General features: G+C 61.8%; 54 protein-coding genes, 1 tRNA gene, 1 pseudogene and 1 riboswitch (2 of these 57 only partly in view). Of the genes and pseudogenes, 30 read left to right on the top strand and 26 right to left on the bottom strand.

Going from position 1 to position 55802, the window contains the following annotated elements:
- Nucleotides 1–274, bottom strand: the 5' portion of a protein-coding gene (gene rpoZ, locus BUB54_RS06410) for a DNA-directed RNA polymerase subunit omega (protein ID WP_048880179.1). Its footprint begins 137 nt before the window's first position; only the first 274 of its 411 coding nucleotides appear in the window; it begins with the start codon at nt 272–274; its stop codon lies off the left edge, out of view.
- A gap of 64 nt (nt 275–338) precedes the next feature.
- On the bottom strand, nt 339–854 hold the full coding sequence (gene folK / locus BUB54_RS06405) for a 2-amino-4-hydroxy-6-hydroxymethyldihydropteridine diphosphokinase (protein ID WP_048880180.1): 516 nt from the start codon (nt 852–854) through the stop codon (nt 339–341).
- Between the two features lie 124 nt (nt 855–978).
- Here folK and BUB54_RS06400 point away from each other — a divergent pair, with 124 nt between their 5' ends.
- Nucleotides 979–1548 carry a LabA-like NYN domain-containing protein gene (locus BUB54_RS06400; protein ID WP_048880203.1) on the top strand — a complete coding sequence of 190 codons (570 nt, stop codon included), beginning with the start codon at nt 979–981 and terminating at the stop codon, nt 1546–1548.
- Entirely contained in the window at nt 1545–2183 is a 639-nt protein-coding gene (locus tag BUB54_RS06395; protein WP_048880181.1) for a uracil-DNA glycosylase, read from the top strand. The genes BUB54_RS06400 and BUB54_RS06395 overlap by 4 nt, the downstream gene beginning before the upstream one ends.
- Nucleotides 2184–2187: 4 nt before the next feature.
- On the opposite strand, the gene smpB is transcribed toward BUB54_RS06395, so the two are convergent.
- Nucleotides 2188–2670, bottom strand: coding sequence for an SsrA-binding protein SmpB (gene smpB / locus BUB54_RS06390; protein WP_048880182.1), 483 nt, complete (start codon nt 2668–2670; stop codon nt 2188–2190).
- The gene (gene dapA, locus BUB54_RS06385; RefSeq protein ID WP_048880183.1) at nt 2667–3545 is read right to left on the bottom strand and encodes a 4-hydroxy-tetrahydrodipicolinate synthase; all 879 of its coding nucleotides are present in this window, start codon (nt 3543–3545) and stop codon (nt 2667–2669) included. The genes smpB and dapA overlap by 4 nt, the downstream gene beginning before the upstream one ends.
- 114 nt (nt 3546–3659) lie before the next feature.
- Between dapA and BUB54_RS06380 the strand changes: the two genes are divergently transcribed.
- From BUB54_RS06380 to BUB54_RS06360, 5 genes are all read left to right on the top strand, one after another.
- Nucleotides 3660–5252, top strand: a complete 1593-nt coding sequence (locus tag BUB54_RS06380) for a lytic transglycosylase domain-containing protein (RefSeq protein WP_048880184.1) — start codon at nt 3660–3662, stop codon at nt 5250–5252.
- Nucleotides 5249–5695: a phosphatidylglycerophosphatase A family protein gene (locus BUB54_RS06375; protein WP_139284814.1), complete on the top strand. Its 447-nt coding sequence runs from the start codon at nt 5249–5251 to the stop codon at nt 5693–5695. The genes BUB54_RS06380 and BUB54_RS06375 overlap by 4 nt, the downstream gene beginning before the upstream one ends.
- Nucleotides 5692–6162: a CinA family protein gene (locus BUB54_RS06370; protein ID WP_048880186.1), complete on the top strand. Its 471-nt coding sequence runs from the start codon at nt 5692–5694 to the stop codon at nt 6160–6162. Before BUB54_RS06375 ends, BUB54_RS06370 begins: the two co-directional genes overlap by 4 nt.
- Entirely contained in the window at nt 6159–6935 is a 777-nt protein-coding gene (gene panB, locus BUB54_RS06365) for a 3-methyl-2-oxobutanoate hydroxymethyltransferase (RefSeq protein WP_048880187.1), read from the top strand. Before BUB54_RS06370 ends, panB begins: the two co-directional genes overlap by 4 nt.
- A gap of 109 nt (nt 6936–7044) precedes the next feature.
- Nucleotides 7045–7458, top strand: a complete 414-nt coding sequence (locus tag BUB54_RS06360; RefSeq protein WP_048880188.1) for a hypothetical protein — start codon at nt 7045–7047, stop codon at nt 7456–7458.
- A 67-nt stretch (nt 7459–7525) separates the two neighbouring features.
- Here BUB54_RS06360 and BUB54_RS06355 read toward each other — a convergent pair whose 3' ends face one another.
- From BUB54_RS06355 to pal, 5 genes are all read right to left on the bottom strand, one after another.
- Nucleotides 7526–8593, bottom strand: coding sequence for a linear amide C-N hydrolase (locus BUB54_RS06355; RefSeq protein ID WP_048880189.1), 1068 nt, complete (start codon nt 8591–8593; stop codon nt 7526–7528).
- A 64-nt stretch (nt 8594–8657) separates the two neighbouring features.
- Complete coding sequence (ftsH, locus tag BUB54_RS06350; RefSeq protein WP_048880190.1) at nt 8658–10574, bottom strand: ATP-dependent zinc metalloprotease FtsH; 1917 nt, start codon at nt 10572–10574, stop codon at nt 8658–8660.
- Between the two features lie 126 nt (nt 10575–10700).
- On the bottom strand, nt 10701–11855 hold the full coding sequence (gene tilS, locus BUB54_RS06345) for a tRNA lysidine(34) synthetase TilS (RefSeq protein ID WP_052948437.1): 1155 nt from the start codon (nt 11853–11855) through the stop codon (nt 10701–10703).
- Nucleotides 11846–12718: a tetratricopeptide repeat protein gene (locus BUB54_RS06340; RefSeq protein ID WP_048880191.1), complete on the bottom strand. Its 873-nt coding sequence runs from the start codon at nt 12716–12718 to the stop codon at nt 11846–11848. Before BUB54_RS06340 ends, tilS begins: the two co-directional genes overlap by 10 nt.
- A gap of 129 nt (nt 12719–12847) precedes the next feature.
- Nucleotides 12848–13348, bottom strand: coding sequence for a peptidoglycan-associated lipoprotein Pal (gene pal / locus BUB54_RS06335; RefSeq protein ID WP_048880192.1), 501 nt, complete (start codon nt 13346–13348; stop codon nt 12848–12850).
- Nucleotides 13349–13656: 308 nt separating this feature from the next.
- Here pal and pheS point away from each other — a divergent pair, with 308 nt between their 5' ends.
- Both pheS and pheT read left to right on the top strand, forming a co-directional pair.
- Complete coding sequence (gene pheS / locus BUB54_RS06330) at nt 13657–14751, top strand: phenylalanine--tRNA ligase subunit alpha (RefSeq protein ID WP_048880193.1); 1095 nt, start codon at nt 13657–13659, stop codon at nt 14749–14751.
- A gap of 3 nt (nt 14752–14754) precedes the next feature.
- A complete protein-coding gene (gene pheT / locus BUB54_RS06325; protein WP_048880194.1) occupies nt 14755–17211 on the top strand; it encodes a phenylalanine--tRNA ligase subunit beta in 2457 nt (818 codons plus the stop codon).
- Nucleotides 17212–17271: 60 nt separating this feature from the next.
- Here pheT and BUB54_RS06320 read toward each other — a convergent pair whose 3' ends face one another.
- From BUB54_RS06320 to BUB54_RS06310, 3 genes are read right to left on the bottom strand one after another with little or no spacing between them, the layout of a single operon-like run.
- Complete coding sequence (locus tag BUB54_RS06320) at nt 17272–17484, bottom strand: ribbon-helix-helix domain-containing protein (RefSeq protein ID WP_048880195.1); 213 nt, start codon at nt 17482–17484, stop codon at nt 17272–17274.
- A complete protein-coding gene (locus BUB54_RS06315; protein ID WP_048880196.1) occupies nt 17468–20050 on the bottom strand; it encodes an MMPL family transporter in 2583 nt (860 codons plus the stop codon). Before BUB54_RS06315 ends, BUB54_RS06320 begins: the two co-directional genes overlap by 17 nt.
- A gap of 44 nt (nt 20051–20094) precedes the next feature.
- Nucleotides 20095–20403 (bottom strand): YggT family protein, encoded by a 309-nt coding sequence (locus BUB54_RS06310; protein ID WP_048880197.1) that lies wholly within the window; start codon nt 20401–20403, stop codon nt 20095–20097.
- Between the two features lie 123 nt (nt 20404–20526).
- Between BUB54_RS06310 and BUB54_RS06305 the strand changes: the two genes are divergently transcribed.
- A tRNA-Ala gene (locus BUB54_RS06305) sits at nt 20527–20602 on the top strand.
- Nucleotides 20603–20752: 150 nt separating this feature from the next.
- Here BUB54_RS06305 and BUB54_RS06300 read toward each other — a convergent pair.
- A complete protein-coding gene (locus tag BUB54_RS06300; protein ID WP_158320160.1) occupies nt 20753–23020 on the bottom strand; it encodes a methyl-accepting chemotaxis protein in 2268 nt (755 codons plus the stop codon).
- A gap of 245 nt (nt 23021–23265) precedes the next feature.
- Between BUB54_RS06300 and BUB54_RS06295 the strand changes: the two genes are divergently transcribed.
- Nucleotides 23266–23478 (top strand): hypothetical protein, encoded by a 213-nt coding sequence (locus BUB54_RS06295; protein WP_139284813.1) that lies wholly within the window; start codon nt 23266–23268, stop codon nt 23476–23478.
- Between the two features lie 36 nt (nt 23479–23514).
- On the top strand, nt 23515–23985 hold the full coding sequence (locus BUB54_RS06290) for a YbaK/EbsC family protein (protein WP_048880199.1): 471 nt from the start codon (nt 23515–23517) through the stop codon (nt 23983–23985).
- Here the strand turns inward: BUB54_RS06290 and BUB54_RS06285 are convergent.
- Nucleotides 23982–24881, bottom strand: coding sequence for a ketopantoate reductase family protein (locus tag BUB54_RS06285; RefSeq protein ID WP_048880200.1), 900 nt, complete (start codon nt 24879–24881; stop codon nt 23982–23984). The two genes, BUB54_RS06290 and BUB54_RS06285, sit on opposite strands and share 4 nt — an antisense overlap.
- Nucleotides 24882–24967: 86 nt before the next feature.
- Between BUB54_RS06285 and BUB54_RS06280 the strand changes: the two genes are divergently transcribed.
- Entirely contained in the window at nt 24968–26194 is a 1227-nt protein-coding gene (locus BUB54_RS06280) for a transcription antitermination factor NusB (RefSeq protein WP_048880201.1), read from the top strand.
- 455 nt (nt 26195–26649) lie between these two features.
- On the opposite strand, the gene BUB54_RS21100 is transcribed toward BUB54_RS06280, so the two are convergent.
- Nucleotides 26650–26997, bottom strand: a complete 348-nt coding sequence (locus tag BUB54_RS21100; protein WP_052948439.1) for a hypothetical protein — start codon at nt 26995–26997, stop codon at nt 26650–26652.
- An 18-nt stretch (nt 26998–27015) separates the two neighbouring features.
- On the opposite strand from BUB54_RS21100, the gene BUB54_RS21095 reads away from it, so the two are divergent.
- The 7 genes and pseudogenes from BUB54_RS21095 (at nt 27016) to BUB54_RS06245 (ending at nt 33220) form a co-directional block, all read left to right on the top strand.
- On the top strand, nt 27016–27249 hold the full coding sequence (locus tag BUB54_RS21095) for a hypothetical protein (RefSeq protein WP_217652446.1): 234 nt from the start codon (nt 27016–27018) through the stop codon (nt 27247–27249).
- Nucleotides 27250–27414: 165 nt separating this feature from the next.
- A pseudogene (locus tag BUB54_RS06270) lies at nt 27415–27941 on the top strand (IS630 family transposase); the annotation flags it as partial.
- 268 nt (nt 27942–28209) lie between these two features.
- Entirely contained in the window at nt 28210–28917 is a 708-nt protein-coding gene (gene rpe / locus BUB54_RS06265) for a ribulose-phosphate 3-epimerase (protein ID WP_048877272.1), read from the top strand.
- Nucleotides 28914–30521 (top strand): heparinase II/III family protein, encoded by a 1608-nt coding sequence (locus BUB54_RS06260; protein WP_048877271.1) that lies wholly within the window; start codon nt 28914–28916, stop codon nt 30519–30521. The genes rpe and BUB54_RS06260 overlap by 4 nt, the downstream gene beginning before the upstream one ends.
- A 4-nt stretch (nt 30522–30525) precedes the next feature.
- Complete coding sequence (galE, locus tag BUB54_RS06255) at nt 30526–31539, top strand: UDP-glucose 4-epimerase GalE (protein ID WP_048877270.1); 1014 nt, start codon at nt 30526–30528, stop codon at nt 31537–31539.
- A 47-nt stretch (nt 31540–31586) separates the two neighbouring features.
- Complete coding sequence (locus BUB54_RS06250) at nt 31587–32723, top strand: glycosyltransferase family 4 protein (RefSeq protein ID WP_048877269.1); 1137 nt, start codon at nt 31587–31589, stop codon at nt 32721–32723.
- The gene (locus tag BUB54_RS06245) at nt 32720–33220 is read left to right on the top strand and encodes a CreA family protein (protein WP_082075552.1); all 501 of its coding nucleotides are present in this window, start codon (nt 32720–32722) and stop codon (nt 33218–33220) included. Before BUB54_RS06250 ends, BUB54_RS06245 begins: the two co-directional genes overlap by 4 nt.
- A gap of 3 nt (nt 33221–33223) precedes the next feature.
- On the opposite strand, the gene BUB54_RS06240 is transcribed toward BUB54_RS06245, so the two are convergent.
- A complete protein-coding gene (locus BUB54_RS06240) occupies nt 33224–33577 on the bottom strand; it encodes a hypothetical protein (RefSeq protein WP_241869283.1) in 354 nt (117 codons plus the stop codon).
- Between the two features lie 183 nt (nt 33578–33760).
- Nucleotides 33761–33838, top strand: a riboswitch (ZMP/ZTP riboswitch).
- 24 nt (nt 33839–33862) lie between these two features.
- On the opposite strand from BUB54_RS06240, the gene purH reads away from it, so the two are divergent.
- The 5 genes from purH (at nt 33863) to BUB54_RS06215 (ending at nt 38461) form a co-directional block, all read left to right on the top strand.
- A complete protein-coding gene (purH, locus tag BUB54_RS06235) occupies nt 33863–35419 on the top strand; it encodes a bifunctional phosphoribosylaminoimidazolecarboxamide formyltransferase/IMP cyclohydrolase (protein WP_048877267.1) in 1557 nt (518 codons plus the stop codon).
- 23 nt (nt 35420–35442) lie between these two features.
- Nucleotides 35443–35868: a hypothetical protein gene (locus tag BUB54_RS06230; RefSeq protein ID WP_052948266.1), complete on the top strand. Its 426-nt coding sequence runs from the start codon at nt 35443–35445 to the stop codon at nt 35866–35868.
- A gap of 181 nt (nt 35869–36049) precedes the next feature.
- Nucleotides 36050–36514: a 50S ribosomal protein L13 gene (gene rplM / locus BUB54_RS06225; protein ID WP_048877266.1), complete on the top strand. Its 465-nt coding sequence runs from the start codon at nt 36050–36052 to the stop codon at nt 36512–36514.
- Between the two features lie 4 nt (nt 36515–36518).
- Nucleotides 36519–37019: a 30S ribosomal protein S9 gene (gene rpsI / locus BUB54_RS06220; RefSeq protein ID WP_048877265.1), complete on the top strand. Its 501-nt coding sequence runs from the start codon at nt 36519–36521 to the stop codon at nt 37017–37019.
- Nucleotides 37020–37174: 155 nt separating this feature from the next.
- Nucleotides 37175–38461 (top strand): tyrosine-type recombinase/integrase, encoded by a 1287-nt coding sequence (locus tag BUB54_RS06215; RefSeq protein WP_048877264.1) that lies wholly within the window; start codon nt 37175–37177, stop codon nt 38459–38461.
- A gap of 242 nt (nt 38462–38703) precedes the next feature.
- Here the strand turns inward: BUB54_RS06215 and BUB54_RS06210 are convergent, their stop codons facing one another.
- The 7 genes from BUB54_RS06210 to BUB54_RS21420 form a co-directional block, all read right to left on the bottom strand.
- Nucleotides 38704–41844, bottom strand: coding sequence for a type I restriction endonuclease subunit R (locus BUB54_RS06210; protein ID WP_048877263.1), 3141 nt, complete (start codon nt 41842–41844; stop codon nt 38704–38706).
- Nucleotides 41844–42599: an abortive infection family protein gene (locus tag BUB54_RS06205; protein WP_048877262.1), complete on the bottom strand. Its 756-nt coding sequence runs from the start codon at nt 42597–42599 to the stop codon at nt 41844–41846. The genes BUB54_RS06210 and BUB54_RS06205 overlap by 1 nt, the downstream gene beginning before the upstream one ends.
- A 13-nt stretch (nt 42600–42612) precedes the next feature.
- Nucleotides 42613–43374: a DUF1829 domain-containing protein gene (locus BUB54_RS06200; protein ID WP_048877261.1), complete on the bottom strand. Its 762-nt coding sequence runs from the start codon at nt 43372–43374 to the stop codon at nt 42613–42615.
- Nucleotides 43371–43817, bottom strand: a complete 447-nt coding sequence (locus BUB54_RS06195) for a DUF6978 family protein (RefSeq protein ID WP_048877260.1) — start codon at nt 43815–43817, stop codon at nt 43371–43373. Before BUB54_RS06195 ends, BUB54_RS06200 begins: the two co-directional genes overlap by 4 nt.
- Entirely contained in the window at nt 43814–45091 is a 1278-nt protein-coding gene (locus BUB54_RS06190; protein ID WP_052948265.1) for a restriction endonuclease subunit S, read from the bottom strand. Before BUB54_RS06190 ends, BUB54_RS06195 begins: the two co-directional genes overlap by 4 nt.
- Nucleotides 45084–46712 (bottom strand): class I SAM-dependent DNA methyltransferase, encoded by a 1629-nt coding sequence (locus tag BUB54_RS06185; protein WP_048877285.1) that lies wholly within the window; start codon nt 46710–46712, stop codon nt 45084–45086. Before BUB54_RS06185 ends, BUB54_RS06190 begins: the two co-directional genes overlap by 8 nt.
- Before the next feature lie 197 nt (nt 46713–46909).
- Nucleotides 46910–47113 carry a type II toxin-antitoxin system prevent-host-death family antitoxin gene (locus tag BUB54_RS21420; protein ID WP_048877259.1) on the bottom strand — a complete coding sequence of 68 codons (204 nt, stop codon included), beginning with the start codon at nt 47111–47113 and terminating at the stop codon, nt 46910–46912.
- Between the two features lie 330 nt (nt 47114–47443).
- Here BUB54_RS21420 and BUB54_RS06175 point away from each other — a divergent pair, with 330 nt between their 5' ends.
- Nucleotides 47444–48370, top strand: a complete 927-nt coding sequence (locus tag BUB54_RS06175) for an ArdC family protein (protein ID WP_048877258.1) — start codon at nt 47444–47446, stop codon at nt 48368–48370.
- Between the two features lie 58 nt (nt 48371–48428).
- Here the strand turns inward: BUB54_RS06175 and BUB54_RS06170 are convergent, their stop codons facing one another.
- From BUB54_RS06170 to traD, 3 genes are all read right to left on the bottom strand, one after another.
- Nucleotides 48429–49961 carry a type IV secretory system conjugative DNA transfer family protein gene (locus BUB54_RS06170; RefSeq protein ID WP_244890753.1) on the bottom strand — a complete coding sequence of 511 codons (1533 nt, stop codon included), beginning with the start codon at nt 49959–49961 and terminating at the stop codon, nt 48429–48431.
- A 121-nt stretch (nt 49962–50082) separates the two neighbouring features.
- Nucleotides 50083–50574, bottom strand: coding sequence for a hypothetical protein (locus BUB54_RS06165; RefSeq protein WP_048877256.1), 492 nt, complete (start codon nt 50572–50574; stop codon nt 50083–50085).
- 30 nt (nt 50575–50604) lie between these two features.
- Nucleotides 50605–51150 carry a conjugal transfer protein TraD gene (traD, locus tag BUB54_RS06160; protein ID WP_048877255.1) on the bottom strand — a complete coding sequence of 182 codons (546 nt, stop codon included), beginning with the start codon at nt 51148–51150 and terminating at the stop codon, nt 50605–50607.
- A 293-nt stretch (nt 51151–51443) separates the two neighbouring features.
- Here traD and BUB54_RS06155 point away from each other — a divergent pair, with 293 nt between their 5' ends.
- The 4 genes from BUB54_RS06155 to BUB54_RS06140 form a co-directional block, all read left to right on the top strand.
- Nucleotides 51444–53828 (top strand): AAA family ATPase, encoded by a 2385-nt coding sequence (locus tag BUB54_RS06155; RefSeq protein ID WP_048877254.1) that lies wholly within the window; start codon nt 51444–51446, stop codon nt 53826–53828.
- A 142-nt stretch (nt 53829–53970) separates the two neighbouring features.
- Entirely contained in the window at nt 53971–54204 is a 234-nt protein-coding gene (locus BUB54_RS06150; protein WP_048877253.1) for a helix-turn-helix domain-containing protein, read from the top strand.
- Entirely contained in the window at nt 54204–55526 is a 1323-nt protein-coding gene (locus tag BUB54_RS06145; RefSeq protein WP_073211367.1) for a type II toxin-antitoxin system HipA family toxin, read from the top strand. Before BUB54_RS06150 ends, BUB54_RS06145 begins: the two co-directional genes overlap by 1 nt.
- A gap of 185 nt (nt 55527–55711) precedes the next feature.
- A protein-coding gene (locus BUB54_RS06140) for a ribbon-helix-helix domain-containing protein (RefSeq protein WP_048877252.1) crosses the window boundary here: on the top strand, nt 55712–55802 show its 5' end (the start). Its footprint extends 179 nt past the window's final position; the window shows 91 of its 270 coding nt (coding positions 1–91); the start codon lies at nt 55712–55714; its stop codon lies beyond the right edge, outside the window.

The raw sequence follows: 55802 nt of genomic DNA, 5'->3' as shown, positions 1-55802 counted from the left end.
GGTCGGTCGGGATCAGATCCATCACTTCCTCGTCCACCGGCTCGGGTTCCGGCACGCGGGAGAGGGATTTCACCAGATCCTGCTCCAGATGCGGCAGCTCAACCGTTTCCTCGGCAATTTCGCGCAGCGCCACAACCGGGTTCTTGTCGTTGTCCCGGTCGATGGTAAGCTGCTCACCACGGCTGATGTTACGGGCACGCTGCGCCGCAAGCAGAACCAGCTCAAAGCGGTTCGGTACTTTCAGGACGCAGTCTTCGACGGTTACGCGGGCCATAGGGGTACGCTCCAGGCAGAAATTTGAAAGAGTGCCTTACCGCAGGCGCGGCAGGCAGGCAACCCTAAACCCCGTTTGCCTCTGGCGCATCATGCCAGGGTTCTATCTTCTGCGGGGGCAAATCCGCCAGCAAGGTGGTGATGTTCTGGCGCAACACCGGGTGGCGCCAACCGGGGGCCACATCCAGCAGCGGCCGCAGCACAAAGGCCCGCTGGTGCGCGCGCGGGTGCGGCAAAACCGGGTCAGGCGTGGCACGGATCATGCCGTTCATGTCGATAATGTCGAGGTCCAGCGTGCGCGCGGCATTGGCCACGGAGCGTTCCCGGCCAAAACGCAGCTCAATCTCCTGCAACACACGCAGCACCCCCGCCGGATCCCCCGCCCCGGCCATCCGGATCATGCCGTTGCAGTAATCAGGCTGGCTGGAGACCGGCACCGCCTGCGTGCGGTACCAGGTGGACTGGGCCACGAAGCTCAATCCCGGAATATCCCGCACGGAGGCCGCCGCCGCTTCGCAGCTTTGCAGGGGGGTCATGCCGTCCTTACCCGGAAGATTGGCACCAATCGCAATTAAGATCATAAATAGTGGAATACCCGGAACACAGATTGGCACAAACACAGTTCGCGCACTGAGCAAACACTAACATTTATCAGATCATTGTACACCCCCTTTAACTAGTCATTTCAAAAGGATGGATTTTAAAATGCGTCTTTCCACCCAGGAACGCACCTGCCTATTCATAGACGGTGCTAATCTTTACGCCGCCACGCGAAGCCTTGGCTTTGATATTGATTATCGGAAGCTGTTGGATTTCTTCAGCACCCAGACCAACCTGCTGCGCGCCTACTACTATTCCGCCCTGTTGGAGACGGAGGAATACTCCCCGTTAAAGCCACTAACAGACTGGCTGGCCTATAACGGCTACAGCCTGGTGACCAAGCCCGCCAAGGAGTTCACCGACGCTCTGGGCCGGCGCCGGGTGAAAGGCAATATGGATATCGAGCTGGCGATCGACATGCTGGAGCTGGCCCCCAATTTGGACCATGCCATTCTGTTCTCCGGCGACTCGGATTTCCGGCGTCTGGTGGAAGCCATGCAGCGCAAGGGGGTCAGGGTTTCCGTGGTGTCGTCCATCCGCACCAGCCCGCCCATGATCGCTGACGAATTGCGCCGCCAAACGGACCAGTTCATCGAACTGGCGGATATCGCGGAGCATTTCTCCCGCCGCCATCAAGACACGCGCTCCCGCGTCGAGCGTGAGGACGAAGAATGAGCCTCCCAACCCTGCCTGACCGCGATTGCGGGCTTTGCCCGCGCCTCGCCGCCTACCGGGAGGACTACCGGGCGTTGCACCCAGACTGGTTCAACGCCCCCGTGCCCAGCTTTGGCCCGGCCACGGCGCGGCTGCTTGTGGTGGGCCAGGCCCCTGGCGTGAACGGCGCCAACCGGACTGGCCGTCCCTTCACCGGCGATGTCGCGGGCCGCCTGCTCTACCCGGTGCTGACCAAATTCGGCTTTGCCAAAGGCAGCTTCCAGGAACGCCCGGATGACGGGCTGAAACTGGTAGATTGCCGCATCACCAACGCCGTGCGCTGCGCCCCGCCCCAGCACAAGCTGGAAACCTCGGACAAAAACCACTGCCTGCCTTATCTGGCGGCCGAGATTGCCGCGATGAAAAAGCTGCGGGTGCTGCTGGCCATTGGCGGCAAGGCACATGAATCGATTTTGCAGGGGCTGGGTCTTAAAGCCAGCCAGCATAAATTCAAGCATGGCGCGCTGCATGAGCTGCCAAACGGGCTGGTGCTAGCGGACAGCTTCCATACCTCCCAGTACAATGTGAATACCGGGCGAATCACACAGGAGATGTTCGAGGAGATCGTGGCGGGTATCAGGCGGCTGCTCGCCTGATACCTTACTTGTTGCGCAGCAGCCGGGCCTTGTCACGCTTCCAGTCGCGCTCGGCAGCGGCGTGGCGCTTATCCGCTTTTTGCTTACCTTCCGCGATACCCAGCGTCACCTTGGCCAGACCGCGGTCGTTAAAGAACACATCCAGCGGCACCACCGTCCGCCGGTCGCGGGAGATGGCGGCGAAAATCTGGTTCCGCTCCTTGCGTTTAATCAACAGCTTGCGGAGGCCGCGTACATCAAATCGCGACAGCACCCCGGACTGATATTCCGGGATATAGAGATTGAACAAAAACAGCTCGCCATCCCGCTCGCCCGCCCAAGCCTCGTTCAACTGGGCGCGGCCCAGCCGCAGGGATTTCACCTCAACACCGCGCAGGACGATCCCCGCCTCAATGGTAGAGAGGATCGTGTAATCATGCCGCGCCTTGCGATTCTGCGCGGCGATACCGTGCGAGATAAACTCTGATTTTTTCTTGTCTTTGCTCAATTCAACAAACCAACATCCCGCATCGCCGCCTTCACGCGCTCAGCCGAGGCCGCCGAAACAGGCGCCAGCGGCAGGCGCACATGGTTGGCGCCAAACCCCAGCAGCGAGGCGGCATATTTCACCGGGCCGGGATTGCTCTCGCAGAACATGGCGTCATGCAGCGGCACCAGACGCTGCTGGATGGCCATGGCCGTCTTTACATCGCCCTTGGTCCAGGCGGCCTGCATGTCCGCGCACAGCTTAGGCGCCACGTTGGAGGTGACGGAGATGCAGCCATGCCCGCCAGAGGCCAGATAAGCCAACGCAGTATGATCCTCGCCGGAAAGCTGGATGAATACCTCCCCACAGGCGCGGGTGGTGTGCAGCGGGCGGGCGAGATTCGCGGTGGCGTCCTTCACCCCCACGATGTTTTTAATCTCGGCCAACCGCGCCATCGTCTCCACGGACATATCGATCACCGACCGGCCGGGAATGTTGTAGATTAACAGCGGAATCGAAACCGCCTCCGCAACCGCCTTGAAGTGCCTGTACAGGCCTTCCTGCGTCGGCTTGTTGTAGTACGGCGTTACCACCAGCACCGCGTCCGCTCCGGCTTTTTCGGCATAGCGTGCCAGGCCGATCGCCTCGGCGGTCGAGTTGGAACCGGCCCCGGCCATCACGGGAACCCGTCCCTTGGCGGCTTTCACCGCCAGATCGACTACCTGTTTATGCTCTTCATGGCTCAAGGTCGGGGATTCGCCTGTGGTTCCAACCGGCACAATGCCGTTGGTGCCCTCGGCGATCTGCCAATCGATGAGGCGAATATAAGCCTCGTCGTCAATGCGTCCGTCCTCGTGCATCGGTGTCACAAGGGCGGTGAAGGAGCCGTAAAACATATCTTGTCCCTGGAAGGATTTAGTCCACCCTCTCCCCTAATCTTCTCCGCCCATCGGGGCAAGCGTCCACGCGGAAGGTTTGGCCCGCGCCCCTGGCGCTGCTAAATAGGGGGTATGAAATTCCTGGCTGCATTGCCGTTGCTTCTCACCCCCGCCTGTGCGCTGGCGCAAACCGCCGCCAGCCCGCAGATCATGCGCGATGTGCATGCCGGACAATTTCCACAGGCCGAGCAACTCGCCGCCGCCACGGGCGACCCGCTTGTTGAAAAGCTCGTCACCTATTTCCGGCTGATCTCACCGGGTGGCGGCAGCGCCGATGAAATCACCGCCTTCATCAAAGCCAACCCAGACTGGCCGATGCAGGGGCTTTTGAAATTGCGGGAACTCCAGGCCTCGGGGCTGTATCAGCCCGCCACGCCAACCGCCGCGCCGGATTTCATTGCCGAGGTCCGATCCCTACACATCCAGGGCAAGGATGAGGACGCGGCAAAACTTTGGGAGAGCCAGGGCAAGGCTGCCATGAAAGCCGCCAGCCCAAACCAACAGCTCATGTTTTGGCCCGCGCAGGATGTGCTGGCCCGCGCCTTGTTGCAGGCCGGAGACCCGAAAACTGCCTATCAGGTGGTTATCGCCGCAAATCCGCCCATCTCCGGCACCGCCGCGCGCGAGCAAATTGCCGACCGGGATTTTTTCGCGGGTTTTCTGCTCCTGCGCTTCCTGAAACAGCCGCAGGAGGCCGCGACCTGGTTCCAGGACCTTGCCTCCTCCTCCACCGCCGTCATCACCCAGGCCCGCGCCTGGTACTGGCTGGGGCGCAGTGAAACCGGCGCCACCGCTCAGCAGGACTATACCCGCGCCGCCGCTTATCCTGACACGTTCTACGGCCAGCTTGCCGCCCTGGCGCTGAAGGACACGCCGGAACAGTTGGCCCAGCGTATCAAATCCGTGCAGGAGCCCGGCTTTTCGGTACAGGACGCCCTGGATTTCGGGATGGGCGAACTGCCCCGCGCCGCCGTGCTGCTGGAGCAGATGAGCGACCCGCATGACGCGCAGATTTTCCTGAACCGGATCGGCCAGACGGCGCTAGACAATAAAACCCGCCTCATAGCGGCTCGGCTGGCGCTGGGACTTGGTTTTCCGCAATCCTCCGTCACCATCGCCCGGCTGGCGGGCGTGTACGGGCAGATGCTTGTGCGGGAAGGCTGGCCCATCCCCTATCACCCACCCTCCACGTCGCTTGACCCGGCTGTCTCCCTTGGCATCATGCGTCAGGAAAGCAGCTTCAACCCGGATGTGGTCTCCGGCGCCGGGGCGGTGGGGCTGATGCAGCTTCTCCCCTCCACCGCGCGGCGAACCGGGGAAAAATACAACCTGCCCGCCGGGGATTTATTCAACCCGGACCAGAATATGAATCTTGGCGCCGCTTATTTCGCGCAGGAGTTGCGTAACTTCGGAAACTGCCTGCCCCTGGCCATCGCCGCCTATAATGCGGGCCCCACCAACGTGGCCCGCTGGCTGAAGGAATACGGCGACCCGGAACTCGGCACCCAGCCCGGCGGCGCGAACATGATCGACTGGATCGAGGAAATCCCGTTCAGCGAGACGCGCAATTATGTGCAGCGTGTTTCTGAGAACATCACCATCTACAGGGCGCTGCTGACCGGCAAGGCCGTGTCTCCTGTCGCGAAATGGCTAAACCAACCATGAAATTTTGGCGTTTTATCGCATCCGGCTTCGGCTCCGGCCTGGCCCCGAAGGCCCCCGGTACATTCGGCTCGCTGGTGGGGCTGCTGCTTGGCTGCCTGCTGCTGACGGTTGGACATATCGCCCTTCTCACCGGCATTGTGGTGGCCTCGGCAGTGGGGCTCTATGCCATCGGCCAGCTCCCGGAGGCCGAAAACGACCCAAGCTGGGTCGTCATCGACGAAATCGCCGGGCAAATGATCCCGCTGCTGGCTCTTTATGAGGTCAGCTTCTGGGGGGCATTGCTGTCTTTCGGGCTGTTCCGGCTGTTCGATATCTGGAAACCCGGACCGGTGGGCTGGGCGGACAAGCGCAAGGATGAAATCGGCATCATGGGCGATGATATCATCGCTGGGCTGCTGGCTTGGTTGGTGATGTTGGTTTTGCATCTAGTCTCGCCGTTATGAGCGCCGCCAGCCTTGTCTCTTTATTTATGGCCAAGGGGCTGACCCTCGCCACAGCGGAAAGCTGCACCGGCGGGTTGGTGGCGGGTGCCGTAACCGCCATTGCCGGATCTTCCGCCGTGTTTACTCACGGCTTCGTCACCTACGCCAACGAGGCCAAAACCCAGATGCTCGGCGTACCAGAGGCCATGCTGGCCGCCCATGGTGCCGTCTCGCCCGAGGTTGCCGAAGCCATGGCGGCAGGTGCGCGCGCCCATGCGGGGGTGGATTATGCAATTTCCATCACCGGCATCGCCGGGCCGGGCGGCGGCAGCGCTGAAAAGCCCGTCGGCACTGTGTGGTTCGGCCTCGCCGGTCCAGATGGCGCCACCACTCACCACAAGCTGTTCCAGGGCAACCGTGAGGACATTCGTGCCCAAGCGGTGGCCTTCGCCCTCGCCTTGCTGGAACAGGCAGGAGACAAAGCATGAGCAGAACACTAGGCGCCTGGGACAAAGCCAAGCGCGAAGGCCGTAAGCTGAGCATGATCACCGCCTATGACTTCACCGCCGCGCGGCTGGCCGAAGCCGCGGGAATGGATGCCGTGCTGATTGGCGATTCACTGGGCATGATGGTCGGGGGCGAGGCTGATACACTGAGTGTGAGTCTGGACCAGATGGAATATCACACGCGCATCGTCGCCAAGGCGGTGAGTAAGCTGCTGGTGATGGCCGACCTGCCCTTTGCCAGCTTCGAGAAATCCCCCGCCCAAGCCTTCGCCACCGCCACTCGTCTGCTGAAAGCGGGCGCACAAATCGTGAAGCTGGAGGGCGGCGCCGTGATGGCGGAGACGGTCTTTTTCCTGTCCCAGCGCGCCGTGCCGGTTTGCGGGCATATCGGCTTAACACCCCAGCATGTGCGCCAAATTGGCGGCTTCAAACGCCAGGGCAAAACCCCCGAGGCCGCCGTAAAATTGATGGAGGACGCGCTGGCCCTGCAGGATGCCGGGGCGCGGATGCTGCTGATGGAAGCCATCCCATCCGATCTTGCGGCGGAGATCACCGCCCGGCTTTCCATCCCCACCATTGGCATTGGCGCCGGGCCGGGCACGGATGCGCAGGTTCTGGTGTTTCACGATGTTCTGGGCCTGAACCCGGACCGCGCTCCGCCCTTCGCTAAGAAATATCTGGACGGCGCCAGCCTGCTTACTGAAGCCTTGGCCACCTATGCGCGCGAGGTGCGTGACGGCAGCTTCCCCGCCTGATGCTCCGGCTTTGCGGTTCCAGCCTGAATCGACTAGCCTCATCACGCCCGGACACAGAGGCCCGTCCGGGCACAAAACTGCCCAATGACGGCACATGCGCGAAGGAAACATGATGCGGAAATTTTCCACACAACATGGCGGAACAAGCCGTAAACTGCTTTGCACGCTTGCCGTGCTGGCATGCTTGGGTGGCATGGCGGCGCCGGCCCATGCTTTTGTAAGTTTGCGTGGTTATATGAGCGGCATCCCCACCGGGGTAATGACCAGCGGCGATTGGAGCGCGTTTCAGGCTGCGGCGCAAAAGCTGCTGGGCGAAATGCCCTCCACACTGGGCCAGCATCAGGACTGGAAAGGCCCCAGCGGCGCCTCTGGCACGCTGACCATTGAACGCATTTACGAAAAAGACGACATGCCCTGCCGCACGCTGGGGTCTGTATTCAACACCAAGACCAACCCGGGAACCTATCAGTACAAACTGAATATGTGCCGTGACTCCAAAGGGGAATGGAAGATTCTGAGCTGACCCGCCCGCTAGGTTAAAGCATTCAAAAAAGGCGGTTTTTCCACGGGAAAGACCGCCTTTTCCACGCTCAGAACGGCGGCGTGACCCAGCTATAGCGCCCCGAAACATCCCCCGCCAACCCGACATCATCCGGGTTCAGCATCAAAGCCGGCGCACCGGGCGCGAAATTCAGCTCAGCCAAAGGCGTCCAGCTAACAGACGGCACGGTGGTCAGCTGAAAATAATAGACCCGATGCGTCAGGTCGGTCACGGAGCGGTATTCTGTATTATAAGTGCCGAAATCCTTATACGGCGCACCAAACGGCACCGAGACATTGGCCATGATCGAAAACATCGACGCGATCGCCTGTCGGGTATTCTGCGGCTGCGGCAAAAAGCGCGAGAAAAACGCCGCGCGCTGGAACCTGTCCACCGGGTTCATATTCCCCGGTAAGAGCGTATCCCGAGTGGTAGCAGTGAATTTGTGCGCTTTTTCCATTTTGTTCAGCAGGGCCAACTGCTCGTCATAAGAGGGGTCGTTGGTCATCACCGTATATTGGCGGCCATGATGCACCACCGCCTTGCCGCCGATATATTCGATGATGGCCGAGTCCCCGCTTGCATCCTCCAGCGCCAGATGCAGGCTGGTTTTGAAACCATGCGCCTCAACCATCACAATCTGCACGGGCTTGAGCAAGGCCAGCGCCTCACTGACGCTTGCCGCGTTATCGAGCGCATATTGCAGCCACAATCCCGCCTGCAGCCCCGGCCGCGCCGGGTCGCGCACGCCATAATCCGCGCTGTTCAGGTAAAGCAGGTGCCCTGCCAACCCTTTTTCATTCATACCGTCGACCGCACCCAAATCGTAAGCGCCGGCAACCAGGCTTCCATATTTGGCCTGCCAGACAAGCGGGTTCTGCGCCACCACCCTGGCCTCGCCAAGCTTGCCGCCATCGCGTTTAAGGCCGGCGGGCAACGCATAGAGCTTTGGCTGCGTGGATTCCGGCCAATCCATGGTCCGCCCCACGATAACCGCCTGACCCTTGCTGTTCCACAAAACCCGAGTGCAGGCCTTCGCACGGCGCCACGGCGCCACGGACAAACCCGACAATAACGCGCTGCCCCCCGCCAAACGGAAAAAATCACGTCTCTCCATAGCGCGTCTCCCGGGTCTGTTTATGTCATAAAAAAAGGGGGCTGATGCCCCCTTTTTCAAGCCTTTATGCAGGCAGTGCCGGCCCCACTCCGCCAGATGAAACATCCGGCTGCGTGGCCGTGGGCACGGAGCCGCGGCGGTTATCCGGCATCGGCTCATCCACAACCTTACGGGTGATCTTTTCACCACGCAGAACCATCTGGATTTCATCACCGGACAAGGTCTCGTATTCCAGCAGCCCCTGCGCCAGACGCTCCAGATCATCCCGGCGCTCGGTAAGGATGCGTTTGGCCTCAGCATAAGCGTGATCGATGATTTTTCGCACCTCATCATCAATCTCCCGCGCCGTTGCCTCGGACACGCTTTTACTGCCGCCCATGGGGTGCCCCATGAAGCTTTCGTGCCCGCCATCAACGTAGGATACCATGCCGAGTTTCTCGGACATTCCCCACTCCGTCACCATGCGACGCGTTGTGTCGGTGGCCATCTTGATATCGCCCGAGGCGCCATTGGAGACCTTATCCGGCCCGAACACCAGTTCCTCCGCCGCACGGCCGCCCATGGCCATGATCAACTGCTGCAACAGCTTGATGCGGCTCATGGAATACCGGTCACCCTCCGGCAGGGACATCACCATGCCCAGCGCCCTGCCACGCGGAATGATAGTGGCCTTATGTACCGGGTCGCATTCCGGCAGCGTGATGGAGCACAAGGCATGCCCGCCTTCATGGTAGGCGGTCATCTTCTTCTCATCGTCGGACATGACCATGGAGCGCCGTTCGGAGCCCATCATCACCTTGTCCTTCGCGAATTCAAACTCCGCCATGGCCACCACGCGCTTACCGATACGCGCCGCGTGCAGCGCCGCCTCATTCACCAGATTGGCGAGGTCCGCGCCCGAGAAGCCCGGGGTCCCACGCGCGATCACCTTGGCATCCACATCGGAGGCCAGCGGCACCTTGCGCATGTGTACCTTCAGGATCTTCTCACGGCCGCTCACATCCGGGTTCGGCACCACCACCTGGCGGTCGAAACGGCCAGGGCGCAACAACGCCTGGTCCAACACGTCCGGCCGGTTGGTGGCGGCAATCAGGATCACGCCCTCATTGGACTCGAACCCGTCCATCTCCACCAGCATCTGGTTAAGGGTCTGCTCGCGCTCATCATTCCCGCCGCCGAGACCAGCGCCACGGTGGCGGCCCACCGCGTCAATCTCGTCGATGAAGATGATGCACGGCGCGTTCTTCTTGCCTTGCTCGAACATATCGCGCACGCGGGAAGCACCCACACCCACGAACATTTCAACGAAGTCCGACCCGGAGATGGAGAAGAACGGCACATTCGCCTCACCCGCAATGGCGCGGGCCAGCAGCGTCTTACCCGTACCGGGCGGGCCAACCAGCAAGCAACCTTTGGGGATCTTACCGCCCAGCCGCTGGAATTTCTGCGGATCACGCAGAAAATCCACGATCTCCTGCAATTCGTCCTTCGCCTCGTCGATCCCGGCCACGTCCTCAAACGTCACGCGGCCCTGCTTTTCGGTCAGCAACCGGGCGCGGGACTTGCCAAAGCCCATGGCACGGCCGCCACCGCCCTGCATCTGCCGCATAAAGAAGATCCACACGCCCAGGATCAGCAACATCGGCGCCCAATTCAGCAGCGCCCGCAGGAGGGGATTCATCGTATCCCCCTCCGGCTTGGCCGAAACATTGACCCCGGCATCGGTCAGTTTGGAGACAAGGGTCTGGTCCGCCGGCGCGTAGGTTTCAAAGCTCTTGCCATCCTTGGTGGTGCCGGTGATGTCATGCCCGGCGATGGTCACGCTTTGTACCTGGTTGTTCTTTACCTCATTCAAGAAGCTCGAATAAGCGATCTCAGATGAGTTATCCTGTGTGTTGGTCGGCTGGAACACATTGAACAGCACAACCAGAAACAGGGCCACAACCACCCACAACGCGATATTTCGACCCAGATTGTTCATCTAGACTTTTTCCAATTCTTTCAAACGGTTCCCCCGCCCTGCCATGAGGCACAGAGGCTTCCCTTGAGTACATTTGGGCATATTGCAACGGATTACTAGCCGAGCACAAATAAATCCTCGCTCATGTCAGATCTGAAACGGTCTCTGCGTCGCGGGCATCGGCGGAAAAAACCGGACCGACACAGGAAAGCTCACCCGGCCCTGCGCATCGCGCAAGGCTGGCAGCCCGCGCAGAATCAGGCTGGGCAGGCCGTTAAAGCCATGAAAAGCCGCCGCATCCGCGCCTAGCGCGCCCAAAAACGTTCCTTCTAGCGGCGGCGCGGTGAGGAGAAACCGTCCATCCCAGAACGCATGGCTGTGGGCCAATACGGGTGGAGCACAGGCGGCGGGCTCACGCGTCAGCAGCCAGCCCGGGCCGAGCCGTCCCGCCGGGGCAATGCGCACCCCGCCCAACGTGGCCGGGCTCAACGCCCTGGCCAGCCGGGCCAGCGCCTCCTGCCGCGGGGCATGGGCGCGCCCGCCAATAGTTCTGAGCAAGGCCCCCAGCACGGACGGCGGCACACAAGGGGCATCCAGCAGCGCGTAACCTTCCGGGTACAGCTCTGCATGGCGGGCTAGAAACGCCGCGACCTCCTGTTCCCGCCCGGCACGCTGAGCCGCTCCCACGGGCGGCTGCCCGGATTGGTCCTGACGGATGCGCACACGCTCAAACCGCCGCGCCTGGTTGGAGGGGTCTTCTACCCAGCCCATGTCTTCAACCCGCAGATAATCGCGCAAGGCGGTGGGGGCGATCGCCAATAATGGCCGCAGCAACACCACCTTGTCCCGCGCCGCCCAGCCAGCCATGCCTTCAGCGCCGCCAGGGCCACGCCGGGCGCGCATCGCCACCGTTTCATGCTGGTCGGCTTGGTGGTGCCCCAGAGCTAAATAGAGAAACCCCGCCGCCTCGGCCGCCTCACCCAGCACCGCATGGCGCGCCTGCCGAGCCCGTTCCTGCATGGCTGGCCCTGCTGTCAGGGAAAGGGTCAAGATATGGCTCTTGATCTGCCTGGCGGCCAGCCGGGCGGCGGTCAACCGGGCTTCCTCGGCGGATTCGGCCCGCAACCCATGGTCCACGATTAACGCCAGAACTTCGCCGCCATGCCGGGTGCAATAGTCGCGCGCCAACAGCGCTAGCGCCGTGCTATCCGCCCCGCCTGAAACCGCCACGGCGATACGCGGCGGCAGGCCGGGCGGCAATAACCGCGCCAGCGCCGCCGCAAACGCCTGCCTTACTGGCAATGGGCGCGCGTCGCCACCGCGTCGATATCCCGTTTCATGCCAGGGGACGGGTTAGTGAACTGGCTGTTCAGCGAGGAGATGGTCTCACACGCCTCCTGGTTCTGGTGCAGGGCCGTTAGAGAGGATGCCAGCCCCAGCAAGGCATGGGGGGCATAGGTGCCGTTCTTATTCATATTGTAGGTGCTGTAGAATGCCACCGCCGCGCTTTTCGGGTCTTTCTGGGCGGCATAGCTTTGCGCAACAAGATATTGCGCACGGTAAGCTTCCGGGGCCTGTTTGTTCGTGGTCAGAATGCTCTGCGCCAGCGTCCGCGCCGTTGTGTAATCATGCTTATTGTAAGCATCCAGAGCCGCCTTCAGCGCGGCTTTCGGGTCCTTGGGCGCGGTGGCGGCGGGCGGTGGGGACGGCAGTTGGACCTGCGGCTTGCTGCTGGCCGCCTGTGCGGCACCCGCCCCTGCAGACGCGGCGGCGGCACCGCCTGTCCCGCCATTGGTCATCTGGAATTGCAAATCCCCAATCTGCTTCTGGGTCTGCGCGTTCTGCGTATCCATCTCGTGCTTCAGCTCGGAGACCTGCCCGTTGAGGGACTGCACCTGAGCCTGCAATTGCTGCACCTGGGTCAGCAGATTCGCGATCAGCGGGTTATTCGCCCCCGCCCCGCCCGTGGATGAAGATGGCGGCGCGCTGGTGCCGAGCGAGGAACCGCCATTTCCACCCTGCCCCTGTAATTGCTGAACCTGCTGCTGGAGCTGCAAAATCTCGTTTTGCAGGGCAATGCCTTCCTGGCTTTGGATCAGCGGCTGCGCGGCGGCGCCCAACGGCGCTAGCAGCATGGCGGCGAATAACAGAATTCGGTAGCGCATTGAGACTCCAGTCTGGGCCTTGGAAACAACACGAATATAAGCAGGGACCGGCCTAAAACAAAACCGGCGGCCTTTACGGGCCGCCGGTCTGCATCGCGCACCGGCTTTTCGGCCGGGGAGAGATTCCGGTTACTTGCAGTTCTGCGGGTTGAAACCCTGAACCGAGGTAATCGCGTTACGATTCTGCGCCCAGGCGGTCTCGTTGTTGCCAGCGGCAACCGGGCAATCCTTGCCGTAAGAGATGGTCTGGATACGGGAAGCGGCAACACCCTGCGCCACCAGATAGTCGCGCGCGGCATTGGCGCGGCGCTGGCCGAGGGCAAGGTTGTAAGTCTCGGTGCCGCGCTCGTCGGCGTTACCAGCGATCAGCACGTTGACGGAGGGATACTTGGAAAGCCAAGCTGCCTGCTTGCTCAGCGTCGCCTGGGCTTCGCTGGAGAGGTTGGACTTGTTGAAGGCGTAGAACACGCGGTCGCCAACATTGGCCACTAGGTCTTGTTCAGAACCCGGAGCCGGGCCCGTCGCCTCAGTGCCGGCCCCAGTGTTGGAAGCCGTCGTGGCGGGGGGGGTAGTAGAACAAGCTGCCAGCAGGGCTAGGCCGGCGAGGGCGCCCAGAGCTTTGATTTTCATGGTAGGAACCGATCCCTGTCCGAATAAGGTGAGCAAAAATAGCCATTGGTTGCATAATCACTATGATTACTGCCACCTCCTGTGGCTGTACTCTTCCCGCCAGGGAAGGGTCAAGCACCACATTTTGCTAAATTGTTCATCTTGCGGGGATTTCCACCCCTCAAATCACTTTTTACCGGCCTGTTGACTATTTGTAACACCCCCCGGCGCCGCCATGCCGGGCGGCACGCCGCGCCGCGCTGCCCACGGCTTGACATTTTGGTCCGCGCGCGGTCTGCCCTGCCCCGGAAGATAGAGGCAGAGTCAAGATGCAGAGCGAAGATTTGAAGAACCTGGTGGAGGCGGCGCTGCCCGCCATCGCCACCGCCAACGCGGCGGCCCTTGAGGAACTGCGAGTTTCCCTGCTCGGTAAAAACGGCAGCGTGACAAATTTGTTAAAGTCTCTAGGCGGTATGGACCCGGATGCCCGCAAGGCGGCGGGGGCGGAAATCAACCGCGTCAAAGGGCAGATCACCGAAGCCTTGACCACCCGCCGCGCGGTGCTGGACGAGGCCGCCCTGGCCGCCAAGCTCGCCGCTGAACGGATCGACGTCACCCAGCCCCCGCGCCCCGACCCCATCGGTGCGCTGCACCCGCTGTCGCGCACGCATGAGGAGTTGGCCGCCATCTTCGCCGCCATGGGCTTTGCCATCGCCGAAGGGCCGGACATTGAGAGCGACTGGAATAATTTCTCCGCACTCAACATCCCCTCCCATCACCCCGCCCGCGCGATGATGGACACGTTCTACCTCCAGGCGGCTGAGAATGCTCGCCCGCCGGTGCTGCGCACCCACACCTCGCCTGTGCAGATCCGCACCATGCTGGAATGGGCCAAGACCGACGGCCTCGGCACCTCACCCGTCCCCATCCGCATCATCGTGCCCGGCCGCACCTTCCGCGCGGACCACGACGCCACCCACTCCCCCATGTTCCACCAATGCGAGGGGCTGGTGATTGGCGAAGGCATCACGCTCGGCCATCTCAAAGGATGCCTTATTGACTTCCTGCGCGCTTATTTCGGCATTCCGGAACTCCCAGTCCGTCTGCGCTCCAGCTACTTCCCGTTCACCGAACCCTCGATGGAGGTGGATATCGGCTGGAACCGCAAAACCGGCGAGTTGGGCGGCGGGAGCGACTGGCTGGAGATTGGCGGGTCCGGCATGGTGCACCCCAACGTGCTGGCAAATTGCGGCATCGACCCGCGCCGCTTCCAGGGCTTCGCCTTCGGGGTGGGGCTGGAGCGTATCACCATGCTCAAGCACGGCATCGCCGATCTGCGGCTGTTTTTTGAAAGCGACGTGCGCTGGCTGCGCCATTACGGGGTCTCGCCCCTTACCCCCGCCAGCCTGCACGAAGGAATTTAAGCGATGAAATTCTCCCTTTCCTGGCTAAAGACCTGGCTGGACACCGACGCCTCGCTGGAGGACATCCTCGCCACCCTCAACAAGATCGGCCTTGAGGTCGAAGGTGTTGAGAACAAGGCGGAGGCGCTCAAGCCCTTCACCATCGCCCAGATTATCGAGGCCAAGCCCCACCCCAACGCGGACCGTCTGCGCGCCTGCCGCGTCACGGCGGGCGGGGCAGAGCTTTCCGTGGTCTGCGGCGCCCCCAACGCGCGCGCAGGCCTGAAGGTTGTGCTCGCCCCGGCGGGGGCGGTTATTCCCACCAACGGCATGGTGCTGAAGGTGGGCGAGATTCGCGGCGTGAAATCCGAAGGTATGCTCACCAGCGCCCGCGAGCTGGGGCTGGGCGAGGACCATGACGGCATCATCGAACTGCCCGACGACGCGCCCATCGGCGATAATTACGCGGTCTGGGCCGGGCTGGATGAACCAGTCATCGAAATCTCCATCACCCCCAACCGGGGCGATGCGCTGGCCGTGCGCGGCATTGCCCGTGACCTCGCGGCGGCAGGGCTTGGCAATTTGAAGCCCTTTGCCCCCGCCCCCATCGCGGGCAAGGGCGCATCCGCGATTCAGTGGGTGAATGACTATCAGGAGGCTTGCCCCTGGGTGGTGGGCCGCACGATTCGCGGCGTGAAAAACGGCCCCAGCCCGGAATGGCTGGTGAAGCGGCTGGAGAGCATCGGCCTGCGTCCCATCAATACGCTCGTCGATATCACCAATTTCTTCACCTACGATCTCGGCCGCCCGCTGCATGTGTTCGACGTGAACAAGCTCACCGGCCCCACCCTCACGCTGCGCCCTGGGCACGCGGGGGACAGCTTCCCCGGCCTCGCGGGCAAAGAGGTGCAGGCCGGGTCGGAGGATTGCGTAATCGCCGATGGCGCGGGGGCGCAGTCCCTCGCCGGCATCACCGGCGGTGAAGGTACCGGCTGTGATGAAGCCACCACCGACGTGTTCATTGAGTGCGCCTTGTTCGACCGTGTGCGAATCGCCAAAACCGGCCAGCGCACGGGCATCTTCTCCGACGCCCGCGCCCGCTTCGAACGCGGGATCGACAGCCAGCTACTCCCCGAAGCCCTGGACGCCGCCACCGCCCTGGTGCTGGAACTTTGCGGTGGTGAAGCCAGCGAGATCTCCGAGGCTGGAAACCGCCCCGAATGGAGCCGCCAGGCTAAGCTGCGTTTTGACCGCCTGCAAAGCTTCGGCGGATCTGACATTTCGGCGCCCGAGGCCGTCGAGTCCCTCGAACGTCTCGGCTTCACCGTCGTAACTGAGGATGCGGACAGCGTCGTCGTCGCCGTGCCCAGTTGGCGTAATGATGTTGCCCAGCCGCAATCGCTCGACCAGGCGCCGGACCTGCCTGGTGCGGCCGCCGCAGCTGAAGGCGCCGCCGAGATCGAGCCCGAAGCCGACCTCATCGAGGAAGTGCTGCGCCTGAAGGGGCTGGACGCCATCACCCCGGTCTCCTTGCCGGTGGCGTCTCTGGTGCCTGCCCCCATTCTCACGCCCAAACAGGCCCGCACCGCGCTGGCGCGTCGGGTTCTGGCCGCGCGCGGGCTACTGGAATGCGTCACCTTCTCCTTTACGGACGACGCCACTAGCGCCCTGTTTGGTGACTCGCCGGAGAGCCTTCGCCTCGCCAACCCCATCTCCGCCGACGTCAACCAGATGCGCGCCACCCCGCTGGCGACACTGGCCCAGGCCGCCGCGCGGAATCTCGCCCGTGGGTTCTCGGATTTCGGCCTGTTTGAAACGGGCCCGGCCTATGCAGCGGACCTTTCCCAGGCGCTGGTGGCCGCTGGCTTGCGCGTGGGCGGCACCGGGCTTTCCGCCCTCACCCCCGCCCGCGCCTTTGACGCGATGGACGCCAAGGCGGATGCGCTTGCCGTGCTCGCCTCACTCGACTTGCCGATGGACGCGCTCACCACCACCGCGGGTGGCCCTTCTTACTACCACCCTGGCCAGAGCGGCGCGCTGATGCAAGGCCCCAAAACCATGCTGGCACGATTTGGCGCGCTGCACCCCGCCGTGGCAGCCAAGCTGGACCTGCCCGTGGGCAGCGTGGCGTTTGAGATCTTCCTGGATGCCATCCCCGAACCCAAGCGCCGCAAGAAATCCGCCCCGGTGGTGCCGCCCTTCCAGCCACTGCGGCGAGACTTCGCCTTCCTGGTGGATGACAATGTCGGCGCTGAGGCTGTTCTGCGCGCCGCCAAGGGGGCCGAGCGTAACCTCATCACCAGCGCGGTGCTGTTCGACCGTTACCAGGGCAAGGGCGTGCCGGAGGGCAAGGTTTCGCTGGCCATTGCCGTCACGCTGCAACCCACGGCCAAGAGCCTGACGGATGCGGAGATCGAAGCCGTGTGCGCCAAGATCGTCGCGGATGTCGGCAAGAAAACCGGCGCCACCCTGCGCCGGTAACGCGCCAACAGCGCCGCCTTTTTGCTAAAAAAGGGCGGCGCTTCCCGGATTTTTGAAATTTTACGCCAGGGGCCTTGTGTCCGTCAGGGCAAACACCCGCAGGGCGGAGGCTAACGGGCGGCTGGGTACGCGCTGCGCGTCCACCCTCGTCACCAGCGCTGAGAGCGTCTCGCCCTCACGCTGCGCGATCTCCCCCAGCACCGCCCAGAATTCCGGCTCCAACGCCACACTGGTCCGGTGCCCTGAGAGCGAGAAGCTACGCTTTTCCAGCATCACCCAGCGTATGCAGCAAAGCCGGCAGAAACACGAAAGTGGAAATCAACACTGCCGCGAGGCTGAGGAACAGCAGATCCCCCATGCTCGCCGTGCCCCGGTCCGCCGAGAACGCCAGCGAACCAAACGCCGTGCCCGTGGTGAGCGCTGAGAACAGCACCGCCCGCGCCGTGGCCGACGCCAGGAAGTTGCGCATCCCCGCCCGGAAATTCATCACGAAATACACGTTGAACGAAACCCCAACTCCCAGCAGCAGCGGCAGCGCGATAATATTGGCGTAGTTGATGGACATGCCCGCCAGCTTCGCGAACAAGGCGGTCAGCAGCGCGGAGAGTGCCAGCGTGGCCAGCACCACCAAGCTGTCCCGCAAATTGCGGAACACCAGCAGCAAAATCAGCGTGATTGCCACAAAGGCCAGAATGGCCGCCTCTTTGAACGCGCCCAGAATCGTGCCCGCCGTGGCAATGGTGGAAATAGCCGGGCCGCCCGCATTGGGCGCGACCTTCAGCACCGCCGCCGCGAATTTATGCAGCCCCTTGGTGCTCTGCCCCGCCGCGGTGGGGAAAGCTTCCACCCTCACTCTGCCATCGGGCAGGAACCAGTCCGCCTTGATCTCCTGCGGTAAACTCGCCTCGGTAATCGGCTTCGCATTCAGGCTGGCCGTCAGCCCTTGCAAGGCGTCCGGCAGAAACCGGGTCAAAGCTGCGTTCATCGCCAGAATTTGCGCGTCACTCTTGCCTTGCAGAGTCTTCAGAGCGGCGCCGATCCACAACAACTCGTTATCCTTGGGCAGCTTGGCTGCCACTCCGTCAATGGCGGTGATGGTCTGCGCCATCGCCTGGCGTATCTGCTGCGCCGTGACCGGCGTTTGCGGCGGGTTGGCGGCATCCTGCAAAGTAGGCGCCAAAATGGTCCTGGCCTGGGCCAGCATCGCCAGCTTCTGGGCCTGCTGCTGCGGCACAAAGGTTGCGCCGGAAACCGCTTGCGCCACCTCCGGCAGCTTACCCAGTCTGTCCGCCAGCGCCCGCGCCGCGCTAATATCCGGCGCCAGCGCGTCGGCATAAAACGGGTTGGTCTGCGGGTCCGCGAGCAGCGTGTGCAGCGTGCGCATACTCTCGGTGTTCGGGTCTTTGGTGTCGAGCGGGTTGGCGTCGAAATTCAGCGTCACCGCGGCCACCGCGCCCGCCAGCGCCAGCACGCTGAACAGCGCCAGCACGCCGCGCCGGTGGCGGTGCAGATAATCATCCACCACCGCGCCGCCGGGCAGCCCCACGGGCACGGTTTCGGGCTTTGGCGCGAAAATTCTGAGCAAGGCGGGCAAAAAGCTGATGGTGCAGAAAAAGGCGATGAACATACCCGCCCCGGCAATCTCACCCAACTCCGCCACCCCCACAAAAGCGGTGGGCGAAAACGCGAAAAACCCGCAGGCCGTGGCTGTGGCCGCCAGCGCAATCTGTCCGCCCGCCTGCCGCGCGGTTTCACTCAAAGCCGCGCCCAGCCCCGGCACCATGTGCCGCACCGCGCGCAGCCGCACGCTATACTGAATCGCGAAATCCACCGCGAGCCCGATGAACAAGATCGCAAAGGCCACGGAGATCAGATTGATGACCCGCACGAACACCGCTGCATAGGTCATGGTGAGCGCAAGCCCCATGATCAGCGTCAGCAAAATTGGCAAAATTAGCCGCACGGAGCGCAGCGCCAGATACAGCCAGAGCGCAATCAGCGCCACGCTGATAATACCTCCCAGCACCAGCCCATGCGTCAGCGAGGCGAATTGCTCGTCAGACAGCGGAATCTGGCCCGTATAATCCACCGTGACCCGCCCGGCTTTTACATCCGGCAATCCCTTGGCAATTCGCATTAGCGCCGCCGTGGCCACCCCTCCGGGCTGCAACGTGCCCTGGTCCAGCTTGGGGTGCGCGAGCACGAACTCCGCGCCGCCCTGCCCAGTCACGCCGCCCATGATCAAGCTTTGCCAGGAGAGCGGCACAGGATGCCCCGCCGCTGCCGCGTCCAGATTTTTCCGCACCCCGGCCAGCGCGCCGTTATAGGGCGAGATATCGCTGCCCGCCTGCACGCCCTGGGCGATTAAAGATAGCCCGGCAAACAACCCGCGCGCGGACGGGTCCGCCGCCAATTGCCCCAGAAATGGCTGCGCCGCGACAATCTGGCCGAGCATTCCCGCCAGTCTGTTCACCGGCAGCAGCATCAGCCCCTCATCCTGGTAGAAGCTGCTCCCCGCCGGATAACGCGAGTCCTTGAAATATGTTTTATCCGCATTCAGAGCCGCGTTGAGTTGCCGGGCAGTCTGTTTGGCTTCCTCGGGCGTGGCGCCCCGCACCACTGCCACGATCAGGTCGTTGAATTGCGGAAAATTCTTATCCTGCTCAATCTGCGCCTGCCGCCACGGCAAGGAGCTGGAAAACAGATGGTCCGTATCGGTATCGATGGTCAGATGCCGCGCGGTATAGGTCAGCCCCGCCGCCGCCGCCGCCAGAAACAGCAACACGCACACAACGGCCTGCCGTCGCGCCGCGCTGACAATGGCAATAATGATCGGCACACTGACCCCCTGATCTACGCGGCGCTGAGATAAGTGTCTGGAGCCTAGAAGGCCAGACCAGATGTGGCCAACCGGACATACAGATCAGCCAGCACCATTTGTAATGCCTCCAACAGCAGAATGGCGATCACCGGCGAGATATCGATATTGCCCATATACGGCACAAACCGCCTGATCGGCCGCAAAACCGGCTCCGTGATGCGATTCAGAAAATCCCCGATCGTGTAAACAAACTGGTTACGCGGATTTGCAACGCCAAACGCCACCAGCATGCTCAGCACCGCCGCCGCGATAATCGCCAGGACCATCAGATGGATCACCTCGCCCGCCAGCCAAAAAATCGCGTTCACCATGGTTTTCCCCAAAAATTTCGTCGCCCCGAGACCTAGCGGCAGGAATGTGCGGAAGCAATGTTGACTTCCACTTCCGAATGCGTCACATGCCGCCCCCACATGGTAACCGCACCAATGCGGGCCGGGGCTGTAGCTCAGTTGGTAGAGCGCGTCGTTCGCAATGACGAGGTCAGGGGTTCGATTCCCCTCAGCTCCACCAAATTCCCAAAAAATTTATTTTCTAGACTATAGTCATAATGTCGCAGCATTGCGTCCTGCGTCTGCATTGCTGGGTCGCGCCATCTGCCTAGCAAAAAGCCCGCATCCTGCGATGCGGGCTTTCAAGGGTCAGTTTACCGGTAGAGGGGCGTTAAAACTCGCTCCAATCATCCGTCCCTGCGGGCGCAAGCGGCCGGGCCGCTTTCACGGGGGCCACCGCGCGCTTGGGGGCAGCAGACTGCTTTTTCTGCCGCGCTCCGGTCTGAAACTGCCCCACCAGCCGAGCCAATTCCTCCGCCTCATCAGTCAGGGAATGACAGGAGGCCGTGGCCTGCTCCACCATCGCGGCATTTTGTTGCGTTACCACATCCATCTGGCTCACGGCGCTGTTCACCTCATTCAGCCGCAAGGCCTGCTCCTGCGCTGATGCGGCGATTTCGGAGATCCGCACATTCAGCCCGGCCACCTGACGGACAATCCGCTCCAGCGCCGCCCCGGTCTCGCCCACCAGCTTCACGCCATTTTCCACCTCGGTGCCAGAGGCGGCAATCAGCGCCTTGATCTCCTTGGCGGCATCGGCGGAACGCTGGGCCAGCGCCCGCACCTCCGTGGCGACCACGGCAAAGCCGCGCCCGGCATCACCCGCGCGGGCAGCCTCCACCCCGGCATTGAGGGCCAGCAGGTTGGTTTGGAAGGCAATCTCGTCAATCACGCCGAGAATTTTGCCGATTTCCTTAGAGACGCTCTCAATTCCCGCCATGGCCTTCACGGTGTTCCCTACCACGGCGCTGGATTGTTCGGCGTCGCTTTCCGCCGCCTGGGCCAGCTTGCGGGCCTCGCCAGCGCCGTCGGAAGTCGCTTTCACGGTTTCGGTAATCTCGCCCAGCGCGGCGGCGGTCTGCTCTAGGCTTGCGGCCTGCTGCTCCGTCCTGCGGGAGAGATCATCAGCGGCCTGGGCAATTTCCGTCGCCCCGGCCCGCACGCCATGGGTGGTGGTGGAAACCGCCTGCATCGCCTCTTGCAGCTTCGTCATGGCCTGGTTGAAATCCGCCCGCAGCCGCTCATAGTCCGGCGCAAATGCCGTATCGAGCCGGACCATCAGATCACCCGCCGAAAGACGGGACAGCCCATGCCCCAGCGCCTCAACCACTTGGCCTTGCGTCTCAGCGGCGGCCATGCGCGCGGCCTCGGCCTCTGCGCGCACCTGCTCGGCTTGCCGGCGTTCTTCAGCGACGGCGGCTTCGTGGCGCTGCCCTTCCTGCAATGTGTGGCGCAGCCCTTCCAGCGCGACGGCGATGGTGCCGGTCTCATCCTGCCGGGCTTGGCCGGGGATCTGGCGGCTGTAATCACCATGGCTCAGCGTTTCCACAGCGCCCAGCAGCCCGGTCATCGGGCGGCGTACCAGCAGCCGAGTCAGCCCGTAAAGCGCGCCCAGAACCAGCAACAATGTCAGCACCCCGCCGCCAATCATCGCCCAGGTGGCATGCCGCACGGGTGCCGCCAGCACAGCCGCCGGCACGTCGATAATCACCGCCCAGGTGGCATGCAATTTCGGCACCGCGAAGGGGTAGATGATACGGTCAATCTGCCCTTTGTCGAAATCGCTCAGAATTTGCGGCTGGCCATCCGCCAGCGCGGTTTTCAAGGCCTGCGCGCCCTCGCCCTGATAAGGCTGCATCAGCAAGGCCTTGTCCGGGTTGGCGATCCAGGCACCGTTTCCGGCCACCAGCATCACCCGGCCCTGACCAAACGGCCGCAGCGCCGCCAGCATTTTCGAGAGCCAATCCAGGCGCACATCCACCCCTGTCACCCCAATCAGCTTCCCCGCCACAATCACGGGATACGCCACCGACACCATCAGCTTATGATTGCCTGAATCCTGATAAGGGTCGGTAATCGCCCCTTTGCCGGAATTGGCCGCCAGCGTGTACCAGGACTGGGTGTAATCCACCGGCGTCGCGGAATATTGCAGGCTGCCATCCGCCCCTTTGGTCCAGTACGGGTTGAACTGCCCCTTGCTATTATTCCCCGGCGCATTGGGGTCCTGCTTGCCGTCGAACCCGTCCGGGGCTTCCTGCATCCAGGAGCCGAAAATATCAGGGTAGCGGGTTTCGTTCGTTTTCAGCATCTCCACCACCATGGCCCGGTTGCGCACCCCGGCCTTGAAGGCCGAGATGATCGCCCCCGCCATGGAATTCACCGCCGAGCCTTCCTCGGACAATTTGGCGCTGATGGAATTGGCGACACTTTCCGCCTGCAGCTTGGCCTGCGTGTTCACCGCGCTGGCCACTCGCTCGCGCGTTGTCATGGCAGCAATCAGGATCGCGCCCGCCAGAATAACGGCAAATGCCGCCCCGGCCACGCTGATCAGCTTGGTTGAGATTGAGTTAAAAATCATAGTCCGCGAGGGAGGAGTCATCCGTTCACTTCCTGCTATCTGGATAATGCGGCTCGACCCTATGTAGCCCCGTACTAAGGCAGAATTAACAACTCTTTTGATACCGAAACACACCATCAAACTTATAGGCTTTCCTCCGGTCCAGGTTCCAGGCGCAAAGCTGATGGCTAGCCGCCGCTATTGTGCAGCGCGGCAGCTAGCCGCATTTGAGTATTTTCCGGCGCGCTCCGGCGCTGGTTGGTTCAGCTTCATCTGGGACGATCGAAATGGACGCTTCCGCCTGCCCTAATTCCTTCGAGGCTTATTACACCCCCGCCTGCGGCAATGCCGGACTGCCGGCGGCACCGCCAAGCGACCCAATCACGCCCGTGGCCATCTCATGGCACATGGTTCCGCTCTCCCCCACGGCCACGCAGCTTGTACTGGTGCTGCTAACCATTTTGCTGGCCACCTTGCTTGCCAGCAAGCCGCAGAAATAAAATGGTCCTGACATAAATTGTAAGGAGATGCCGCTCATGAGCCTGGACTCCGTCCGCGCCTTTCTGGCGGAGCACGCCCCGGACCTCACTATTCTGGAGCTTGCCGACAGCACCGCCACCGTCACCCTAGCCGCCGCCGGACACGGGGTAGAACCCGCGCAAATCGCCAAAACCCTGGCCCTGCGCGCGGGGGACCAAGTTGTGCTGCTGGTGGCGCGTGGCGATGCGCGGCTGGACAACAAAAAAGCCCGCACCGCCTTCGGCGCCAAGGTCAAGATGCTTCCGCCCGAGGAGGTTGCTACCCTCACCGGCCACCCGGTCGGCGGGGTCTGCCCTTTTGGCCTCGCCACGCCTTTGCCGGTTTATTGCGATATCTCCTTGCAGGTATTCGACGAGGTTCTACCCGCGGCGGGGTCCACCCATAGCGCGCTGCGCATCAGCCCAGCACGGCTGGCCACGCTGACCCAGGCCGCCTGGGTGGATACCTGCCAGCTTCCCGCCTGCTAAGCCTCTCCCACCCGCGTTTCCAGCACTTTCACAACGGCCAGCAGCGCCTGGTTCACCGGGGTGGGAATACCCTGCGCCACCCCCAGCCGGACGATATGGCCGTTGAGATACTCAATCTCCGTCCGCCGCCCACGCATTAAATCCTGCGCGGTGGAGGAAAGCTGCCCGGCCATGCCCTGCGCCGCCGCCAGCACCGTCTCCGCCTGGCCCCGCGGCAGGCTCACTCCGCATGCCGCCGCCACCGCCTCGCACTCCGCCACCACATTACGGATCAGCGTTTCCACCTCCGCCACCGCCACAATCTGCCCATATGGCGCTTGCGTCATGGCGGAGATGGCATTGTAGGCGCAGTTCAGCACCAGCTTGGTCCAAAGCACAGCTTCAACATCGGCGGAAATCGTGGTGGGGATCGCCGCCTCCCGCAACAGAACAGCCAGCGCCTCCACGCCCGGCCCTTGGCCGAGAACCAGCTCTCCGCGCCCATTATGCCGCACGTGCCCCGGGCCGGCCATTTCAGCCGCCAGATACACCCCCGCGGGCAAAACAGGGCGGCCCAGCACAGCTGCGAGACCCTGGGCATTGCCCACGCCATTCTGCAGACTCACAATCACCGCCTCCGGCGCCAGATAAGCCCGCATTGCTTTGCTTGCCGCTTCGGTATCGGCGGATTTCACGCAAACCAGCACCAGTTCCGCACCGGCCACGGCCTCAGGCAACGCACTGGCCGTCACAAGCACATAGGAGGGTGCGGGCGCACGCTCCAGCAGCAGCCCGCGCGCGTTCATCGCCTCAACATGCGCGGCCCGGCCGATCATCACCAGTTCGTGCCCCGCCTTGGCCAGCAACGCCCCGAAATAACACCCCACCGCACCGGCACCCATCACCGCGATCTTCATGGCAGCCCCTTTTCAACTTCAGCGCCCGACCAATGGCCGGAACGGTGCCACTATGCTAGGCGCAACGTCCGAACCCAAGGACCATCATGACAGACCCGACCCGCGACGCCGCTTACGCTCTCTTGCACGCCGTTTTCTCCAAGGGGCGTTCGCTCGATTCCGCGCTGGATTCCCTCCCGCGCATCGAGGCACGGGACAAAGCGGCCGCGCACCGCCTCGCCGCCGCCGTGCTGCGCCATGCGGGCACGCTGGATGCCGTGCTGGAGCCTTATCTGCGCCGCGAGCCACCGCCGGAAATCCGTACCATTCTCCGCATGGGCGCGGCGGGCCTGCTGTTTCTGGGCACCCCGCCCCATGCCGCCGTCGGCACCGTCGTGGCCCTCACGCGCAGCAAGAAGCTCGTGCCCTTCGCCGGACTGGTGAACGCCGTACTGCGCCGCGTGGTCGGCGCCGCGCCGCACGCGCTGGACGAGTTGGACAAGCCTCGTCTCAACACCCCTGCCTGGGCCTGGACAAGCTGGGGCAAGGAAGCCCGCGCCATCGCCACCGCCCATGCGCAGGAGGCCCCGCTCGACATCTCCGCCCTGCCCGGCTTCACTCCCGAAGGCGGCACGGCCCTACCCACCGGCTCCTGGCGTTTTCCCGCCGGTACGCCGGTTGCCGAACTTCCCGGCTTCACGGAAGGCAAGGTCTGGGTCCAAGACGCCGCCGCTGCCCTGCCCGCCAAGCTGCTGGCCCCGCAACCGGGTGAGCGCGTGCTGGACCTGTGTGCCGCACCGGGCGGCAAAACCGCACAGCTTTGCGCGATGGGGGGCGACGTCACGGCGGTTGAACGCGACAAAGCCCGCATGGCAACATTGCGCGGTAATCTCGACCGGCTGCACCTGAAGGCCGAGTTGGTCACGGCGGACGGCACACAATGGCATCCCGCCGCCCCTTTCTCCGCCATTCTGCTCGACGCCCCCTGTAGCGCCACAGGCACAGTCCGGCGCCACCCGGAGCTTCTGCATCTGCGCAAACCCCGCGACATAGAGGCCATGACCGTCGCGCAAGACGCCCTGCTGGACGCCGCCACTCAGATGCTTACCCCCGGCGGACGGCTGATCTACGCCGTCTGCTCCCTGCAACCACAAGAGGGCCCCGCCCGCATTGACGCCGCCTGCGCCCGCCTCAACCTAAAACGCGATCCCCTGACCCTGCCTACCCTGCCCGAAGCCGTAACCGGCCAAGGCGACATCCGCACCCACCCCGGCCTCTGGGCCGAACAAGGCGGCATGGACGGGTTCTTTATTGCAAGGCTGGTTCGTGCCTGACAGACCAGCCCAACCACGCACCCGCAGCGGCGCATAAGGGGAACAGCAGCAATCCTGTTAAGTTATAAACTTTAACCGTACAGCCCCCCGTCCGCCACAAAAGCTCCGCCAGAAATACTTTTACGCCTTTAAGGCTCGTGGCCAAAACCTTCATGGTCACGGAAAGACCGGCCAAGCTGACCGTGAAAATCATCCGCGGCATGGACCTCAAACGCTGGTCCGCCCAAATCCGCCAAACCACGATGAGCAACAGCAAACTGATAAGATCCTGGCAAGCTGAGGCAACCTGAACTGAAACTCCGATTGATCTCAGAAGATAACTCACTGTAAATCCTACCGCTGGGCTTACGGGTAAGATTGACAAGCGTTTTCGCTGGCTTTTGTGTTATTTTTGTTCCGCGCGAGTGACCTCGTGGCGAAGAGCGGCGCGTCGGCTGAGAGCGCCGCCAGGTTGCCTAATCACGCCCTGCCGGATTGAGGCGCTCGCGCACCGTGTTCCGCGGTCGTTGTGTTTTCCAATTTTCTATAAGGTGTTCGTAGCTACATTCCGCCTGTTCGGCCAGTTGCCGTTCCCGATCCCGCAGTTCCTTGACGTTGCAAGCATAGCTCGCCCCTCTCCGGTTGTCCTTCCTTTGGGGTAGGCCAGCCTGGAGTTCCATGGTGCGCATCTTGTTGGTCACCAGCGCAGACAGGGCCCAAAGATAGTCCTCCTCCTTCGTGAGGAGACGCCAGCAAAGGACCGTCAGCTTTCGTGCCAGCGCGACCGCCGCGATTTGCAGGCCGCGCTTGGCGCGGATGCGCATGAAGTGCGCACGAAGAACGTGTGTAGCGGCCCCGGCGCCTTGGCTGCTGCCCAGGTCGCCTCGACCAGCATGGCGCTCAATGGCGGCGCGTTCATCGGCAGGCACCGGCTGGCGGGCCAGCCAATCCCTGCCACGGGCGTTGAACAGGTCAGCATGCGGACATTTCGGGATCAGGTGGACGTGAAGGATGGAATGTACCTCGTTCTTGATCCGCGTCCGGTGCCGGACAACTTGGTAGCGCCGCGCCACTAGGCTGCGAATGCGCTCAGTCGCCGGGTCTGGCGTCCAGATCTCTGGTAACAACCCTACCGCATGCAAGCTTGCCAGAGTGCGCGCGTCAATCTCACGTGCGCATGGACGATCGCCTTCACCAGCAGCGGATTGGCGATGATCACCCGCGCCACGAAGGGTGAGAGCACACAGCCCTTACTACCGATGCGGCCCGGCCAGCCCGAGCGGCACCCCCACGACTATAAGCGGCGCGTAACCACCTCGCTGTTTGCCGCGCTAGAGGTAAAGGCGGGGACCATTATCGGCAAATGCATGCCCCGCCATCGCTCACAAGATTTCCGCAAGTTTCCTCGACGAGGTCGAGCGCAACGTGCCCGCCGATCTCGACATCCATGTTGTCATGGACAATTACGGCACACACAAAACAAAGCTGATCCGCAACTGGTTCGTCAAGCGGCCACGCTGGCATGTTCACTACACACCGACCTCGGCGTCATGGATCAATCAGGTCGAGCGTTTCTTCGCCTTGCTGACAGATCGGGCCATCGGGCGCGGTGTGTTCCGGTCTGTCACCGAACCCGAACGCGCCATCACCACCTATATCGATACCAACAATGCCGATCCAAAGCCGTTCAGATGGACCAAGAGCGCCGACGATATCCTCGGCCTCAATTCAACGATTCTGCCTGCAATCCATTACACGAAATGCCTAAAATGCAGACAACTTCCGAATCAGGACATTAGCCGACACGCCCCGCCAAGGCGGCAAATAAATGACGTAAGTTACATAAGTCGCCACTAAACGCCACAGATAAAATACGGCTATAATGGAAATGCAAAAATAAGCCCTAAACAGACTTCCGGCTTTTCCTCTTCCACACTGACTTAACTGCTCATGGCGCCGTTAGATGCCCTGCTCTGGTATCGCGATCAACCAGCCCGCTTGTCTCCGCCGCGCCCTGGCGGGTACAAATAACTACCATGATCACCTCCCCGACTCGACCGCTCATCGCCCCATCCCTCCTCGCCGCGGATTTCGCCCGGCTGAAGGAGGAAGTTATTGCCGTTGAACAGGCCGGAGCGGACTGGCTGCATCTGGATGTTATGGACGGGCATTTCGTCCCCAACATCACATTTGGCCCGCTGGTGGTGAAGGCGCTGCGCCCGCACACCAAAATGCCGCTGGACGTGCATTTAATGATCGCCCCGGCGGACCCGTACGTCACCGCCTTTGCCGAGGCTGGGGCGGATCATATTTCCGTCCACCCGGAAGCCGGGCCGCATCTGCACCGCACGCTGCAACTCATCCGCTCCCTCGGTAAAAAAGCCGGGGTGGTGCTGAACCCCGCCACCCCCATTGAAGCCGTGGTAAACGTACTGGACCTGACTGACCTGATCATGGTCATGACCGTCAATCCAGGCTTTGGCGGGCAGGCTTTCCTGTCCTCCCAGCTTTCCAAAATCTCGGCGCTGCGAACGCTCATCGACGAGTCGGGCAGGGATATCGTTCTCCAGATTGATGGCGGCATCACCGCCAAAACCGCCCCCGCCGTTCTGGCCGCGGGTGCCACCTGCCTTATCGCTGGCACGGCAGTTTATGGCGCGCCGGACTACGCCGAGGCCATCACCGCCATCCGCGAAGCCGCCCCGCCTCTGCCGCCTGAAACCTTTCACAGCCCTGGCGGATGAGCGAAGGCCCGCCCTCCCCTAACGGCTTTAGGCGTCAGGCCCGGGCCTGGTTCACCAGGCTGCAAAACCTGCGCCCCACCACCGGGCCTGATGCGCCTGCCCTGTCGCTGCGCGACCCCTGGCCCGGTGACCCCGCCCGCGGCGCGCGGCTGGTCAAGGCTGAACTGGAATTTGGCGGCGCCGTCCTGCCCCTGCATCAAGATATTTTCGCCGCCGCCCCCGGCGCCACACGGCTGCTGAGGGCGCATCTGCACGGCTTCACTTGGCTACGCGACCTACGCGCCCTGGGCACGGACGCCGCGCGCTCCCGCGCCCGCACCCTGGTGCTGGACTACATGGACACCCCCAAGCCGGAGCCGATCACCCACGCGTCACATGTCGCGGGCGCCCGGCTGGCCTCCTGGCTCGGCCATTATGATTTCTTCGCCGCCTCGGCGGATGATGAATTCCGTCAGGCGCTCATGGGCAAGCTGGTGCAGGATGCCCGCCTGCTCTCCGCCGCCTTGCCTGCTGAGTTTCTCGATGGCCGCGCCCTCACCGCGCTCAAGGGGCTCACCGCCGCCTCCATCGCCATGCCTGAGCATGTGCAGCACCTACCGCGCACGGTAAAATTCCTGGTGCCGGAGTTGGCCCGGCAATTCCATGCCGATGGCTGCCATATCGAGCGCAGTCCCGCCGCGCATCTGCTGGCGTTGCAAGACCTCACGGAAATCCGGGCTTTAATGCAGGCGGGCGGCAAGGCACCGCCCACGGAACTGGTCACCACCATCGAACATGCCGCCTCCGCCATGCGGGCGCTGCGTCATGGGGATGGCGGACTCACCCTATTCAACGGCTCCAAGGAGGAGTTGGCCACCCTTGTTGACCTCGTGCTGGCCCAAGCCGGGCGGGCGCGCGGCACGTTGTCTCACCTGAAAGCCTGCGGACTGTTCCGCATCGCGGCCGGTAAATCCACCTTGTTCATGGATGCCGGGGCCCCCACCGCGCCAGGGCTAGACCGTTTCGCCCATGCTGGCACGTTGGGGTTTGAGTTCTCCTTCGGCAAAGACCGCCTGATCGTGAATTGCGGCGCCGCCCCGGCTTTGGCGGGGGACTGGTCCGCCGCCCTGCGCGCCACCGCCGCCCACTCCACCCTGGTCATCGCCGACACCTCCTCATCGGAAATCAAGGAAACCGGCCTCGCCCGCCGCCCACTAAACGTGAATGTCACCCGGCAGGACGCGGGCGGCATTGGCTGGATAGAGGCTAATCACGATGGCTGGAGCCCGCTTTTTGGCGCCATCCATCACCGCCGGCTGGGCCTGTCTGAAAATGGTGAGGAACTGCAAGGCGAAGACCTAATCGAATCAGAAACCCCGCAGCCCTTCGTCATCCGCTTTCATCTGCATCCCAACGTCATCGCCAGCCTGGCGCAGGATGAGGAAACCGTGCTGCTACGCACCCCCTCCGGCCTTGGCTTCCGGCTGAAAGCCGAAGGCGCTGCCCTCCGCCTGGAAGACAGCGTCTATTTTGGCCAGTCCGAGCCGCGGCGGGCGGAACAGATCGTGCTGCCCGGCCATCAGGACGGGCCGCAACATATTAAATGGACCATCACAAAGGCCTGATCCCATGCGTATTCTGCTAACCGGCGGCGCCGGTTATATCGGCTCCCACACCGCTGCCGTACTGGCCCAACGCGGCCACGAGATCATGATTCTCGACAATTTCGCCAATGCCGAGCGGGACGTGCCCGCCCGCCTGAAGCAGCTCACCGGCCAGGACATGACGGTGATCGAGGCTGATATCCGCGACACCGAAACCGTCACCGCCGCCCTAAAGGCGCACCCGGTTGAGGCCGTGATCCATTTCGCGGCGCTGAAGGCCGTGGGCGAATCAGAAGTCGACCCGCTGCTTTATTACGACATGAACATCATCGGCACGATCCGCCTGCTGCAAGCCATGCAGGCGGCGGGGGTGAACCGTATCGTGTTCTCCTCCTCCGCCACAGTTTACGGCCAGCCGGATTCCACACCTATCTTGGAGGACGCCCCCACCCGCGTCGAAAATATTTACGGCCGCACCAAGCTGGTGATGGAAGACCTGATTCGCGACCTCGCCCGCACGGGCAAGCTGAAAGGGGCGGCCAATCTGCGCTATTTCAACCCGGTCGGCGCGCACCCTTCCGCCCTCATTGGAGAAACCCCGCGCGGCGTGCCGAATAATCTCATGCCTTACGTCACCCAGGTGGCCACCGGCGAGCGCCCGCACCTCAACGTGTTCGGCAACGACTATCCCACCCGCGACGGCACCGGCGAACGCGACTACATTCACGTCATGGATCTGGCCGAGGCCCACGCCCTGGCGGTAGAGCATATCCACGCCAACGACGTGTCCGTCACCGTCAATCTCGGCACCGGCAACGGCACCACGGTGCTGGAGCTGGTCAAAGCCTTTGAAACCGCTACGGGCCGCGAGATCCCCGTCAACATCACCCCCCGCCGCCCAGGTGATGTCGCTAGCTACTACGCCAACCCCGCTTTGGCCGCACAGCTTTTCGGCTGGCAGGCGGCGCTCAATGTCGAGGATATGTGCCGTGATGCCTGGCGCTGGCAGGCGAAGCGCGCAGGCATCAACGACGTCTAATCCACCCTCGTCTTTCCCTGACCCGGCGCATGGCTTAAACGCGCCGCATGTCAGACAAGCGCCCCACCCTCATCTTCCTGCTGATGGAGGACTGGTTCTTCGCCTCGCATTTCTGGGCACGCGGGATGGCGGCGCGGGCGGCGGGATGGCGGGTTATTCTGGTCTCGCGCCAAAGTGCGGCGGCGCGCGAGATCGAAGCCTCGGGCATCGAGTTCATCCCCGCCAATCTGGACCGTAAACGCCTCAACCCGTTTGCCGAGCTTGCCTTCTCCTTCTGGCTGGCGCGACTTTACAAGCGCCTGCAGCCGGACATGGTGCATCATGTGGCGCTGAAGCCGATTATCTTCGGTGGCATTGCTGCCCGGCTGGCGCGCGTGCCCGCCGTTGTCAACGCGCCGGTGGGGCTCGGCTTTGTCTTTTCCTCGGACAAGCTGTTGGCCAAGCTGCTGAAGCCACTGGTCAAATACGGGCTGCGCCTGACCATGAGTCCCCGGCGCGGCATCGCCATCTTCGAGAATCCGGACGATCTCAATGCCATGGTCGAAGGCGGCATGGTTGAGCGGGCGCGTACCCGGCTCATTCGCGGTGCGGGGGTGGATGTCACCCGCTTCGCCCCCACCCCCGCACCGGACGGCCCGGTGCGGATTGTGCTGGCGGCGCGCATGATCCAGGAAAAAGGCATCCCTGATTTCGTCTCGGCGGCACGGCGTCTCAAGGGCCAGGCGGAGTTCTGCCTCGCGGGCGCGCCGGACCTTTCCAACCATAACCCTGTCACGGAAGCCGAACTGAAAGACTGGGAAGCCGAAGGGGTCATCAAATGGCTCGGCCCGGTGAAGGACATAGCCGGGCTGCTGCGCCAAACACACATCTTCACCCTGCCCTCTACCTACCGCGAAGGCCTGCCGAAAGCGGTTCTGGAGGCAATGTCCGCCGGCCTGCCCGTGGTGGCCACGGACATTCCCGGCTGCCGCGAGGCCGTGGTGAATAATGAAACCGGCTTTCTCGTCCCGCCCCGCACCCCGCAAGCCCTGGCGGACGCGTTGGAAACATTAATCAACGACCCCGCCTTGCGCGCCCGCTTCGGTGCCGCGGGCCGGGCACGGATCGAACAGAGTTTCTCAGACGCGATCGTCTGCCAGAGCACGCTGGACATTTACGAAACGCTACGAAAGGATCAGCCATGAAAAAATTCCTCTGGATGGCCCTCGCCACGCTGGCCGGGCTTGGCGTCATTGCTTTCCTGTTTTTCTGGCTGGTGACCCCTAATCAAGGGGACAAAAAGGAAATCGGCGCGATCAGCACAAATTTCCGCCTGCTCGGCCCGAATGACAAAGTGGTGGTGGAACGTTTCGACGACCCGAAAATCCCGAATATTTCCTGCTACGCCGCCTCCGCCCATACTGGCGGCATTGCGGGCAGCGCGGGGCTTGCCACCAGCCCCAGTGAATTTTCACTCAACTGCATCGCCCGCGGCCCGGTGGTTCTGCCCGCTGATCTGCCGCACCAGGAACAAATCGGCTCCATTTCAGCCTCTTTATTCTTCAAACATTTCATCCTCACCCGCATTGTCGATAACAAGCGCGACACGGTGATTTATGTTCTTACCAGCACCAAGGTGCTCAAGGGCTCCCCCGCCAACGCCATCTCCGCCGTGGCGGCGCAACCCGTCCCCGCCAGTTGAAACTTATTGAGAGGGCGACAACTCGGCCAGATCCTCATTCACTTGGTCCAGCTTCTCCTTCGTCAGCTTCCCGCCAGACAGCGAAGCAAGCTGCGACAAGCTCATCGCGCAAAACAGTTCATAATGCGGGTTGTTCATCACCCCCGGCACGTCACGGTCCAGCACGGCCTTGCCCCGTTCATTGGCGGCAATCCGGTCGATCGGTGTATGCACCGTAAAAGCTGCTGGCTGAATCGGCTCGTAAGCCGTCTTGGCGCTGACTTGGGGGGGCGTGCAGCCGCCCAGGCAAGCCAGCCCGGCTATACCAAACATCAGGATGCTCTGCCGCGCCTCAGCCATTCCTGTCAGCCTGCGCATTTTAACAACCTCCTAAACCCAGATAATCAGCATCTTAGCGTGACCGTGACTTCAGTATAGCGCAATATTTGCTTACACTGCGATAAATTTGCCACAGTTAATGTGTTTTAAAATTCAGACATGCCCGCTTTTTTCCTTCCGCTGTTCAGCTTGCATCCGCTTATGGCCCATGCCAAACCGCGCGCGCCTTCACGTAACTGGCGCTCAGATGGTCACCATCGGGGAGCGTGAGGGAAACTGCCGCGCGCCTGGGCATAGCAACGTCGTATTTAACGGAGCCGCCTCGTGTCAGATATTGTTCCCATCCGCACCGCCCTGATTTCCGTGTCCGATAAATCCGGACTCGTTGAGTTCGCGAAGGCGCTGGCCGCCAGGGGCACCAAGATTCTCTCCACCGGCGGCTCGGCCAAGATGCTGCGCGAGGCCGGAATCGCCGTAACCGAAGTGTCGGAACATACCGGTTTCCCTGAAATTCTGGACGGTCGTGTAAAAACCCTTGTACCGCAGGTACATGGCGGCATTCTCGGCAAGCGGCACGACCCCAGCCATATCGCCCAGATGGCCGAGCACGGCATCGCGCCCATCGACCTCGTGGCGGTCAATCTCTACCCGTTCGAGGCCACCGTGGCCCGCAACGCTGAATTTGATGACTGCATCGAGAATATCGACATTGGCGGCCCGGCCATGATCCGTTCCGCCGCGAAGAACCATGAAGGCGTCACCGTTCTGACCGAGCCGTCCCACTACGCGCGGGTTCTGGAAGAAATCGACGCCCATGGCGGCACCACCCTGTCCACCCGCCGCAGCCTGGCCGCCGCTGCTTATGCCCGCACCGCAGCTTATGATTCCGCCATCTCCAGCTGGTTCGCCGCCCAGCTTGGCGAGAGCTACCCGGACCGCTTCTCATTCTCCGGCGCCAAGAAGCAGGAGCTGCGCTACGGCGAAAACCCGCACCAGTCGGCCGCGTTCTATACCTCCTCCCCTGCGCGCTTTGGCGTGGCCACCGCCACCCAGCATCAGGGCAAGGAGCTCTCCTACAACAACTATAACGACACCGACGCCGCTTTTGAGTGCGTGGCCGAGTTCGATGAACCGGCTGTAGTGATCGTCAAGCACGCCAACCCTTGCGGTGTTGCCACCGGCACCAGCACCGCCGCCGCCTGGGATCTGGCGCTGGCCTGCGACCCGGTTTCCGCCTTCGGCGGCATTGTGGCGCTCAACCGCACGCTGGATGAGGAAACCGCCACCAAGATCGTCACCATCTTCACCGAGGTGATCATCGCGCCGGACGCGACTGAGGGCGCCAAGCAGGTGCTCGCCGCCAAAAAGAACCTCCGCCTGCTTACCACCGGCGGCGTGCCCAGCCCGACCCAGGAAGGCATGACCTTCAAATCCCTCGCGGGCGGCTTCCTGGTGCAAAACCGCGATGCTGGGCGCGTCACCGCCGAGGCGCTCAAGATCGTCACCCAGCGCGCGCCCACCGCAGCGGAGCTGGAGGACATGCTGTTCGCCTTCCGTGTGGCCAAGCATGTGAAGTCCAACGCCATTGTCTATACCAAGAACCGCGCCACCATCGGCGTTGGCGCCGGGCAGATGAACCGCGTGGATTCCGCCCGCATCGCCGCCTGGCGCGGTAAGGAGGCCAAGCTGGACTTCACCGGCTGCGCCGTGGCGTCCGATGCGTTCTTCCCCTTCGCTGATGGGCTTGAAGCCGCCATCGCGGCCGGGGCCTCCTGCGTGATCCAGCCCGGCGGCTCAATCCGTGATAAAGAGGTGATCGAGGCCGCCAACAAGGCCGGAATCGCCATGGTCTTCACAAATATGCGGCATTTCCGGCACTAATCCGCTATAAGGAGCTTATGCCAATGTCCTTGCCTCTCACCTTGCCGGACTGGATGCCGGGCTGGCTGTTTCTGGCACTTGCCGTGCCGGCGCTGCTCTGGTTCCTCGCTTTTTTGGTGGTGCCGTTCAGCGTTTTTGGGGTGAAGGCAAGGCTGGAAGCCATAGAAGGCGAACTGGAAGACCTGCATGAGGAATTACGGGTCATGCAATTGCGCGCCGCCGGTGCCCTGCCCGTCGCCGCCCGCAGCATGGACCCGTATGACGATGTGCCGCATTTCGGCCAGCTCAAACGCAGCCGCGCGGCCCAGGCTCCGGTGGAAGAACCACCTGCCCGCCCGCCAATCCCCACCTCGCAGCCGCGCGGCGTCACGGGGCGCGAGTCTTCCGCCCAGCGTGAACGCCCCGCCGTCCCACCCCGTCCACGCCGGACGGAACCGAGGCTCGACTAAGCCAAAGCCGCCTTTTTCTCCAAAGGCGGCTTTCCTTTTCTCCGAGGTGTGGAAAAAACCCCGATTTTTCTTGGTATCCGCACCCGCGCGGAATGTGTGGTATTAAATTACCACAACCCGAACCTCTTGACCCCAACCGCGCTTTTGCTCATAAGCCCGCTACTAGTTTTTGGGTGAGAATATGAAAACGACGATTTCCATCAAACCCGCGGACGTGAAGAAGGACTGGGTCCTGATTGACGCCGAAGGGCTGATCCTGGGCCGCCTCGCGGCTATCGTAGCTAGCCGCCTACGCGGCAAGCACAAGGCCACCTTTACCCCCCACGTTGATTGCGGTGACAACATCATCATCATCAACGCCGACAAGGTGAAAGTGACCGGCAAGAAGGCGGAAGATTCCGTGTTCTACTACCACACTGGCTTCGCTGGCGGCATCAAGGGCCGTTCCATCAAGGAACGTCTGGCTGGCAAGAACCCGGAGAGCGTGGTCGAGAAGGCGGTTGAACGTATGATCACCCGTGGTCCGCTGCAGCGCCAGCAGATGAAGAACCTGTATGTCTATGTTGGCCCTGAGCACCCGCACGCTGCCCAGCAGCCCAAGACACTCGACGTCGGCGCGCTGAACTCCAAGAACAAGAGGGCCTGATTCCATGTCCACCACCACCAATTCCTTCGCTGATCTGAAGGACCTGCAGGCCGCCGCTGAAACCACCACCGCCACCCCGGACGCTCAGCCCCAGACGCGTGAACCCAAGCGCGACTCGCTCGGCCGCTCCTACGCCACCGGCCGCCGTAAGAACGCCATCGCCCGCGTGTGGGTGAAGCCCGGCAAGGGCGAGATCATCGTGAACGGCAAGAAGGCCCCGGTCTATTTCGCCCGTCCGGTGCTGCGCATGCTGATCACCCAGCCCTTCTTGGTGGCTGACCGCTACAACCAATTCGACGTGTATTGCACCGTCACCGGTGGCGGCCTCTCCGGCCAAGCCGGCGCTGTGCGCCACGGCATTTCCCGCGCTCTGTCGCTGTACGAGCCGGAACTGCGCTCCATCCTGAAGGCCGCTGGGTTCCTCACCCGTGACCCGCGTATGGTCGAGCGTAAGAAGTACGGCAAGCCGAAGGCCCGCCGCTCCTTCCAGTTCTCCAAGCGCTAAGTCTTAGGCTTCAAATTATTCAATTAGAACAGGGGCTTGATGAATATCAGGCCCCTGTTTTCACATTCACAGACGCTTTACAGACCCTTGTTTCCAACGCTGTTTCCAGTTAGCGTTTTGCACAGAACTTTCACAGAAATTGTGGAGTTTGGATCATGGTCGAGAGCTTCTACCAGCAAGCCCACCGCCTCAGGGATGGGGCCGTCATGGTGTACCGGCGAGGCGATACCAACCAGCAGGTCTATCAGGCCCGCCTGAAAATTCCCGGCGTCACCGGCTACATCATCCGGTCCCTCAAGACCCGCGACCTTCCCACCGCCCTCAACCTGGCTGAGGACCTGTTCTACGAACTCCGGGCCGAACAGAAGCTCGGCGTGGATGTGAGAATCGCCGGGAATCTCAAATTCAAGGACCTATGGAAGCGCTTCTACAGCGCTCATGAAACCGGCCTGTCGGTTCATCGCCGGCGGCTGCACAAGTTCATGTCGGAGAAATATTTTATCCCTTTCTTCGGGGAAGCCCGCGTGAACGACATGCCTGACGCCTTCGTCGAGCAATATTGGGATTGGCGCATCAATTACCACAATCCTGAGAAATGGGAGGACGACGAGGACATTCCGGCCAATGCCGCCCGCGTACCCGCGCAAAAGACACTGGATATGGAGGCCGGGATGCTCCGGCAGATATTCCGCTGGGGTAAGCGCATCGGCTTCGTCAAACGCGAACCCTGGATCAAGGCCACCAAGGTCAAGCACACCAAAGGCGTGGAGCGCAGACCGTCCTTCGATGAAGCAGAGTGGAAACAGATCTATACCTACCTGCGTGAGTGGGTGAAGGAGGGGCTGGTTTTAACCCCGGAAGAGCGGGGCGGCCGGCTGCACCGCTCCGGCCCGAATGCGATGCACCGCTATCAGCGCGAGCTTCTGCGCAACTACCTTCTCTTCATGGCCAATTCCGGCCTTCGGCCGAACGAAGCCCGGCAGCTCTGCTGGCAGGACCTGCGGATAGAAAAGGACACCGAGAACAAACCCGCACTCGTTGTGGAGGTCGCCCCCACGACCAAGACCGGCGCGCGCACCGTTGTCTGCCGTGAAGGGACGCAAGCCTATCTGGACCGGCTCAAACAACTCTCGCGGCACATCGAGCCTGGCGATCTGGTATTCTGCGGCTATGACGGCAAGCCAGTGGAAAACTTCAACAAGACGTTCGCCAGCATCCTCTCGCGCTTGAAGCTGCTCGACGACCGCTGGGGCAAGCGGCGGACGGTTTACAGCCTGCGGCATTTTTATTGCACGCAATGCCTGCTGTCCGGCATCCCGGTCCACATCCTCGCCAAGAACATGGGGACGTCGATTTCCTACATCGAGAAACATTACAGCCACGTGCTGACGGTGATGCAGGCGAAGGAGCTACAGACAAAGAAATTCAAGGCAAAAGCCTAGGATCGCCATTCGTATTAATGCCGATAGGCGCGGGCGTCAGATGACGCCTTCTATTATCCGCCATGAAGATGGCGGCTTCAAAGCGCCGCCCGAAGGGGCGGCGCGGATTGGGCGTGGAGCCCATTTCTTCCTCCCTCGTCTGACAGCTTCACGTCCATAGGAGCACGTCACCACGCCAGACACATGACCCGATAACTACGCTTACATCATAGCCCTACGGCAAGTTCCATTTCGCGATCCGATTACGCCGCCCAACTGGCCGACAGGGCCTCTGCTTGACGGAGGACTGTTTGCACAGCGGCATCTTGGAGATCTGGTGGATAGCCGTGTTTGCGAAGGATTCGTTTTACCAGCACCCGCATTCGAGCACGAGCGCTCTCGCGGTGTGACCAATCCACGGTGACGCTGCCCTTCAGGCTGACAAGGAGTTCGTGTGCCACCACTTTAAGAGAGTCGTTGCCCATCAGTTCGACTGCGCTCTCGCTTTCGGCCAAGGCGTCATAGAAAGCGATTTCGTCCTGCGACAGCCCTTCATCTTCACCGCGCTTGCGGGCGGCGCGAACTTCCTTGGCGAGGTCGATCAGTTCCTGCAACACCTCGACGGTGCTGATTGCGTTCGTGTGGTAGCGGGCGATAGCGGCCTCCAGGCGCTCGGAAAAGCGCTTGGTCTCGACCACGTTCGTTTTGCTGCGGGAGCGGATTTCATCGTTCAACAGCTTCCGCAAGGCCTCAAGCGCGAGGTTTTTCTTCTCGAGCTGCTGAACCTCGGCGAGGAATTCGTCAGACAGGATTGAGATGTCCGGCGTCGCAATGCCTGCCGCTGCGAGAATGTCCACAATCTCTGTGGAGACGACCGCGCGATCGAGGATTTGCTGAATCGCGAACTCGCGATCGGCCGCGCTGTTGCCAGCACCATCGACCGACTTCACGAGAGCGGCACGCACCGTTTGAAAGAAACCTACTTCATCCCGGATTGCCCGGGCTTCATCGCTCGCCGATGCCAAGGCGAAGGCTTTTGAAAGGGCGAGGACGGCATCCTGATATCGGCGGTTCTCCCGACGCTTGCCTTCATCGCTGGTCTCGCGCGCCGCCGCTTCATGCTGGCGCGTCAAAATCCATTCGATCGCTTCGGCAAGCACGATCAATCGTTCTTGCGGCGTGCCAGCCAAGCCTCGCGCATAGTCGAAGCCGTGATACATCGCCTTCACGACCTCGAACTTCTCAAGCAGCACTGCGACCGCTTCGGCCTCATCGATTCCGGCCTGGCGCTGATCGGAACCAGAATACTGGCCGAGTGCGTTCTTGAGGTTCTGGGCGATGCCGATGTAGTCGACGACGAGGCCGGCAGGTTTGTCGCGGAAGACCCGGTTTACCCGGGCAATGGCCTGCATCAGTCCATGGCCCTTCATGGGCTTGTCGATATACATCGTGTGCATCGACGGCGCGTCGAACCCGGTCAGCCACATGTCCCGGACGATCACGAGCCTCAGCGCATCCTTCGGGTCTTTGGCGCGCTTCGCTAAAAGATCGCGCCTGGCCTTGGTGCCGATATGCGGTTGCCAGCCCTGCGGATCAGCAGCCGAGCCAGTCATCACAACCTTAACCGCACCTGCGGCGTCGTCGTCGCTGTGCCAATCAGGCCGGAGCGCGATGATCTGGTTGTAGAGCGCCACACAGATTCGGCGGCTCATGCAGACCACCATCGCTTTGCCGTCCATCGCGGCAACGCGATCGTCGAAGTGCCGCACCAGATCGGCGGCCACCATCGCCAGCCGCCTCTCGGAGCCGACCAGCGCTTCGACGGTCGCCCACTTGCGCTTGATCTTCTCCTGTTCTGTGACCGCTTCGTCTTCGGTCAGCTCCTCGATCTCCGCATCGATTTTAGGCTTCTCCTCGTCGGGAAGCTCGATCCGGGCAAGGCGGCTCTCGTAGTAGATCGGGACCGTGGCGCCGTCTTCCACCGCCCGGCTGATGTCGTAGACGTCGATGTATTCGCCGAACACAGCAGGCGTGTTGACATCGTCCTTTTCGATCGGCGTTCCGGTGAATCCGATGAAGGACGCGTTCGGAACGGCGTCGCGAAGATACTTCGCAAAGCCGTAGGCGATCTCGCCGGTCTTCTGCTCGATCCGCGCCTTGAAGCCATATTGGCTCCGGTGGGCTTCGTCGGCGATCACGACGATGTTCCGTCGATCCGACAACATCGGATAGGTTGCTTCGCCGGTTGCCGGCGAGAACTTCTGAATGGTCGTGAAGATCACGCCGCCGGAGGCACGACTCAGCGCCGATTGCAGATCCTCGCGGCTGTCCGCCTGAATGGGCGTTTGCCGGATCAGATCGCGGCACATCGAAAACGTGCCGAAAAGCTGGTCGTCCAGATCGTTGCGGTCGGTAATGACGACGATTGTCGGATTCTCAAGCTCAGCTCGCCGCACAAGCTGCCCGGCATAGAACGCCATCAGCAGGCTCTTGCCTGACCCTTGCGTGTGCCAGATCACCCCGACCTTTCGGTCCCCCTGGGGTGCCGACGCCTCAACGGTCTTGTCTACGGCGTGCCGCACGGCATGAAACTGATGATAGCCCGCAATGATTTTCGCGAGGCCCGAACCTGTCTCGCCGAACACCGTAAAATCGTGCAGCAGATCGAGCAGGCGGCGCCGCTCGAAAACGCCTTCAATCAGGATATTGAGTTCCGGCTGGCCCTTCGCAGCAATGACTTTGCCGTCCGTGGTGCGCCAGGGCATGAAGCGCTCTTGATCGGCGGTCAGCGAGCCGACGCGGGCCGTGATGCCATCCGAGGTGACAAGGACAGCGTTCGTTCGAAAGAGCGAGGGAATTTGCGCTTTGTATGTCTGAAGCTGGTTGTGGGCACCGGCAAGCGTCGCGTTCTCGCCGCCTGGCGCTTTCAGCTCGATCACCCCAAGCGGCAGCCCGTTGATGAAAACGACGATATCCGGCCGCCGGTTGACGCTGCCCTCGATGACCGTGAACTGGCCGGTCGCCAGCCAGTCGTTTGCGGCAAGATCGTCGAAATCGATCAGGCGAACCTTGTCGCCGCGGATCGTGCCGTCTTCGCTATAGAATTCGACATCGACGCCTTCGACCATGAGCTTGTGAAGGCGGCGGTTCTCTTCGACGAGCGACGGCTTCTCGGTGGCCAGCACCTTGCGCAGGGCGTCACCGCGCGCCTCAGCCGGGATCGTGGGGTTCAGCCTTTCGATGGCCGCGGCCAGGCGCTTGAGGAGAACGACATCGGCATAGGCCTCGCGTTCGGGTGCCTTGCCGTCAGGGCCGATCTCAGCGTCGGTAGCGAGCGCGTACCCAAGGCCACCGAGATGATCGAGCACCACCTGTTCAATGGCGGCTTCGGAAAGATAAGCCATCAGGCGACCTCCGCGTCTTGAGGCGCAGCGGCCTTGGCTTCACGACAAGCATTGAGCACCAGCTTGTAGGCCTCGCGGTCCACTCCGAAGAGCAGGCGAGACGTTTCGATCGCCAGCGGCACCTCTTCACCGTCGGGAAGGACGACAACCGCGCGGATGAGGCTTTCCTCATCGAGTTCCGCCCGCAGCGTCGCGAACTCATCGATGATCGCATTCGAAGCTTCGAAGCGCTCGTAGGGTTCGAACGTGCGAACCGGGTCGGGCTCGCGTTCGAGATAGGCCTCATGAAGGAAGGTGACGATCGCATCCGCTGCGAGCAACGCTGATCGCCGATGATGGGCGGAAAGCTTCTTGCTCAAGCCTTCCTTTCCATGACTGACGGTTCCGGCAACGTCACGGAATTTCCCGAGTACTTCGGTCAGGTTGTAGTGCTGCGATATCACCTTGCTGAAGGGATCATCGCGGCGTTCGACGATAGCAAGCAGACGAAAGGCCGCCGAGACCCAATTGTTGAAGCTCGGATGAGCGTTCCGAATGGGGCTGTCGGGCCACTTGTCGATCGGGTTCAGCGGATCGTCCAATTCCTGGATCAACAATCGACAGGCGCATTCCACAAAGCCTTTGGCCGCGTCGATGCAAGCGTCGTTCTCGTCGGCGAACTCGCGTTCAAGCGTCTCGAACGTCTGTTGCAGCATCGGCGCGTGCCGCCAGTGAGTGCAGAACGCTTTGATCCCGGGATACCAGTCCGCCGACATCGCGACCGCCTCCCTACGCCACGAGCCGTTCGCGGAACTGATCGCGCTGGCTCCATGCAACGGAAGTGATCCCGTAGTTTCGAAGCGCGTCGGTCACATTGCCCGCGATGGTCTTGTCATTATCGTTGAGGAAGGCGAAGGGTTCGGAGCTTTCCGGGCGGCTGTCCTTCGTGTCGATCCACGCCATGATCAGGTTTTGAGCGGTGCTTCGGCTCGGATTATTGATCGCGCGAATGATCCGCTCGGAAGCCACCTTCGACTTCGGGATGACGAAGTCGAACATGTGATCGAAGCCACTCTTGCCCGAGAACTTGACGCGCGGCGTGTATCGGATATCGACGCTCTCAAGCCAAGCCGCCACATCCTCGAAGAATAGCGCTTCGATTGTCGATGAGGCGAGGAAGAACATGTCGTGCACCGACAGGATCGCCTGGATCAAATTGTGTTTGCGCAGCGCAAAGTTGTCGCTGGTCGCCGTGACCTGCAACTCCGTGGCTTGCTGTTCGATGCCGAAACCGTTGAGGATCGTTCGCAGGATGGCCTGCCTCTTCGGGCTATCCATCAGGCATCCCGACTGTTCCAGATCAAGCAGTGTCTCGCCGCCATCAGTCAGCACAAAGCCCTTGTCGGTCTTGCGGGCATAGATCTGGAGGTAGTCGTTGTGCCGGTCGAGATAGGGCGTCGTAATCTCGGTCCAATCCTTCAACTGCTTGATCGCGGTCTTGTCCCGCAGCCAGCGCCAATAGCCATCGATGAGGAGGTCGATTTCGCTCATGTGAACAGCCCCCGATCAAATTCGGGCGGACGGGTGATGTTGCAGAACCGCATGAAATCGACGAGCGTCTGCCAGTGATCTGTCGGCTGCGTGAACACCTCGGGCGAAATCGGAAACGCCCAGCGATCACCAAACCCCTCACGATAGAGATGCACATGCGGGCAGGCGACTTCTTGGTCGTCCGGGTTGCGATGCGGCGCGCCGCCGAAATCTATCCGCGCCAGAACCATCGTCGTTCGGGCGCGGTTCTGAATCTTGCCCTTTGCGAGGTTGATCCTCCCGCGGCTGATATCGAGATGGAAGGGCTCATCCCTGTCTGCCGAGACAAGCGGCACGACGATGCCGCCGCCCGTATCGGGCAAGCGCCAGCGTTGCTCGTCCACGCGGTGCTTCTCCATCGCGAAAAGGGCGTCTGCCTCCGCCTGGGTCAGCCAAACCGTCATGTGGCCTCCCCGACAAGCTTTTCAGCGTCCTTGACCCGAACTTCTCCCGACATAAGCTTTGGAAGCAGCAAGTCGCGTGTGGCGGCTAGAGTGCGGGACTCGTGGATATTGGCAACGATGCGGCCAAGCATTGGATTGGCGAATGCGTTGAACGCTTCGAGCGCCGCTCCATCGGGAAGGCACAAGCCATACCGCTCCATACGGCTCCAGCTTGTGCGCGGCATTTTCGTGCCATCGGACGTTCTATCGGTGAATGCGACAAACTCATCCTGGGAAATGCATGCCAGGACGAAGGCCGCCGCACTCCGTTCACGGGCGTTGAGAACAACGATATCGGTAGAGCAAATCCCATCGAGGGGTGCGATACCTACCTTGTGAAAATAAGGTCGGAGCTTCCCAAAGAGGAAATCGCCCCTTTGAAATGCCAGCTTTCCGCTCGTGACCTTGCCTGCGCCCTCCCATTCAGAAAGAGCAATCGATCGCCGCGGCATGTGCTCCAAGCCTATATAGGGCGTCTCCGGATCGAGCGTTTCCGGGCTTACCGTTTGCCCTACCTGTTTCGCCACATCGCCCAGCTTTCCGGTCCTCCACCGTTCGGGCTTGCCGTCGTCATCGAGGCGGTCGGGGAAGAGGGACCAGATATCCGGGGCGAGGTAGGACGCACGGCCTTCCATCTTGGCGCGGGTCGGGCCGAAATCGACGAACCAATCCTTGAAGATCGCCCGCGCCATCGCCTCCAGTGTCTCGTTCATCCGCCGGTTCAACTCAATCTTATCGTCCAGTGCTTTTAAGAGTTCACCAATCAAACCCTGAGTTCTTTGATCGGGAAGAATAAATTTGAGGGTTCTCACGTCGTCGCGACGCAGAAAACTCCTGGCTGATCCGCCCACCCAAGCAAGCGGAATTTTGGACAGCTCTCTGAATTGGTAATGCAGATAGACTGGGTCAACGCGTCCAGGTTTTGCCCTAATGACCCACATATTTTGATTTAGTAGGGCGGGGAGATCGCCTTTCCTCACATAGCCGATTTTCCCCAAGGTAGCCGCTACCATCACAAACAGCGTGTCGTGCTCCTGCAATGCAAATCGCCCGAAATTTCGTGCGTCGTCTTCGGAAATAAATACGGCACCATCCCGGGTGATCGATGCGTCATCTCGAATGTTGACAGTACGCAAGACAAATCGACCGAAATCGACATATTGTTCGCTCTTGAAAGCAAACCCGCCAGAAAGTTCAGCAACATCGCCCAGAGTCACGAGTCGGGTGCTATCCATCGACTGTTACCCTGGACAATTGTTGGCGAATAGTCGCATTCAGCCTGTCACTAGTCTCGAACTGCTCCTCAAGATTAGTTTGCAGTGCAGCCAGTCTCTCTGCAAACGGCATGTCGTCCTCTTCGACATCCGCCGCGCCGACATACCGCCCTGGCGTCAGTACATAGTTGTGAGCCCTGATCTCTTCCAAGCTCGCCGCCTTGCAGAACCCCGGCACGTCCTCATACGCGCCGGCTTCCCCTTCACCGCGCCACGCATGATAGGCCCGCGTGATCTTTTCGATATCGCCGTCCGAGAATTCCTTACGCGTGCGGTCCACCATGTGGCCGAGCTTGCGCGCGTCGATGAATAGGATTTCGCTGCGCCGGTCCAGCAACTTGTCACTTTTGACAAGGCCGTTTGACCGATCCCTGGCGAGGAACCATAGGCAGACGGGAATCTGCGTCGAATAGAAGAGCTGGCCAGGCAACGCCACCATGCAATCGACAACGCCGGGCGCGCCGCCCATGCCCTCAATCAGCGCGCGGCGGATCGCATCCTCGCCGTTTTGCGTTGACGACATCGAGCCGTTGGCCAGCACCACCCCGGCGACACCCGCGGGCGCCAGATGGTGGACGATATGCTGCACCCAGGCGAAGTTGGCGTTGCCAGCCGGCGGGGCGCCGTATTTCCAGCGCACATCCTCGCGCAGCCGGTCGCCACCCCAATCGGAGATGTTGAAAGGCGGATTAGCGAGAACGAAATCCGCCTTCAGGTCGCGCAGCTCGTCCTTATGGAAGCTGCCATCGCTGTTCCATTTGATGTCGGCGTCGATGCCGCGCACGGCGAGGTTCATCTTGCAGAGCCGCCACGTCGTATAATTCGACTCCTGGCCGTAGATGGCGATGTCGCCCATCCTGCCGCCGTGCTCTTCGACGAAGCGTTCGGATTGAACGAACATGCCGCCCGAGCCGCAGCAGGGATCGTAGACACGTCCTTTGAAGGGCTCGATCATTTCAACCATGGTCCGCACGACCGAACGTGGTGTGTAGAATTCGCCGCCGCGCTTACCTTCCGATCCCGCGAACTGACCAAGAAAGTATTCATAGACGCGGCCGAGCACGTCTCGCGCCTCGCCTCGTTCTGCTCCCAGCGCGATACCGGAGATGAGGTCGATCAGTTCGCCGAGCATCACTGCGTTGAGCGCTGGCCGAGCATAGTCCTTGGGCAACACGCCCTTGAGGTTCTCGTTGTCCTTCTCGATGGCGATCATCGCCTCATCGATCATCTTGCCGATCGAGGGCTGCTTTGCGTTCGCCTGAAGGTGAGTCCAGCGCGCCGTCGGCGGCACCCAGAACACATTGTCGGCGGCGTATTCGTCGCGATCTTCGGGATCGGCGCCTGGCTCGGCTAGGAGCGCCGAGTGCTTGGCTTCGAAACTGTCGGAAATGTGTTTGAGGAAAATCAGGCCGAGCGCGACGTGCTTGTAATCCGACGGCTCCATGTTACCGCGCAGCTTGTCGGCCGTCTTGAATAGCTCGCCTTCAAAGCCGAGTTCGCCGCCCTTGCCGTTACCGTTCGCTCGCGATGGCGCCGCCGAAGCCCGAACCGGAGCCGGCGGCTCCTCCTGCACGGCCTCCATCTTTTCGACGCCGGCGAGCGACACCGAGCCGCCCCGTCCTCTGCCAGGAATCACGACGCCATCGTCGATCAATTCCCCCTTCACGGCGTCATACGTTGCCTCGGCCCAGCCGAGCGAATCGCGCAACCGACTATTCCCGGCCGAGCCGCCAAGCTCGGTCAGGACGACGATGAACTTGTCGCGGAGCGCCTGCCTAGTCACTTCCTTTCCCCTCCATTTTTGGCCGCCGGCCTGTCGCCATCTTGCGTCTCACGATTCATTTGCCCAGCGGCCAACCGTTCGTACTCTTCCACCGCGACCACCACCACCACGCCGCGCCCATGCTTTTCGATCAGCACCGGCTCGGCGCGCGCGGTGTCGATCATCAGCCCGAAGCCGTTCTTCGCTTCGCGCGCCGACATGGTTTTCAAGGCCGAATCCGGTGGTGATCCATTGCTCCACTTTGGACGAAATGGCTCTTTTCAGCAATGGCGCCATTGGCGGACCGATTTCGGGGCGGGAAGCTTTAGCCACAGACGTGGCCATGCCCTGGCTTCGCCAGGCTTAGGGGCCAGCCCCTCGGCGCGCTGCAAGGCGCTTCCGCCCAAAACGACAGACGAAATGTCCCGCTGCGCGGTCAATTTCGTTGCGTTTTGGTTCCCCGCGAAGCGCCTTGCAGCTTGCACACCCCGGTCTCGCCGACGGGCAGAGGAGCAGCGCGCTGCCCCTCACCCCTAAAGGAGATCAAGGACATGGCCCAAACATCAAGCCGTTCGGATATCTATACCCGGATCACGGACAAGATTGTCGCAGATTTGGAACAGGGGGTTCGCCCCTGGCTGAAGCCTTGGAGCGTGGAACACGCGACGGGCAAGATCACCCGCCCGCTGCGGCACAACGGCATTTCTTATAATGGCATCAACATCATCATGCTGTGGTCCGCCGCTGTGACAAAAGATTATTCCTGCCCGCATTGGCTGACCTTCAAACAAGCCTTGGAGCTGGGCGGCAATGTTCGCCGCGGCGAGACCGGCGAGCTTGTGGTCTATGCCGACCGTATCAAGCGTACTGAGATCGACGCGCATGGCGAGGAATGCGAACGGGAAATTCCCTTCCTCAAAGGCTATACCGTGTTCAATGCCGAGCAGTGCGAAGGCTTACCGGCACAGTACACGGCTAAGACGGAGGGCTCGGTGCTGCCCCCTGCCCAAAGGCTTGAATCCGCGGACCGCTTTTTTGCGGCAACCGGTGCGGATATTCGGCATGGCGGCACGCGCGCCTATTATGCCGAAGGCGCCGATTTCGTGCAGATGCCGCCCTTTGAGACGTTCCGCGATGCCGAGAGCTACGCGGCGACACTGGCGCATGAGCTGACCCATTGGACCAAACATGATTCGCGCCTGGCCCGTGATATGGGCCGTGTTAAATGGGGCGATGAAGGTTATGCACGGGAAGAGCTTGTTGCGGAATTAGGCAGCGCGTTCCTGTGCGCTGATCTGGGTATTACGCCCGAGACCCGAGAGGATCATGCCGCTTATATCGCGACCTGGCTGAAAGTGCTGAAAGATGACAAGCGTTTCGTCTTCTCGGCCGCGAGCCACGCGCAGCGCGCCGCAGATTATCTGCACGGCCTGCAACGGCACGAGGTGGACAACACGGTGGAGAAGGCTGCCGCTTGAGGCAACCCATTTCCAAACTTTTCGGGCGCCTCACGGCGCCCGATTTTCGTTGCATCGGCTAAGGCTTGTCGAATTTTCCTGCAAATTCTGCGTCCGCGTAATATCGCAACTTCCGGGCAAGGATCGGCCTTTGCCCGGTGAGAAAAAGCAGTTGCTTGCTTTGCGCCATGTTGCGCACCTCATCGGGGGTGAGCAGCGCCCGGCCGGCATGTTGTTCGGAGAAAGTCAAACGATCGCTGGCCCAACCCTGATTCGGATCGCGGCTGGTGGTCTCGAACACCCTGGTTTCCTGGCCGAGCAGATCGGAGACCAGACGTGCGCTGTCATGGTCATTGACCCCAAAAACCTGGAGGACGCCGGCGTTGCTGAGGAAGGTTCCGGCACTCTGACCGTAATTGGCGCGAAGCTGGTGGATGTCCTGGAGGATGGGCCAAAGCTGCACGCCATAGCCGGCCATGAGCCCCATGGCCCGCTCGACCGGTGCCAGATGGCCGAGCGCGGCGAACTCATCGAGGAGGTAAAGCACCGGCGCGGCAGGTCGCCCTGGCGCGCGGGTCATATCGTGCAAGCTCTGCGTCACCATGAGACGCAGCCAGCGCGCATAAGCGCCGAGGCGATCCGGCGGTAGGACGAGGAACACCGTGGCGGTCTCGGCCTTTAAATCCCCAAACGCAAAATCTGAATGGCCGAGCGCCGCCGTCATACGCGGGCTGTCGAGGAAATGGGTGTGGCGCTGCGCGGCCGATAACACCCCAGCCGCTTCCCGATGGTCCTTGCCGAGATGCCGGTTGGCCGCCCGTGCGATAAGTCCCGCGGCGGCCGTGGTGCCTTGCATCTGCACGAGCAAGTCCGCGAACGCATCGGGTGCTGCCGTCAAATGCTCGCGCAGCATTGCGAGGGATCGTCGGCCGGGCGGCTCCTGCGCGACGATGTAGAGAATGAATCCGGCGATCAGCGCCTTGGCTTCTTCATTCCAATGCGCTTCCGCCACCTGAGCGGGTGGGTCATAAACCAGTGCATCGGCCAGAGTGGCCGCTTCCTCCGCCACGTCCAGACTTGCCGCATCAAGCGAAGCCAGCGGATTGAAGGACGCCGAGACCCGGCCGGTGACACCGAACGGATCCAGGATATGCACTTTGCCGAACAAACCACGGGTGCGCCCGGCGATCCGGGTATTTTCGCCTTTCGGGTCAATGCAGATCACCGATCGATTGAGGGTGAGGAGGTTCGGGATGATGGTGCCCACGCCCTTGCCGCTGCGCGTCGGCGCCATGGTGAGCAAATGGGCGGGGCCGGCATAGCGCAGCAACTTGCCGGAATTGAGATCGCGGCCAAGCAGGAGGCCTTGCCTATTTTGCGTCAAGCGCGCGGTCTCTTTCTCCGTGGCAAAGCGCGCCGTGCCATGGGTGCCGCTTTCCCGGTCTCCAAAATGTTCAAGGAGCGGACGTGTGAGCCCCCAGACCATAGCGACGAGCAGCGCGATGACCATCACGCCGATGAAAACGGTATTGGCGCTCTTGGAGTGATCGAGATGAAAGACTGTTACGACACCCGCGCCGGCAAGGCCGACCAGGGTCATGGCCAGGATCATCCAAAGGATCGTCTTCAGCAAATAGAGTGGCGCCCATAAAGGGCTCAATAGAATCGCCTTGACGGCCCAGCCTGGATTACGGCGCGTCTGCCACAGCAAATTGCGAAAAGCTTGTGCGACCTTACCCAAAGAGCTGGTGCCAGAGGGCTGGAAACGTCGTGAAGCTCGCATCCGTCACGACGACGCCCAGAACGAAGCCGACCCCCGCCCAGATATAGCGGTCCCATTTGGTTGGCTGCTGCCCGGCTAGGCGCTGGAGCGCGATGGTCACCGAGCGCATATCGGCAGACATGGCATCGGCCTGAAGGGCTGACTTGCGCATGGAATCGGCCATGGCCCTGCGCGCTGCCGCGGATTCGTCTTTCAATTCCTTGGTAATGGCCACATTGTCCAGCAATGTCTGCACGATCGCCACCGTGGGGTCTGTGATATCGAGATTTTCCGGCAGATCGGTCTTTTTTGGAAGATCGGGCATTTCTGGCCCCCGATGCGGCCCGGCCGCTTGGCTTGCGTCAACCTGCCCCGCCAGTCGCCGCCAATAGGCCCCCTCCCCCACGTCTAAATCTCGCCGCCCAGGACCCGCGGCTTCGTCGCCGTCATCCGCTCCGCTCATATGCCGGACCCCATCAGGACTGACATGGGCCTATTCCCGTAGCGCCAGCGGCAACGGCTCGACCAATCCGCCGCCAAGTTCGGCCTCGCTTTGAATGTCGGCGGGCTCTCCGGTACCATCCCACGCCTTGGCCGCCGCGTTCCATTTGAAGCCGCGCTTCTTCAAGGCGGTCAGCACGGACTCATCGGGCGCCTCCCCAAAGGACACGCGCAGCGGCACCAGCACGGTTTTAGCGGCTTCCGCCGCCCTCGCCTGCTTGCCGTTCGCGCCCAACTCGGCCCTTGCCGTATCGGCCAGTTCGGCCAACATGGCGAACCCGCCTTTCAACTCATCATCATTCCACCGGCTCAGCCCGGCGGCCACGGCAAGGCCACCCACCCGGTATTTCTCCCGGTCCTCGATCTTGCGTTTGGCAACAGCTATGCTGGCTCGGCGCGTGGCAATCTCGGCCGTCTGGCGCAGCAGCTTCAGCTCTTTCAGTTCCAGCGCCTCGGGTGCTGGCAGTTTGTTGCCCCCCTTTGACTTGGCGACCAGCTCTTCCAGGCGCCGTAGCGCGGCCTCATCGAATCCTGCCATGTTCTGTCTCCAAAAACTGGCAAAAACAACGGAACAGAAAACGGCTACAATTTTCGTGAGAACAATGTAAACTTAATACAATCAGGCTGAACGACTCTTCATGTTCGGGTCACCCTGAAGACAGACGCGCCCGCAGAAAATCAGTCTAGGCTCAATATACGTTTTGCTGCGCAAAACGTGGTTGAGGGTGATGCCACCGCACCACCAGCCGAATCGTCGACCGCGGACCTGTCCCGGCACGGCGCGGGGGTTAAAGCGCCGGCCGGAAAGGAAGGCGCATAGGAAGGATAGCGATGGCGAGCCGGTTTGTCCGCGTCGAGATCGTCAAAGCCGGAGCGGGCAGCAGCGCCACCGGCCTGTCGGCTTATATCGCCCGCGATGCCCGCCTCGACCAAAGCGGCACTCCGTTCAATTTTGCGCATAAGGCCGATGAGTTGGAAGCCCGTGGCATGATCCTGCCCGTCCATGCGCCGGAGTGGGCCGCCGACGCGGCACAGATCTGGCGGGTGGCGGAGCGCGCCGAGCAGACGATCGACCGGCAGACCGGGGAGCTACGCTGGAAGAAGAACGGGCAAATCGCCAAGCACATGACCATCGCCCTGCCGCGCGAGGCTTCGCCCGAGCAGCGCAAAGCCATGCTGCTGGAATTCGTGGCACGCGAGATCGACCCGCAGAAACATGGCGTCGTGGTGGAATGGGCGATCCACCGGGAAGAGAATAACCCGCACGCGCATCTGCTGATCAGCACGCGCACCTTGGAAGGCGGAGGGTTTGGCAAGAAGGCCCGCGCCATGAACCCCGACTTTGCCAGTAAGGGGGCAAACCATTTTATCAGCGAAGCCGAGAATTGGGACACCAGATGGGCCGAATTCCAGAGGGAACATTTCGAGCGGTTGGGGATCACCGCAGACATCCGCGAGCGCCGAACGGTGCCGGAGGAGCATTACACGCGCGGCCAGCTTTTGAATGAGCAAGTCATCGCCGACCGAGCGGAAATCGCCCGCGCCAATGCAACCGCCGAGCAGGCGAAGCTGCGCGACCCGGACGAAATTTTGCTCCGCCTCACCGCGCAGAAAGCCATTTTTACGGCGCGCGATCTGCGCCAGGCTTTGAACAAATCTGGGCTGGAGGGCGAGCAGCGCGCGTCACTGGAAGCCCGGATCATTGGTCATGCCGATGTTGTGCCACTGCTTGCCGATGGCCGCGATGAGATCGGCTGGACCACACGCGAGGTCCGCGACGAGGAGCTGGCGATCATCGGCGCCGCTGAGCGCATTAGCGAGTCATCCGGCCGGCCACTTGGTCGCGCCGGCCGCGCAGAACTGGCGCGCGCCGAGTTGACAGCGGAGCAGCGCGCGGCGGCCGAGCACGTCACGGACGGCCGGCAGATCAGCATCGTCATCGGCCGGGCCGGGACGGGGAAGAGCCATACCTTGAATGCGGCCCGGCACGCATTCGAGGCGGAGGGGTATCGCGTGATCGGCCTGGCCCCGACCAATGCCGTCGTCGCGGATTTGCGCAAGGACGGCTACGGCCATGCCGCGACTTTACATCGCGAGCTGGGACAGCTGGAGCGTGACCCATCGCGCTGGGATCGCAAGACCGTCGTGATGGTGGACGAGGCGGGCATGATGGATAACGCCATCATGGCGAAGCTGCTGAAGGGCGCCGAGCAGAGTGGAGCCAGGTTGATCCTGGCGGGCGATGACCGGCAATTCGCGTCGGTGGCGCGGGGCGGGATGTTCACGGAGCTGGTCAACCGCCACGGCGCGGCCGAGCTCAAAACCGTGCTCAGACAGCGCCAGCAATACCAGGCCAAAGCCAGCGAGGATTTTGCGCGGGGCGATATTCATACCGCGCTGGAGGCGTATGACCGGCGAGGCCAGATTGTCTGGTGTGACAGCCTGGCCGATGCGCGACAACGCGCGGTGGCGGCGCAGGCGTCAATCGACCGGCCGAGCTTCCTCTATGCCAGCACCAACAAGGAAGTGGAGGAGCTGAACCGGGCTGAACAGCAGCGGCGACGGGCCGACCTTTCCGTGAAGGGCAATCCGATCCAGGCGCATGAATTCAAGACGGTGCGCGGTGACGTGTCGATTGCCGCCGGAGAGCGGGTGCAATTTTACGAGACCGACCGGCAGCTCGGCGTGACGACATCGGAGTTTGGCACCGTCAAAGCCGTGGCACCGAGGCGCATGGAAATCATGAAGGATGACGGCGCGATCGTCGCCTTTGACCCCGTGAAATACGACAAATGGGGACTGGGCTATAGCGGCACGGGCTACAAGGGCCAGGGTAAGACGCAGCCCACAACGGCGGCCGTCTACGACAATTCCTATGCCTGGGATGCCCGCGCGGCCTATGTCATCGGCACACGGCACCGGGAGGATTACCGGCTCTTCGTGCCGCGCGAGTTGGCCCCTAACCTGACCATTCTGACCGGGCAGATCATGCGGCAGCGGGAGGATAAGGGGGCCTCACTGCGGTTCGAGGCCGCTCAGTCGAACCGCGCGCGCTCCGGCTTGACAACCGACCAGAAACTGCGCGCGTCCTTGGCGAAGGGCCGGGAGACGCTGATCGCTGCGCAAGCCGAGCAGGCACGGCAGGCCGAGGAAATAAGAAAAGCCCAGGAACTGCGAAACACGCTCAGGCCAAGGGGGCCGAGATTGGGGAGATAAGCCTCGCACCGCGATATTCCGATCGCGCGTATTTTGCCGCTTCCGAGGCACAATTTATCAAAATATTCCCGATCTGGCATATTTACCTTGAAATCCAGAGAAACCAGGAGCATGTTCCCGATCGGGAATTTTTTGACGTTGCATGACTGACGATCTGGCAAAAGCATTTGGAGATATGGTCCGGGCCAACCGGCGCAAGGCTGGGCTGACCCAGGCCGAGCTTGCCTTGATCTCCGGCACCGGCCTGCGCTTCATCATTGACCTTGAAGCGGGCAAAGCGTCCTGCCGACTGGGCATGGCCTTGAGGGTCGGGAAAGCCCTCGGCATAGAGATGACGGCCGCCAGCACGAATGCTGATTTGTCGGACGTGCCATAATGGCAGCCACGCCGGTCTTCTATGAGACCCTGCTTGTCGGCGAAATCCAGGCAAACCCGGATGGCTTGTTGTCGTTCACTTATGCCGAGGCATGGCGCTTGTCAGCCTCAGCCTTCCCGATTTCTGTGCTGGCTCCGCTGAGTGCCGCGGGCATGCCACCGGCCCTCTTCACGCCCTGGCTGACCAACCTGCTGCCGGAAGGCCATGCGCTGACAATGATCGGAAGAACAGCAGGCGTCTCCCCCGGTGATGTTCTCGGCATTCTGGACAGGGTCGGCCGAGATACCGCTGGCGCATTGAGTTTTGGCGGTCCCGCCAAACGAGGGGAGCCGCGTTATTCGAAGCCTACCGGCAACCAGTTGGAGCGGATCATCAATGATCTGCCGAAGAGGCCGTTCTTGGTTGAGACGGAAGGCGTATCAATGAGCCTGGCCGGGGCACAGGAGAAGCTGCCTGTTGTACTCGTGGGCGGCGCAATCGCGATTCCGCTGAACAACCACCCGTCCACCCACATCCTGAAGCCCGACAATTCCCGACTGGAAGGAAGTGTGCAGAACGAGGCTTTATGCCTCACGCTCGCGAGATTGCTGGGGCTGAACGCGGCAAGCGTTACGACCGGGCGGGCGGGGGCGCGATCCTATTTGCTTGTCGAACGGTATGACCGGATGTTGAAGCATGATGAATGGATCAGGCTGCACCAGGAGGATTTCTGTCAGGCTAGCGGCAAACCGCCAGCATCGAAATATGAACATAACCAGTCCGGTCTGCGCGGCCCCAGCCTGCCGGACCTGTTCGATGTCGCCGCACGGTTTTTGCCGCCAAGAGACCGACTAGCTCTCCTGGACGCGGCGATATTCAATGTGCTGATCACGAACGTCGATAGCCATGCCAAGAATTATTCAATCCTGATTGACCATAACGGCGCCCGGCTGGCCCCCCTCTATGATCTTATGTGCGCTCGTGTCTGGGACAACATCACAAAGAACATGGCCCAGGAAATCGGCGGCCAACGCCGGGGGCGGCATTTGTATCGCCGGCACTGGGAGAGACTGGCTGAAGCGTGCGGGTTCAACAAGCGAATGGTCGTGCAGCGCGTCGTTAAACTCGCGAACCAGGTTATAGCCAAGGTCGATAATGCGGCAGCGGCGGTTGCGGCGATGCCCGCCGGGGGCCATTGGGGGCTCGAACTGGCAGTTAATGAAATTAAGAACCAGGCGAATAGCACGATACGGAATGCTGAGGCCGTTGATCAGCTCGATGCTGCAATGGATGAAGGTGGGCTGGGGGATGATGGCGAACTCATCAGTCCCGTAGATTCTTGAAAAATGCTCGGTTACATTTGGTTTTTTACCAACATAGCGTGATCCGCATTACCGCCTGATGGTTATTCGCCGCAGAGCTTGCGGTGAATAGGGCCGCAATCGCCGCACGGTGTATCTCCGTTTTGCATATTTGGGGAAACCATGTCCTGTAGGTGAGCGATAAGCGCTCATCTACAGGAGTGACCATGCCCAACGACACCATGACCCGCTGGACGGTATCCGTGTCGAAGGATACCGACATTTCGGTCCGCAGCTTTCTCGCCCAGCGAGGGATGA

The organism is Acidocella aminolytica 101 = DSM 11237 (assembly GCF_900129125.1).
GTDB classification, from domain to species: Bacteria; Pseudomonadota; Alphaproteobacteria; order Acetobacterales; family Acetobacteraceae; genus Acidocella; species Acidocella aminolytica.
The sequence above is the reverse complement of the archived record's forward strand: the minus strand, read 5'-3'. Positions and strand labels throughout refer to the sequence as shown.

Bases quoted from the DNA above. Each gene is read 5' to 3' on its own strand.
- folK (WP_048880180.1), bottom strand. From the start codon at position 854: ATGATCTTAATTGCGATTGGTGCCAATCTTCCGGGTAAGGACGGCATG.
- BUB54_RS06400 (WP_048880203.1), top strand. From the start codon at position 979: ATGCGTCTTTCCACCCAGGAACGCACCTGCCTATTCATAGACGGTGCT.
- BUB54_RS06395 (WP_048880181.1), top strand. From the start codon at position 1,545: ATGAGCCTCCCAACCCTGCCTGACCGCGATTGCGGGCTTTGCCCGCGC.
- dapA (WP_048880183.1), bottom strand. From the start codon at position 3,545: ATGTTTTACGGCTCCTTCACCGCCCTTGTGACACCGATGCACGAGGAC.
- BUB54_RS06380 (WP_048880184.1), top strand. From the start codon at position 3,660: ATGAAATTCCTGGCTGCATTGCCGTTGCTTCTCACCCCCGCCTGTGCG.
- BUB54_RS06375 (WP_139284814.1), top strand. From the start codon at position 5,249: ATGAAATTTTGGCGTTTTATCGCATCCGGCTTCGGCTCCGGCCTGGCC.
- BUB54_RS06370 (WP_048880186.1), top strand. From the start codon at position 5,692: ATGAGCGCCGCCAGCCTTGTCTCTTTATTTATGGCCAAGGGGCTGACC.
- panB (WP_048880187.1), top strand. From the start codon at position 6,159: ATGAGCAGAACACTAGGCGCCTGGGACAAAGCCAAGCGCGAAGGCCGT.
- BUB54_RS06360 (WP_048880188.1), top strand. From the start codon at position 7,045: ATGATGCGGAAATTTTCCACACAACATGGCGGAACAAGCCGTAAACTG.
- BUB54_RS06355 (WP_048880189.1), bottom strand. From the start codon at position 8,593: ATGGAGAGACGTGATTTTTTCCGTTTGGCGGGGGGCAGCGCGTTATTG.
- ftsH (WP_048880190.1), bottom strand. From the start codon at position 10,574: ATGAACAATCTGGGTCGAAATATCGCGTTGTGGGTGGTTGTGGCCCTG.
- BUB54_RS06340 (WP_048880191.1), bottom strand. From the start codon at position 12,718: ATGCGCTACCGAATTCTGTTATTCGCCGCCATGCTGCTAGCGCCGTTG.
- pal (WP_048880192.1), bottom strand. From the start codon at position 13,348: ATGAAAATCAAAGCTCTGGGCGCCCTCGCCGGCCTAGCCCTGCTGGCA.
- pheS (WP_048880193.1), top strand. From the start codon at position 13,657: ATGCAGAGCGAAGATTTGAAGAACCTGGTGGAGGCGGCGCTGCCCGCC.
- pheT (WP_048880194.1), top strand. From the start codon at position 14,755: ATGAAATTCTCCCTTTCCTGGCTAAAGACCTGGCTGGACACCGACGCC.
- BUB54_RS06320 (WP_048880195.1), bottom strand. From the start codon at position 17,484: ATGCTGGAAAAGCGTAGCTTCTCGCTCTCAGGGCACCGGACCAGTGTG.
- BUB54_RS06310 (WP_048880197.1), bottom strand. From the start codon at position 20,403: ATGGTGAACGCGATTTTTTGGCTGGCGGGCGAGGTGATCCATCTGATG.
- BUB54_RS06300 (WP_158320160.1), bottom strand. From the start codon at position 23,020: ATGACTCCTCCCTCGCGGACTATGATTTTTAACTCAATCTCAACCAAG.
- BUB54_RS06295 (WP_139284813.1), top strand. From the start codon at position 23,266: ATGGACGCTTCCGCCTGCCCTAATTCCTTCGAGGCTTATTACACCCCC.
- BUB54_RS06290 (WP_048880199.1), top strand. From the start codon at position 23,515: ATGAGCCTGGACTCCGTCCGCGCCTTTCTGGCGGAGCACGCCCCGGAC.
- BUB54_RS06285 (WP_048880200.1), bottom strand. From the start codon at position 24,881: ATGAAGATCGCGGTGATGGGTGCCGGTGCGGTGGGGTGTTATTTCGGG.
- BUB54_RS06280 (WP_048880201.1), top strand. From the start codon at position 24,968: ATGACAGACCCGACCCGCGACGCCGCTTACGCTCTCTTGCACGCCGTT.
- BUB54_RS21100 (WP_052948439.1), bottom strand. From the start codon at position 26,997: ATGCGCATCCGCGCCAAGCGCGGCCTGCAAATCGCGGCGGTCGCGCTG.
- rpe (WP_048877272.1), top strand. From the start codon at position 28,210: ATGATCACCTCCCCGACTCGACCGCTCATCGCCCCATCCCTCCTCGCC.
- BUB54_RS06260 (WP_048877271.1), top strand. From the start codon at position 28,914: ATGAGCGAAGGCCCGCCCTCCCCTAACGGCTTTAGGCGTCAGGCCCGG.
- galE (WP_048877270.1), top strand. From the start codon at position 30,526: ATGCGTATTCTGCTAACCGGCGGCGCCGGTTATATCGGCTCCCACACC.
- BUB54_RS06250 (WP_048877269.1), top strand. From the start codon at position 31,587: ATGTCAGACAAGCGCCCCACCCTCATCTTCCTGCTGATGGAGGACTGG.
- BUB54_RS06245 (WP_082075552.1), top strand. From the start codon at position 32,720: ATGAAAAAATTCCTCTGGATGGCCCTCGCCACGCTGGCCGGGCTTGGC.
- BUB54_RS06240 (WP_241869283.1), bottom strand. From the start codon at position 33,577: ATGCGCAGGCTGACAGGAATGGCTGAGGCGCGGCAGAGCATCCTGATG.
- BUB54_RS06230 (WP_052948266.1), top strand. From the start codon at position 35,443: ATGTCCTTGCCTCTCACCTTGCCGGACTGGATGCCGGGCTGGCTGTTT.
- rplM (WP_048877266.1), top strand. From the start codon at position 36,050: ATGAAAACGACGATTTCCATCAAACCCGCGGACGTGAAGAAGGACTGG.
- rpsI (WP_048877265.1), top strand. From the start codon at position 36,519: ATGTCCACCACCACCAATTCCTTCGCTGATCTGAAGGACCTGCAGGCC.
- BUB54_RS06215 (WP_048877264.1), top strand. From the start codon at position 37,175: ATGGTCGAGAGCTTCTACCAGCAAGCCCACCGCCTCAGGGATGGGGCC.
- BUB54_RS06210 (WP_048877263.1), bottom strand. From the start codon at position 41,844: ATGGCTTATCTTTCCGAAGCCGCCATTGAACAGGTGGTGCTCGATCAT.
- BUB54_RS06205 (WP_048877262.1), bottom strand. From the start codon at position 42,599: ATGTCGGCGGACTGGTATCCCGGGATCAAAGCGTTCTGCACTCACTGG.
- BUB54_RS06200 (WP_048877261.1), bottom strand. From the start codon at position 43,374: ATGAGCGAAATCGACCTCCTCATCGATGGCTATTGGCGCTGGCTGCGG.
- BUB54_RS06195 (WP_048877260.1), bottom strand. From the start codon at position 43,817: ATGACGGTTTGGCTGACCCAGGCGGAGGCAGACGCCCTTTTCGCGATG.
- BUB54_RS06190 (WP_052948265.1), bottom strand. From the start codon at position 45,091: ATGGATAGCACCCGACTCGTGACTCTGGGCGATGTTGCTGAACTTTCT.
- BUB54_RS06185 (WP_048877285.1), bottom strand. From the start codon at position 46,712: ATGGAGGCCGTGCAGGAGGAGCCGCCGGCTCCGGTTCGGGCTTCGGCG.
- BUB54_RS21420 (WP_048877259.1), bottom strand. From the start codon at position 47,113: ATGTCGGCGCGCGAAGCGAAGAACGGCTTCGGGCTGATGATCGACACC.
- BUB54_RS06175 (WP_048877258.1), top strand. From the start codon at position 47,444: ATGGCCCAAACATCAAGCCGTTCGGATATCTATACCCGGATCACGGAC.
- BUB54_RS06170 (WP_244890753.1), bottom strand. From the start codon at position 49,961: ATGATCCTGGCCATGACCCTGGTCGGCCTTGCCGGCGCGGGTGTCGTA.
- BUB54_RS06165 (WP_048877256.1), bottom strand. From the start codon at position 50,574: ATGAGCGGAGCGGATGACGGCGACGAAGCCGCGGGTCCTGGGCGGCGA.
- traD (WP_048877255.1), bottom strand. From the start codon at position 51,150: ATGGCAGGATTCGATGAGGCCGCGCTACGGCGCCTGGAAGAGCTGGTC.
- BUB54_RS06155 (WP_048877254.1), top strand. From the start codon at position 51,444: ATGGCGAGCCGGTTTGTCCGCGTCGAGATCGTCAAAGCCGGAGCGGGC.
- BUB54_RS06150 (WP_048877253.1), top strand. From the start codon at position 53,971: ATGACTGACGATCTGGCAAAAGCATTTGGAGATATGGTCCGGGCCAAC.
- BUB54_RS06145 (WP_073211367.1), top strand. From the start codon at position 54,204: ATGGCAGCCACGCCGGTCTTCTATGAGACCCTGCTTGTCGGCGAAATC.